The organism is Pseudomonas sp. B22129, from assembly GCF_044218875.1.
GTDB lineage: Bacteria > Pseudomonadota > Gammaproteobacteria > Pseudomonadales > Pseudomonadaceae > Aquipseudomonas.
Genome location: NZ_CP162592.1, coordinates 574,237 through 631,415 on the forward strand (window position 1 = coordinate 574,237; position 57,179 = coordinate 631,415).

The 57,179-nt window shown below is 61.2% G+C and carries 50 protein-coding genes and 1 rRNA gene (1 of these 51 running past the window's edge); 28 read left to right on the forward strand and 23 right to left on the reverse strand.

All coding sequences use genetic code 11. The features are described 5' to 3' along the window. The 3 genes from AB4P94_RS02690 to AB4P94_RS02700 all read right to left on the reverse strand — a co-directional run. Positions 1-453, reverse strand: a 16S ribosomal RNA gene (locus AB4P94_RS02690) (it extends 1,084 nt beyond the left edge of the window). 623 nt (positions 454-1,076) lie between these two features. Then, positions 1,077-2,573 (reverse strand): CoA-acylating methylmalonate-semialdehyde dehydrogenase, encoded by a 1,497-nt coding sequence (locus tag AB4P94_RS02695; protein ID WP_395609287.1) that lies wholly within the window; start codon positions 2,571-2,573, stop codon positions 1,077-1,079. 39 nt (positions 2,574-2,612) lie between these two features. Beyond that, positions 2,613-3,962, reverse strand: coding sequence for an aspartate aminotransferase family protein (locus AB4P94_RS02700; RefSeq protein ID WP_395609288.1), 1,350 nt, complete (start codon positions 3,960-3,962; stop codon positions 2,613-2,615). Between the two features lie 125 nt (positions 3,963-4,087). Here AB4P94_RS02700 and AB4P94_RS02705 point away from each other — a divergent pair, with 125 nt between their 5' ends. The 6 genes from AB4P94_RS02705 (at position 4,088) to AB4P94_RS02730 (ending at position 10,096) form a co-directional block, all read left to right on the forward strand. Continuing rightward, entirely contained in the window at positions 4,088-5,008 is a 921-nt protein-coding gene (locus tag AB4P94_RS02705; RefSeq protein ID WP_017134726.1) for a LysR family transcriptional regulator, read from the forward strand. 88 nt (positions 5,009-5,096) lie between these two features. Further along, on the forward strand, positions 5,097-6,491 hold the full coding sequence (locus tag AB4P94_RS02710; protein ID WP_395609289.1) for a uracil-xanthine permease family protein: 1,395 nt from the start codon (positions 5,097-5,099) through the stop codon (positions 6,489-6,491). An 87-nt stretch (positions 6,492-6,578) separates the two neighbouring features. After that, the gene (locus AB4P94_RS02715; RefSeq protein WP_395609290.1) at positions 6,579-7,238 is read left to right on the forward strand and encodes a TetR family transcriptional regulator C-terminal domain-containing protein; all 660 of its coding nucleotides are present in this window, start codon (positions 6,579-6,581) and stop codon (positions 7,236-7,238) included. 12 nt (positions 7,239-7,250) lie between these two features. Continuing rightward, on the forward strand, positions 7,251-7,832 hold the full coding sequence (locus AB4P94_RS02720; RefSeq protein ID WP_395609291.1) for an IMPACT family protein: 582 nt from the start codon (positions 7,251-7,253) through the stop codon (positions 7,830-7,832). A 34-nt stretch (positions 7,833-7,866) separates the two neighbouring features. Continuing rightward, a complete protein-coding gene (locus tag AB4P94_RS02725; protein WP_395609292.1) occupies positions 7,867-8,553 on the forward strand; it encodes an SDR family oxidoreductase in 687 nt (228 codons plus the stop codon). Positions 8,554-8,737: 184 nt separating this feature from the next. After that, positions 8,738-10,096, forward strand: coding sequence for an 8-oxoguanine deaminase (locus AB4P94_RS02730; protein WP_395609293.1), 1,359 nt, complete (start codon positions 8,738-8,740; stop codon positions 10,094-10,096). Between the two features lie 139 nt (positions 10,097-10,235). Here the strand turns inward: AB4P94_RS02730 and AB4P94_RS02735 are convergent, their stop codons facing one another. Then, entirely contained in the window at positions 10,236-11,327 is a 1,092-nt protein-coding gene (locus AB4P94_RS02735; protein ID WP_395609294.1) for a calcium:proton antiporter, read from the reverse strand. A gap of 193 nt (positions 11,328-11,520) precedes the next feature. Between AB4P94_RS02735 and AB4P94_RS02740 the strand changes: the two genes are divergently transcribed. Beyond that, positions 11,521-12,474: an adenosine deaminase gene (locus tag AB4P94_RS02740; protein ID WP_395609295.1), complete on the forward strand. Its 954-nt coding sequence runs from the start codon at positions 11,521-11,523 to the stop codon at positions 12,472-12,474. Between the two features lie 128 nt (positions 12,475-12,602). Here the strand turns inward: AB4P94_RS02740 and AB4P94_RS02745 are convergent, their stop codons facing one another. The 3 genes from AB4P94_RS02745 to AB4P94_RS02755 form a co-directional block, all read right to left on the reverse strand. After that, a complete protein-coding gene (locus AB4P94_RS02745) occupies positions 12,603-13,973 on the reverse strand; it encodes an MFS transporter (protein ID WP_395609296.1) in 1,371 nt (456 codons plus the stop codon). A gap of 104 nt (positions 13,974-14,077) precedes the next feature. Beyond that, positions 14,078-14,773 carry an ArsR/SmtB family transcription factor gene (locus tag AB4P94_RS02750; protein WP_395609297.1) on the reverse strand — a complete coding sequence of 232 codons (696 nt, stop codon included), beginning with the start codon at positions 14,771-14,773 and terminating at the stop codon, positions 14,078-14,080. A gap of 133 nt (positions 14,774-14,906) precedes the next feature. Next, on the reverse strand, positions 14,907-15,836 hold the full coding sequence (locus AB4P94_RS02755; RefSeq protein WP_395609298.1) for a LysR family transcriptional regulator: 930 nt from the start codon (positions 15,834-15,836) through the stop codon (positions 14,907-14,909). A gap of 117 nt (positions 15,837-15,953) precedes the next feature. Between AB4P94_RS02755 and AB4P94_RS02760 the strand changes: the two genes are divergently transcribed. From AB4P94_RS02760 to AB4P94_RS02770, 3 genes are all read left to right on the forward strand, one after another. Further along, positions 15,954-16,247 carry a putative quinol monooxygenase gene (locus AB4P94_RS02760; protein ID WP_395609299.1) on the forward strand — a complete coding sequence of 98 codons (294 nt, stop codon included), beginning with the start codon at positions 15,954-15,956 and terminating at the stop codon, positions 16,245-16,247. A 25-nt stretch (positions 16,248-16,272) separates the two neighbouring features. Then, positions 16,273-17,286 carry a zinc-binding alcohol dehydrogenase family protein gene (locus tag AB4P94_RS02765; protein WP_395609300.1) on the forward strand — a complete coding sequence of 338 codons (1,014 nt, stop codon included), beginning with the start codon at positions 16,273-16,275 and terminating at the stop codon, positions 17,284-17,286. Positions 17,287-17,588: 302 nt separating this feature from the next. Next, entirely contained in the window at positions 17,589-17,771 is a 183-nt protein-coding gene (locus AB4P94_RS02770; RefSeq protein WP_395609301.1) for a hypothetical protein, read from the forward strand. Between the two features lie 9 nt (positions 17,772-17,780). Here AB4P94_RS02770 and AB4P94_RS02775 read toward each other — a convergent pair whose 3' ends face one another. Then, entirely contained in the window at positions 17,781-18,974 is a 1,194-nt protein-coding gene (locus AB4P94_RS02775; RefSeq protein ID WP_395609302.1) for a Bcr/CflA family multidrug efflux MFS transporter, read from the reverse strand. An 87-nt stretch (positions 18,975-19,061) separates the two neighbouring features. After that, entirely contained in the window at positions 19,062-19,259 is a 198-nt protein-coding gene (locus tag AB4P94_RS02780) for a heavy-metal-associated domain-containing protein (protein ID WP_395609303.1), read from the reverse strand. 164 nt (positions 19,260-19,423) lie between these two features. On the opposite strand from AB4P94_RS02780, the gene AB4P94_RS02785 reads away from it, so the two are divergent. From AB4P94_RS02785 to cueR, 3 genes are all read left to right on the forward strand, one after another. Then, a complete protein-coding gene (locus AB4P94_RS02785; RefSeq protein ID WP_395609304.1) occupies positions 19,424-19,807 on the forward strand; it encodes a hypothetical protein in 384 nt (127 codons plus the stop codon). A gap of 66 nt (positions 19,808-19,873) precedes the next feature. Further along, complete coding sequence (locus AB4P94_RS02790) at positions 19,874-22,075, forward strand: heavy metal translocating P-type ATPase (protein ID WP_395609305.1); 2,202 nt, start codon at positions 19,874-19,876, stop codon at positions 22,073-22,075. Then, the gene (cueR, locus tag AB4P94_RS02795; RefSeq protein WP_395609306.1) at positions 22,072-22,473 is read left to right on the forward strand and encodes a Cu(I)-responsive transcriptional regulator; all 402 of its coding nucleotides are present in this window, start codon (positions 22,072-22,074) and stop codon (positions 22,471-22,473) included. The genes AB4P94_RS02790 and cueR overlap by 4 nt, the downstream gene beginning before the upstream one ends. Positions 22,474-22,633: 160 nt before the next feature. Here cueR and AB4P94_RS02800 read toward each other — a convergent pair whose 3' ends face one another. Further along, entirely contained in the window at positions 22,634-23,533 is a 900-nt protein-coding gene (locus AB4P94_RS02800) for a PA4780 family RIO1-like protein kinase (RefSeq protein ID WP_017735277.1), read from the reverse strand. A 124-nt stretch (positions 23,534-23,657) separates the two neighbouring features. Next, positions 23,658-24,935 carry an acetyl-CoA C-acetyltransferase gene (locus AB4P94_RS02805; protein ID WP_395609307.1) on the reverse strand — a complete coding sequence of 426 codons (1,278 nt, stop codon included), beginning with the start codon at positions 24,933-24,935 and terminating at the stop codon, positions 23,658-23,660. 113 nt (positions 24,936-25,048) lie between these two features. Here AB4P94_RS02805 and AB4P94_RS02810 point away from each other — a divergent pair, with 113 nt between their 5' ends. From AB4P94_RS02810 to AB4P94_RS02825, 4 genes are all read left to right on the forward strand, one after another. Then, positions 25,049-26,392, forward strand: coding sequence for a 3-oxoacyl-ACP reductase (locus AB4P94_RS02810; protein ID WP_395609308.1), 1,344 nt, complete (start codon positions 25,049-25,051; stop codon positions 26,390-26,392). A gap of 2 nt (positions 26,393-26,394) precedes the next feature. Then, positions 26,395-27,243, forward strand: coding sequence for a MaoC family dehydratase (locus AB4P94_RS02815; RefSeq protein WP_395609309.1), 849 nt, complete (start codon positions 26,395-26,397; stop codon positions 27,241-27,243). Positions 27,244-27,543: 300 nt separating this feature from the next. Continuing rightward, positions 27,544-29,265: a collagen-like triple helix repeat-containing protein gene (locus AB4P94_RS02820; RefSeq protein WP_395609310.1), complete on the forward strand. Its 1,722-nt coding sequence runs from the start codon at positions 27,544-27,546 to the stop codon at positions 29,263-29,265. Positions 29,266-29,450: 185 nt separating this feature from the next. Beyond that, positions 29,451-31,133, forward strand: a complete 1,683-nt coding sequence (locus tag AB4P94_RS02825) for a ShlB/FhaC/HecB family hemolysin secretion/activation protein (RefSeq protein ID WP_395609311.1) — start codon at positions 29,451-29,453, stop codon at positions 31,131-31,133. A gap of 140 nt (positions 31,134-31,273) precedes the next feature. On the opposite strand, the gene AB4P94_RS02830 is transcribed toward AB4P94_RS02825, so the two are convergent. The 3 genes from AB4P94_RS02830 to AB4P94_RS02840 form a co-directional block, all read right to left on the reverse strand. Then, positions 31,274-31,681, reverse strand: coding sequence for a response regulator (locus tag AB4P94_RS02830; RefSeq protein WP_395609312.1), 408 nt, complete (start codon positions 31,679-31,681; stop codon positions 31,274-31,276). Positions 31,682-31,740: 59 nt separating this feature from the next. Then, complete coding sequence (locus AB4P94_RS02835; protein WP_016972484.1) at positions 31,741-31,935, reverse strand: Flp family type IVb pilin; 195 nt, start codon at positions 31,933-31,935, stop codon at positions 31,741-31,743. Between the two features lie 74 nt (positions 31,936-32,009). Continuing rightward, positions 32,010-32,207 carry a Flp family type IVb pilin gene (locus tag AB4P94_RS02840; protein ID WP_395609313.1) on the reverse strand — a complete coding sequence of 66 codons (198 nt, stop codon included), beginning with the start codon at positions 32,205-32,207 and terminating at the stop codon, positions 32,010-32,012. 332 nt (positions 32,208-32,539) lie between these two features. Here AB4P94_RS02840 and cpaB point away from each other — a divergent pair, with 332 nt between their 5' ends. The 8 genes from cpaB to AB4P94_RS02880 are packed head-to-tail and all read left to right on the forward strand — an operon-like array spanning position 32,540 to position 39,952. Further along, on the forward strand, positions 32,540-33,466 hold the full coding sequence (gene cpaB, locus AB4P94_RS02845) for a Flp pilus assembly protein CpaB (RefSeq protein ID WP_395609314.1): 927 nt from the start codon (positions 32,540-32,542) through the stop codon (positions 33,464-33,466). A 15-nt stretch (positions 33,467-33,481) separates the two neighbouring features. Further along, positions 33,482-34,702, forward strand: a complete 1,221-nt coding sequence (locus AB4P94_RS02850; RefSeq protein ID WP_395609315.1) for a type II and III secretion system protein family protein — start codon at positions 33,482-33,484, stop codon at positions 34,700-34,702. Next, entirely contained in the window at positions 34,699-35,892 is a 1,194-nt protein-coding gene (locus AB4P94_RS02855) for a pilus assembly protein (RefSeq protein WP_395609316.1), read from the forward strand. The genes AB4P94_RS02850 and AB4P94_RS02855 overlap by 4 nt, the downstream gene beginning before the upstream one ends. After that, positions 35,889-37,151, forward strand: coding sequence for a CpaF family protein (locus AB4P94_RS02860; protein WP_395609317.1), 1,263 nt, complete (start codon positions 35,889-35,891; stop codon positions 37,149-37,151). The genes AB4P94_RS02855 and AB4P94_RS02860 overlap by 4 nt, the downstream gene beginning before the upstream one ends. A gap of 19 nt (positions 37,152-37,170) precedes the next feature. Then, positions 37,171-38,052: a type II secretion system F family protein gene (locus AB4P94_RS02865; protein WP_395609318.1), complete on the forward strand. Its 882-nt coding sequence runs from the start codon at positions 37,171-37,173 to the stop codon at positions 38,050-38,052. Position 38,053: 1 nt separating this feature from the next. Beyond that, positions 38,054-38,947: a type II secretion system F family protein gene (locus AB4P94_RS02870; RefSeq protein WP_395609319.1), complete on the forward strand. Its 894-nt coding sequence runs from the start codon at positions 38,054-38,056 to the stop codon at positions 38,945-38,947. A 10-nt stretch (positions 38,948-38,957) separates the two neighbouring features. After that, the gene (locus tag AB4P94_RS02875; protein ID WP_395609320.1) at positions 38,958-39,680 is read left to right on the forward strand and encodes a hypothetical protein; all 723 of its coding nucleotides are present in this window, start codon (positions 38,958-38,960) and stop codon (positions 39,678-39,680) included. A gap of 2 nt (positions 39,681-39,682) precedes the next feature. After that, positions 39,683-39,952 carry a DUF3613 domain-containing protein gene (locus AB4P94_RS02880; RefSeq protein ID WP_395609321.1) on the forward strand — a complete coding sequence of 90 codons (270 nt, stop codon included), beginning with the start codon at positions 39,683-39,685 and terminating at the stop codon, positions 39,950-39,952. A 124-nt stretch (positions 39,953-40,076) separates the two neighbouring features. On the opposite strand, the gene AB4P94_RS02885 is transcribed toward AB4P94_RS02880, so the two are convergent. Then, positions 40,077-40,859 carry a response regulator transcription factor gene (locus AB4P94_RS02885; RefSeq protein WP_395609322.1) on the reverse strand — a complete coding sequence of 261 codons (783 nt, stop codon included), beginning with the start codon at positions 40,857-40,859 and terminating at the stop codon, positions 40,077-40,079. Between the two features lie 127 nt (positions 40,860-40,986). Continuing rightward, positions 40,987-41,460, reverse strand: a complete 474-nt coding sequence (locus tag AB4P94_RS02890; protein ID WP_395609323.1) for a prepilin peptidase — start codon at positions 41,458-41,460, stop codon at positions 40,987-40,989. A gap of 71 nt (positions 41,461-41,531) precedes the next feature. On the opposite strand from AB4P94_RS02890, the gene AB4P94_RS02895 reads away from it, so the two are divergent. Together AB4P94_RS02895 and AB4P94_RS02900 are read left to right on the forward strand one after the other, a co-directional pair. Further along, positions 41,532-41,975, forward strand: coding sequence for a TadE family protein (locus AB4P94_RS02895; protein ID WP_395609324.1), 444 nt, complete (start codon positions 41,532-41,534; stop codon positions 41,973-41,975). Beyond that, a complete protein-coding gene (locus AB4P94_RS02900; protein ID WP_395609325.1) occupies positions 41,972-44,704 on the forward strand; it encodes an ATP-binding protein in 2,733 nt (910 codons plus the stop codon). The genes AB4P94_RS02895 and AB4P94_RS02900 overlap by 4 nt, the downstream gene beginning before the upstream one ends. Here the strand turns inward: AB4P94_RS02900 and AB4P94_RS02905 are convergent. The 6 genes from AB4P94_RS02905 to pbpC form a co-directional block, all read right to left on the reverse strand. Beyond that, complete coding sequence (locus AB4P94_RS02905; protein WP_395609326.1) at positions 44,701-46,677, reverse strand: pilus assembly protein TadG-related protein; 1,977 nt, start codon at positions 46,675-46,677, stop codon at positions 44,701-44,703. The genes AB4P94_RS02900 and AB4P94_RS02905 overlap by 4 nt on opposite strands. Positions 46,678-46,891: 214 nt before the next feature. Then, complete coding sequence (locus AB4P94_RS02910; protein ID WP_395609327.1) at positions 46,892-47,449, reverse strand: DUF4136 domain-containing protein; 558 nt, start codon at positions 47,447-47,449, stop codon at positions 46,892-46,894. 47 nt (positions 47,450-47,496) lie between these two features. After that, positions 47,497-48,102, reverse strand: coding sequence for a DUF4136 domain-containing protein (locus tag AB4P94_RS02915; RefSeq protein ID WP_395609328.1), 606 nt, complete (start codon positions 48,100-48,102; stop codon positions 47,497-47,499). 24 nt (positions 48,103-48,126) lie between these two features. Beyond that, entirely contained in the window at positions 48,127-48,876 is a 750-nt protein-coding gene (locus tag AB4P94_RS02920; RefSeq protein ID WP_395609329.1) for a methyltransferase, read from the reverse strand. Continuing rightward, on the reverse strand, positions 48,869-49,177 hold the full coding sequence (locus AB4P94_RS02925) for a MazG-like family protein (RefSeq protein WP_058423592.1): 309 nt from the start codon (positions 49,175-49,177) through the stop codon (positions 48,869-48,871). Before AB4P94_RS02925 ends, AB4P94_RS02920 begins: the two co-directional genes overlap by 8 nt. A gap of 147 nt (positions 49,178-49,324) precedes the next feature. Further along, positions 49,325-51,616, reverse strand: coding sequence for a peptidoglycan glycosyltransferase PbpC (gene pbpC / locus AB4P94_RS02930; protein ID WP_395611286.1), 2,292 nt, complete (start codon positions 51,614-51,616; stop codon positions 49,325-49,327). Between the two features lie 235 nt (positions 51,617-51,851). Between pbpC and AB4P94_RS02935 the strand changes: the two genes are divergently transcribed. Next, entirely contained in the window at positions 51,852-52,145 is a 294-nt protein-coding gene (locus AB4P94_RS02935) for a hypothetical protein (RefSeq protein WP_016972504.1), read from the forward strand. 131 nt (positions 52,146-52,276) lie between these two features. On the opposite strand, the gene AB4P94_RS02940 is transcribed toward AB4P94_RS02935, so the two are convergent. Beyond that, on the reverse strand, positions 52,277-57,175 hold the full coding sequence (locus AB4P94_RS02940) for an alpha-2-macroglobulin family protein (RefSeq protein WP_395609330.1): 4,899 nt from the start codon (positions 57,173-57,175) through the stop codon (positions 52,277-52,279). Between the last annotated feature and the right edge of the window lie 4 nt (positions 57,176-57,179).

A 57,179-nucleotide genomic window follows, 5' to 3' on the forward strand; every position in this document is an offset into this window, starting at 1 on the left:
ACTGCCCTTCCTCCCAACTTAAAGTGCTTTACAATCCGAAGACCTTCTTCACACACGCGGCATGGCTGGATCAGGCTTTCGCCCATTGTCCAATATTCCCCACTGCTGCCTCCCGTAGGAGTCTGGACCGTGTCTCAGTTCCAGTGTGACTGATCATCCTCTCAGACCAGTTACGGATCGTCGCCTTGGTGAGCCATTACCTCACCAACTAGCTAATCCGACCTAGGCTCATCTGATAGCGCAAGGCCCGAAGGTCCCCTGCTTTCTCCCGTAGGACGTATGCGGTATTAGCGTCCGTTTCCGAACGTTATCCCCCACTACCAGGCAGATTCCTAGGCATTACTCACCCGTCCGCCGCTCTCAAGAGAAGCAAGCTTCTCTCTACCGCTCGACTTGCATGTGTTAGGCCTGCCGCCAGCGTTCAATCTGAGCCATGATCAAACTCTTCAGTTCAAACATCTTTGGGTTTTTAAGAAACCCTAAACTTGGCTCAGCAATCGTTGGTTACATCTTTGATTTCTCGCGGAGTAACTTGTGATGCTGATAATCTTGCTGACTATCAGTCTGACCCCACAAGCACCCACACGAATTGCTTGATTCAGTTGTTAAAGAGCGGTTGGTTAAGATCTTTCGTCTCAACCGAGGCGCGCATTCTACAGCAGCCTCATTTGCTGTCAAGTGATTATTTTCAGAAGTTTTCGAAGATTTCTTCAACAACTTCAACCACTTGCGCTTCCGATCTCTCGTTAGCGGGAGGCGAATTCTACAGCGTTACACGCTGCTGTCAACACCTCTTTTTCTCCGCTTTCGACCGAGAAGATCGAAACGTTAATAGAGCCAAACAACACCGCTCTATCAACTCCTTCTAGGCCTCGATGAACTGAAGCAACTCGCTGTCGAATCTCGCATAACTCTTTGTTTACCAAGGAGTTTTCCGTTTCGACTGCGCCGGAAGTGGGGCGAATTATAGACTTCCAGAATCTGCCGTCAACCCCTTTTTCACATTTCTGTCATATCGGTCAAAAAGACCCCAGAAACGCAAAAGCCGGCCCCAAGGGGCCGGCTTTCAACCCTCACTAGGTCAAGCTAGGGAACGCAAATTGCGACGCTTCATGGCTGGCCCGCTGCGGCCAGCGCTGGGTGATCGCCTTGCGACGAGTGTAGAAACGCACCCCATCCGGCCCATAGGCATGCAAGTCACCGAACAGCGAGCGCTTCCAGCCACCAAAACTGTGATACGCCACCGGCACTGGCAGCGGGACGTTAACACCAACCATGCCCACTTCGATCTCATCACAGAACAAACGCGCGGCTTCACCGTCACGGGTAAAGATGCAGGTACCGTTGCCATACTCGTGATCGTTGATCAGTTGCATCGCCGCTTCCAGGCTGTTCACCCGAACCACGCACAGCACCGGCCCAAAGATCTCTTCCTTATAGATACGCATCTCAGGCGTTACGCGATCAAACAGGCTGCCGCCCAGGAAGAAACCCTCCTCATGGCCTGCAACACTCAGCCCGCGACCATCCACCACCAACTTGGCGCCCGAAGAAACACCGTCTTCTATATAGCCGCTGACTTTGTCCCGCGCCTGGCCGGTGACCAACGGCCCCATATCCAGGCCACACGATGTGCCCGCACCAATCTTCAATGCCTTGACCTGCGGCACCAACTTGGCGATCAGCGCATCCGCCACCTGATCACCCACGCACACCGCTACCGAGATCGCCATGCAACGCTCACCGCAGGAACCGTAAGCTGCACCCATCAAGGCACTGACCGCGTTATCCAGGTCTGCATCCGGCATCAGCACCGCGTGGTTCTTCGCCCCGCCCAGCGCCTGCACACGCTTGCCGCGCTTGGTCGCCTCGGAATAGATGTACTCGGCAATCGGCGTCGAGCCTACAAAACTCAAAGCCTTCACTTCCGGCGCTTCGATCAGCGCATCGACTGCGCCCTTATCGCCGTGGACCACACTCAGCACACCTTTGGGCAGACCCGCTTCTTGCAGCAATTGCGCAATCAGCAGCGTCGAGCTTGGATCACGCTCTGATGGTTTCAGGATAAAACAGTTACCGCAGACGATCGCCAGCGGGTACATCCACAACGGCACCATCGCCGGGAAGTTGAACGGCGTAATACCGGCCACCACGCCCAAAGGCTGAAAATCGGACCACGCATCAATGTTCGGCCCAACGTTGCGGCTGTACTCGCCTTTGAGAATCTCCGGTGCCGAGCACGCATATTCCACGTTCTCGATCCCGCGCTTCAGCTCGCCGGCCGCATCTTCCAGCGTCTTGCCGTGCTCTTCGCTGATCAATTGTGAAATGCGCGCTTCGTTCTGTTCCAGCAATTGCTTGAAACGAAACATCACCTGGGCACGTTTTGCCGGCGGGGTATTACGCCACGCCGGAAACGCAGCCTTGGCCGAGTCGATCGCCTGTTGAATGGTTTCACGGCTGGCCAACGGCACCTGGTGAATCACTTGGCCGGTGGACGGGTTGTACACGTCGGCACTACGGCCGCTGTCATTGACCAACTCACCGTTGATCAAATGCTGGATAAGGCTCATGCAGGGCTCCTGAAAAGTTGTTCTATATAGAAGGAGAAATCAGTCGATCTTGTTCAGCACTTCGCCGACCGCGTCAAACAGACGGTCCAGGTCCTGCGGCTTGCTGTTGAAGGTTGGTCCGAACTGCAAGGTGTCACCGCCAAAGCGCACGTAGAAACCCGCCTTCCACAAGGCCATGCCGGCCTCGAACGGACGCACAATGGCATCACCGTCACGCGGGGCAATCTGGATCGCACCCGCCAGGCCGTAGTTACGAATGTCGATCACGTTCTTGCTGCCCTTCAAACCGTGCAGCGCATTCTCAAAGTGTGGCGCCACTTCAGCCACGCTTTGCACCAGGTTTTCCTTCTGCAACAGGTCCAGTGCCGCCAGGCCAGCCGCGCACGCGACCGGGTGCGCCGAGTAGGTGTAGCCGTGAGGGAACTCCACCGCGTACTCAGGCGTCGCCTGGTTCATGAACGTTTGATAAATCTCGCTGCTGGCAATCACCGCGCCCATCGGGATCGCGCCGTTGGTGACTTGTTTGGCGATGCACATCAGGTCCGGGGTCACGCCGAAGCTGTCAGCGCCGAACATGGAGCCGGTGCGACCAAAACCGGTAATGACTTCGTCGAACACCAGCAGGATGTTGTGCTGGTCGCAGATTTCGCGAAGACGCTTGAGATAACCCTGTGGCGGGACCAGCACGCCAGCGGAACCGGCCATCGGCTCCACGAACACCGCCGCGATGTTCGACGCGTCATGCAACTCGATCAGCTTGAGCAGTTCATCAGCCAGCGCGATACCACCCAGCTCCGGCATACCGCGAGAGAAGGCATTGCTCGCCAGCAAGGTGTGCGGCAGATGGTCAACATCCATCAGTCCCTGACCAAAAATCTTACGGTTGCCGTTCACACCGCCGAGGCTGGTGCCGGCAATGTTCACGCCGTGATAACCACGGGCACGGCCAATCATTTTGGTTTTGGTGGCCTGGCCTTTCAGGCGCCAGTACGCGCGCACCATCTTCACTGCAGTATCGGCACACTCGGAGCCGGAGTCGGTGAAGAATACGTGGTTCAGGTTGCCCGGGGTCAGGTCGGTGATCTTTTCCGCCAGTTGGAAGGACAGCGGATGGCCGTATTGGAAGCCCGGCGAATAATCCAAAGTGCCCAGTTGCTTGGCGACTGCCTCCTGGATTTCCTTACGCGTATGCCCGGCGCCGCAAGTCCACAGACCCGACAACGAATCGTAAACCTTGCGCCCCTTGTCATCGATCAACCAGCTACCCTCGGCCCCCACGATCAAACGCGGGTCACGCTGGAAGTTACGGTTGGCGGTGTAAGGCATCCAGTGAGCGTCCAACTTGAGTTGGCTGGCCAGGGACGAAGGGGCGTTTTCGGGCATGTTCATCAGCAAAACCTCGCAAGGCAAAAGGCAGCGTTGGGATTGAAAAGCGTTATTGCAGCTAAATTGCCACGGCGATAAAGTCGGTGAAATTCAACTCTTCTAACCTTCAGTCAGGCCTTTACTAAACTATGAGCAGCCGCCGACCCGACCCGCTTGCCCAAGTCAGCGACTTCGATATCCGCCTGTTGCGCATCTTCCGCAGTGTGGTGGAATGCGGCGGCTTTTCGGCGGCAGAAACCGTGCTCGGCATAGGCCGCTCGGCCATCAGCCAGCAGATGAGTGACCTCGAGCAGCGCCTTGGGTTAAGACTCTGCCAACGCGGCCGCGCCGGTTTTTCCCTGACCGAAGAAGGCCGTGAGGTCTACCAGTCAGCGCTGCAACTATTAAGTGCACTGGAAAGCTTTCGCACCGAGGTCAACGGCCTGCACCAGCATTTGCGCGGTGAACTGATCATTGGCCTCACTGATAACCTCGTGACCCTGCCCCACATGCGTATCACCCACGCACTGGCGCAATTAAAGGAGCGCGGCCCGGACGTGCAGATCCAGATCCGCATGATCGCGCCCAACGAAGTGGAACAAGGCGTACTCGACGGCCGCCTGCATGTCGGCGTTGTGCCACAAGCCAGCGCCTTGTCGGGGCTGGAATACCAACCGCTCTACAGCGAACGCTCGCTGCTGTATTGCGCCGTCGGCCACCCGCTGTTTTATGCCGATGACAAACAACTGGACGACCCGCGCATCGACAGCCAGGACGCCATCGCCCCCACCTTCCGCCTGCCCGCCGAGATCCAGGCGCATTACCAGGCCCTCAACTGCACCGCGAGCGCTTCGGACCGTGAAGGCATGGCGTTCCTGATTCTCACCGGCCGCTATATCGGCTACCTGCCCGATCACTACGCCAGCCTTTGGGTGCAACAAGGCCGGCTGCGCGCGCTGAAACCAGCTACACGCTTTTACGATTTAAGCCTCGCATCGGTCACGCGCAAAGGCCGTCGCCCTCATTTGGTGCTGGAGAGTTTTCTGGAAAGTCTGGCCGCGACGCGCTAGCTCGGGCCTTTCGTTAAAACTTGAGCAAGTGGACAGCTTTTTGCAAGGAGACCAGCACCTTGAACTGTCCGCCCCGGGTTTGCACACCATGCCACCAGAATCATCCAGCTCCAGCGACCTGATCTACGGTCTCAACGACCGTCCAAAACCCGTTCCTGCCGTATTGGCTGCTCTGCAGCATGTACTGGCGGCCTTCGTCGGCATCATCACGCCGCCGTTGATCATCGGCTCCACGCTCGGCCTGACCGCTCACCTGCCCTACCTGATCAGCATGGCGTTGATGGTTTCCGGCGCAGGCACTTTCATCCAGGCACGCAGGCCGTTTGGTATCGGTGCCGGAATGATTTGCTTGCAAGGCACCAGTTTTGCATTTTTGGGCGCCGTGCTGTCGGCGGGTTTTCTGGTGAAACAACGCGGCGGCAGCCCGGAAGACATCATGGCAATGATCTTCGGCGTATGCTTTTTCGGGGCGGCGGTGCAGATCGTATTGAGCCGGTTTATCGGGCAATTGCGCAGAGTCATCACGCCACTGGTCACCGGCATTGTGATCACCTTGATCGGCATCAGCCTGATCAAGGTCGGCATCACTGACCTCGGCGGCGGCTTCAACGCCCCTGATTTCGGCGCGCCGATCAACCTGGCGCTGGGTGTGTTCGTGGTGCTGACCATCATCCTGCTCAACCGCTCGAACACCCCGTGGGTGCGCTTGTCAGCGATCATCATCGGCCTCGCCGTCGGCAGCCTCGCCGCATGGTTCAGCGGCAAACTGGTGCCCCAGGCCTTGCCCGACTTGCCGCTGATCAGCGTCCCCCTCCCGTTCCGCTTCGGTTTCAACTTCGATTGGAGCGCTTTCCTGCCGATCGCGCTGATTTATCTGATCAGCAGCATCGAAACCGTCGGCGACCTCACCGCCAACTGCATGATTGCGCGCCAACCCATCAGCGGCCCTTCTTATATAAGCCGACTCAAGGGCGGCGTACTCGGCGATGGCGTGAGCTGCATGATCGCCGCCACCTTCAGCGCGTTCCCCAACACCACGTTTGCGCAGAACAACGGCGTAATCCAACTCACCGGCGTGGCCAGCCGTTACGTCGGCTTATACATTGGCGTGCTGCTATTTTGCCTCGGTTTGTTTCCGCTGATTGGCGCGGTGTTGCAGCAAATCCCCAAGCCGGTATTGGGCGGCGCCACATTGGTGATGTTCGGTAGCGTCGCCGCCGCCGGTGTGCGCATCCTCGCCCAGGCACCGCTGGACCGGCGCAGCATGCTGATCATCGCCACCTCCTTTGGCGTAGGCCTCGGTATTGCGGCCCAACCCGACCTGTTGCACCTGATGCCAAGCCTGGTGCAAAACCTGTTCGACTCGGCCATCACCAGCGGCGGGCTGACGGCCATCGTGTTGTGCCTGTTATTGCCCGAAGCCAAAGCGACACAGGATGCCGCAAACCACGCGCTGGAAAGCGACACACTGGAACCGCTTTGACGGTTTTATTGCATCGGGACTTGTCTGAGGCTTGAGGGTGGGTTATCTGTGCACACGTCGTCTCTATCGATCAGCACGGAAACCTCCATGAGCCTCGAAGTTCCTGCCCACAGCAACCACGCCGGTAAGCCCGCCAGCCGCATTCGGCAAAAGAACGAACAAGCGATTCTGCAGGCTGCTGAAGACGAGTTCGCGCGCCATGGCTACAAAGGCACCAGCATGAACACCATTGCGTCGAGTGCCGGGCTGCCCAAGGCCAATTTGCATTACTACTTCACCAACAAACTGGGCCTGTACATTGCGGTGCTCAGCAACATCCTCGACCTGTGGGACAGCACCTTCAACGCGCTGACTGCCGAGGATGACCCCGCTGTGGCCCTCACCCGCTACATCCGCACCAAGATGGAGTTCTCGCGGCGCCACCCGCAAGCCTCGCGGATCTTCGCCATGGAGATCATCAGCGGCGGCGAATGCCTCACCGAATATTTCAGCCAGGATTACCGCGCCTGGTTCAGCGGCCGGGCGGCAGTGTTCCAGGCCTGGATCGAAGCCGGCAAAATGGACCCCGTCGACCCCGTGCACCTGATCTTCCTGCTGTGGGGCAGCACCCAGCACTACGCCGACTTCGCCACCCAAATCTGCCGCGTCACCGGGCGCACCAAGCTGACCAAGCAAGACATGGAAGACGCCGGCAATAACCTGATCCACATCATCCTCAAGGGCTGTGGCATCAAGCCGGCCCTCTAAACGAAGCGACTTATGCCTTTCACGCTCACCGGCCTTTGCGAATTTCGTGAAGAAATACGCAAAAGCCGCTTCATCACCCTCGCCGCGCCGATCACCAGCCCGCAAGACGCCCAGGCGTTTTTCGAGCAACACAGTGACCTGAATGCCACGCACAACTGCTGGGCCTGGAAGCTGGCGGACCAATACCGCAGCAATGACGACGGCGAACCCGGCGGTACCGCTGGGCGGCCGATTCTGGCGGCGATTGAAGCCCAAGGGTTTGATCAGGTCGCGGTATTGGTGATTCGCTGGTACGGCGGCATCCAACTCGGCACTGGCGGCCTGGCCCGTGCCTACGGCGGTGGCGCCAACAAATGCCTGCAAACCGCCGAACGCATCGAGCTGATCAGCCGCGTGCCGCTGAGTTGCGCTTGCAGTTTCTCCGAGTTGAACCTGGTCAAACTGCGCGTTGCCGAACTGGGCGGGCTGGTGGTGGAGGAAACGTTCACTGCCAATGGCGTCGAGTTGCAGCTCGCCTTGGGCGAAGCGCATATCGACACCTTGCAAATTCAACTCGCCGACCTCAGCCGTGGGCGTATCCTGCTACAACGTTGAACTCTCTGAACCGCGACTCTTAAAGGAAGCCTTCATGTCTACGCCAAAAACTGCACTGATCATCGGCGCCTCGCGCGGGCTGGGCCTTGGCCTGGTCAAGCAACTGCTCAAGGACGGCTGGGACGTGACTGCCACCGTGCGTGACCCGAACAAGGCCGATGCCCTGAAAGCCGTGGGCCCGGTGAAGATCGAGAAGCTGGACATGGACGACCAGCAAGCGGTAATCGCGCTGAGCCAGCGCCTCAAGGAGCGCACCTTCGACCTGCTGTTCGTCAACGCCGGCGTCAAAGGCCCCGCCAATCAAGAGCCGGGCCATGCCACGCTGGCAGAAGTCGGCCAACTGTTCTTCACCAACGCCGTAGCGCCAATCAACCTGGCCCAGCGCTTTGTCGGGCAAATCCGCAAAGACAGTGGCGTGCTGGCCTTCATGAGTTCCGTACTGGGCAGCGTGACCATTCCCGACGGCTCCGACCTGGCGCTCTATAAAGCCAGCAAGGCCGCGCTCAACTCCATGACCAACAGCTTCATCACCCAACTGGGCGACCACAAGCTCACCGTACTGTCTTTGCACCCGGGCTGGGTAAAGACCGACATGGGCGGCGAAAACGCGCACATCGATGTCGACACCAGCGTGCGCGGCCTGGTTGACCAAGTGAATGCCTACACCGGCAAAGGCGGTCACCACTTCATCGACTACAAAGGCGACACCATCGCCTGGTAAATCCTCGGTCCACTGTGGGAGCGGGCTTGCCCGCGATGATCTTGAGAGCACCTCGCTCCTACAGCTAGACCCGATCCCGAACTACACGTAATCTACCCCCTCGCCTTCACCGGCGACCCTGGATCAGCAGACAGGGCAACACTGAGCTGGCAAACCTGAACCCATCATTCAGAGGAGCCGGCCAATGCCTGCGACCCGTATCTGGTTAAAAAACCCCCTCGCGATTTTCACTGCCAATGGCCTCGATGCCCGTGGCGGCCTGGTGCTGCAAGACGGTGTGATCACCGAAGTGTTAGGCCAGGGATGTGAACCCGGCGCGCCTTGCGGGCAAGTCTTCGACGCACGCGAACATGTGATCCTGCCGGGCCTGATCAACACCCATCACCACTTCTACCAAACCCTGACCCGCGCCTGGGCGCCGGTAGTCAACCAGCCTTTATTCCCGTGGTTGAAAACCCTGTACCCGGTGTGGGCACGGTTGACCCCGGAAAAGCTCGCGCTGGCGTCCAAAGTCGCCCTGGCCGAATTGCTGCTCTCGGGCTGTACCACGGCGGCGGATCATCATTATCTGTTCCCGGAAGGCCTGGAAAACGCCATCGACGTACAAGTCGAAAGCGTACGCGAACTGGGCATGCGCGCCATGCTCACCCGTGGATCCATGAGCCTGGGCGAAGCCGATGGCGGCCTGCCACCGCAGCAAACCGTGCAGCAAGGCCAAGTGATTCTCGAAGACAGCCAGCGCCTGATCCGCGCGTACCACGAACGCGGCGACGGGGCGCAAATCCAGATCGCCCTGGCGCCTTGCTCGCCGTTTTCCGTGACCCCGGAAATCATGGAAGCCAGCGCCGAACTGGCCAACAGCCTCGACGTGCGCTTGCACACCCACTTGGCGGAAACCCTCGACGAAGAAGACTTCTGCCTGCAACGCTTCGGCCTGCGCACGGTGGACTATCTCGACAGCGTCGGCTGGCTCGGCCCGCGCACATGGCTGGCCCACGGCATTCACTTCAACCCGGATGAAATCGCACGCCTGGGTGCCGCTGGCACGGGTATTTGCCATTGCCCGAGTTCGAATATGCGCCTGGCTTCGGGCATCTGCCCGACGCTGGATTTGCTCGCTGCCGGTGCACCAATCGGCCTGGGCGTGGACGGCTCGGCCTCCAACGACGCGTCAAACATGATCCTCGAAGCCCGCCAGGCGCTGTACATCCAGCGCCTGCGTTACGGCGCAGAAAAGATCACGCCCGAAGGTGTGCTGGGCTGGGCGACCAAAGGGTCGGCGCAGTTGCTGGGGCGTACGGATATCGGTGAGTTGGCCGTGGGCAAACAGGCCGACCTGGCGCTGTTCAAGCTCGACGAGCTGCGCTTCTCCGGCAGCCATGACCCGATTTCGGCGCTGTTGTTGTGCGGGGCCGACCGGGCCGACCGGGTGATGATTGGCGGTAAATGGCGAGTGATTGATAGCCAAGTTGAAGGGCTGGATTTGAAAGGCTTGATTGCCGATCACAGCCAAGCGGCGCGGGAATTGATCAACCGGATTTAACTGTAGAAACACGATCAAAAAATGTGGGAGCGGGCTTGCTCGCGAAAGCGGTCTGTCAGTCGATGCATAAGTTGACTGAACCACCGTCTTCGCGAGCAAGCCCGCTCCCACATTAGTTGTGTGGCGCACAAAAGACAGGTTACAGGCCCAACAGCGACAACATAATAAACGTCGCAAACAACACAAAATGCGTCATACCTTCGATGGCATTGGTTTCACCATCGTTGAGGTTGATCGCACTGACAATCAGCGTGATAAACACCATCACGGTCTGCACCGGCGTCATCGCCATCTGGAACGGCTGGCCAGTGTAAAGCGCCATGGCTTCCATCACCGGCACAGTCAAAATCACCGTCGACAACGAAGCGCCCAGCGCGATGTTGACCACCGACTGCATACGGTTGGCCAGGGCAGCACGCAAGGCCGTCAGAATTTCCGGTGCCGCAGAAATGGCCGCCACCACAATCGCCGTGATCACCGGCGGCGCACCTGTGCCTTCCAGGCCAAGGTCAAGGGTCTTCGACATCACCTCGGCCAGCGCACCAATCACAATCACCCCAAACACCAAGGTACCGATGGAAAACGCCAGGTTGATCGGCGGCGCCTCGTCTTCTTCCGGCTGTTTCTTGCGGCGTTTATCCGGGTAGCTGTAGCTGAAAAAATAACTGTGCGGCCCCACCTGCATGCGCAGGAACAAGGTATAGAGCAGCACCATCGCGCCAATGGTGAAGGCTGAGTAAATTTTCCAGTCAGCCTCGGGGATAAATTCCGGCACCACCATGGACACGCCCATGGCGGTGAGGATCATCACGCTGTAACTGCGCGCTGAGTCGTCGTTATAGGACTGCTCGCCATGTTTGATGCCGCCCATCAGCGCCGCCAAACCGAGGATGCCGTTGATATCGAGCATCACCGCCGAGTAAATCGTGTCACGCACCAGGGTCGGCGAGGGCTCGTTACTCATCATGATCGCCAGAATCACCACTTCCACCAGCACCGCGGCAAGCGTCAGGATCATGGTGCCGTAGGGGTCGCCGACCTTTTCCGCGAGTTGCTCGGCATGGTGCGCCACGCGCATCGAGGCCACCACGATAAAACCGATCAGCACCACGCCGCCGAGCAGCGCAATCATTTGCCCGCTGTTGAGCATCCAGTGCTCCAGCGGGTAGGCGGCGATGGCGGCAATCAGCGCCAGCAGCATGAATTTTTCTTGCTTGAGGGATGTGAGCATTCCGGGCCTTTTGGTGCAGCAAATCAGTCATTGATGGGGTACAGACTGCACCACGTCGCTAACGTTTCGTTACACCTTAGTTCATGCGGCCCTTGCGCGAACAAAACGGATACTTTCCTGCTGGTCAGGTTTTGCCGATTATTTCAGCCATGGTCTGTAGAATGCCGCCATTGCACCTGATGAGAATTTAGAAATGTACGATTGGCTCAACGCCCTGCCCAAGGCTGAATTGCACCTGCACCTGGAAGGCTCGCTGGAGCCTGAGTTGCTGTTCGCCCTGGCCGAGCGCAACAAGATTGCGCTGCCGTGGAACGACGTCGAAACCCTGCGCAAGGCCTACGCCTTCAACAACCTGCAAGAGTTTCTCGACCTGTATTACAAGGGCGCCGACGTGCTGCGCACCTCCCAGGATTTCTACGACCTGACCTGGGCGTATCTGCTGCGCTGCAAAGAACAGAATGTGATCCACACCGAACCCTTCTTCGACCCGCAAACCCACACCGACCGTGGCATTCCGTTCGAAGTGGTGCTCAACGGCATCGCCGCTGCACTCAAAGATGGCGAGCAGCAACTGGGCATCACCAGCGGTTTGATCTTGAGCTTCCTGCGCCATTTGAGCGAAGACGAAGCACAGAAAACCCTCGACCAGGCGCTGCCGTTCCGCGACGCGTTTGTGGCCGTGGGCCTGGACAGTTCGGAAATGGGCCACCCGCCGAGCAAGTTCCAGCGCGTGTTCGACCGTGCCCGTCACGAAGGCTTCCTCACCGTGGCCCACGCCGGCGAAGAAGGCCCGCCGGAATACATCTGGGAAGCCATCGACCTGCTGAAAATCCAGCGCATCGACCACGGCGTGCGCGCCATCGAGGATGAGCGTTTGATGCAGCGCATCATCGACGAACAAATCCCGCTGACCGTGTGCCCGCTGTCCAACACCAAGCTGTGCGTGTTCGACGACATGGCCCAGCACAACATCCTCGACATGCTGGAGCGCGGCGTGAAGGTGACGGTAAACTCGGATGACCCGGCGTACTTCGGCGGTTACGTGACCGAGAACTTCCACGCGCTGCACACTGCATTGGGCATGACCCAGGACCAAGCCAAACGCCTGGCGCAGAACAGCCTGGATGCGCGGCTCGTAAAGCCATAACTGGCTGAATGAATACGGTCTAAATGTGGGAGCTGGCTTGCCTGCGATAGCATCACCTCGGTGCAACTGAAAACCGAGGTGATGCTATCGCAGGCAAGCCAGCTCCCACACTGGTTTTGTATGGGTCGTTAAATTTCGGTCAGTTCTTCCAGAGTCTTGCCCTTCGTCTCCATCCCGAACACCCACACCACCAGCGCCGCCACCGCAAAACACAGCGCGCCCAAGGCAAACACCCCGCCCTGCCCGGTCACCGGAAACACCAACCCGGTCACCAAAGGCCCCAGCAACGACCCGACCCGGCCAATCGCCGATGCAAACCCGGAACCGGTCGCCCGCGCCGAGGTGGGATACAACTCCGGCGTGTAGGTATACAGCACGGCCCACATGCCAAACAGAAAGAACTGCATCAACAAGCCCGAGGTGATCAACAGCCCCACGTTGCCGCCAAACACCGCACTCTGCCCATACAGAAACGCCATCACCCCGCCGCCGAGCAAGGTCACGACGCACACGGGTTTGCGGCCCCAGCGCTCCACCAGCCACGCGGCCATCAAGAAACCGGGAATCCCGCCCAGGGAGATGATCACCGTGTAATACACCGACTGCGTCACGGCAAAACCCGACTGTTGCAACAGCGCACTCAACCACGAGGTCAGCCCGTAAAAGCCGAGCAACGCAAAGAACCACACGCTCCAGATCATCATCGTGCGTTGGCGGTATTGCGCTGACCACAGTTGATGAAATGCCGAGAAAAAATTCCCCGGCGCACTCTCCACCCTTGGCAAACGGATCGGCTCCGGCAAGTCGGCACGCCCCAATGAGTCGCGGACTTTTTGTTCAATGCCCAACAACACCTTGTCTGCCACCTCATGCCGTCCGGCCTGCTCCAGCCAGCGCGGCGACTCCGGGATAAAAAAGCGGATGGCCAGGACAAACACTGCCGGCACCGCCAACACCAGAAAGATGTCGCGCCAGCCAATCACCGGCAACAGGAAGTACGACAGCACCCCCGCCGCCACAAAACCCAGCGGCCAGAAACCGTCCATCAAGGCGATATAGCGCCCGCGCCCCTTGGCCGGAATCAGCTCCGAAAGCATCGACTGCGCAATGGGAAACTCCATGCCCATGCCAATGCCCAGCAGGATGCGAAACAGCGTCAACGTCTCCACGGTCTGCGCCGTGGAGCACAGGTAGCTGGCGACGCCCCATAACACAATGCTCCACTGAAACACCGGCTTGCGCCCAAAGCGGTCCGCCAGCATTCCCGACAATGACGCGCCGACCACCATGCCGAAAAAACTCGAACTGGCAAGCAACCCGGCCTGAGCCGTGCTCAGGCCAAACTCGGTTTTGATCGAGCCCAACAGGAAGGTCATCATCGCCAGGTCCATGGAGTCGAAGAAAAACGCCAGGGCGATGATGATGAAGATGATCCGGTGGTAACCGCTGATGGGTAACCGTTCCAGCCGTTCCGCCGCGCTATAGCCTGCCATACCCATGCCGCACCCCCTGTGTGAAAAACCCCAAGGCGAGTGTGCGGCATCGTTTTTCCCTGCTGTTGCTGGATACGACCTGACTGAAACTGTGAACGACGCAACGCTGGCTAAGGCTCAACGTGTGCGGCCAGCCGGCTGATTTCCGAGAGGCCGAGTTCCGTGACCAACAGTGCCCGAGACTCGTTGATCACGTTGATCCAGCCCGACTGTAAAAACAGTTGCATCAGCCCCGCCCCCAATGCTCCGCCGAGGTGCGGTTGCTGCTGGCTCCAGTCAAAACAGTCACACACCAGCGGTGACGCCAGCGCCTGGGTGAAAATGCCCAACCTCGCAAGCTGCCGCGCACCACTGAGCGTGATGTCTGTACGTTGCTCACCGCGTTCAAGCCAGCCGCCCCCCACCATTCTTTGATACAACGCAGCGGCCAGCTCACCGCCCAGGTGGCCATGGCACAACCGGGCGTGACGCAGCGGCGGCGGGGCCACCAGCGCGGGCGGCAAGACATCCGGCGAACAACGCACGGCGCTGGCCACAGTGGTCACCGCCAACGCGTCAATCGCGGCACTCACGTCCGTCGCCGCCACACGAAACAAGCGCTGGCCACGCCGCGCCTCGGTGCGCAGCAAACCGCTGCCGATCAGCCGCGCCAAGTGCGCATTGGCCGATGCTGAAGACAGGCCGGCCACCCTCGCCAGCTCCTCCGATGACTTTGCCGAACCGTCCATCAAGGCCCAGAGCATGGCGGTGCGCTTGGGCTCGGCAAGCAAGCTGGCGATCTGACTGATGCAAGGTGCTTCTTCCATAGGTTCACTCCCTGTTGATCATTTGTCTGCAGCGGTTTGCGCCAAAGTATAGGGGCGCAAACCGCCGGTTCCGCGCGGTCTGACAGCGCGAATAGGGACAGGATCTGAGTGAAATTTCCGGCTTTTGTGGAGGCTATTGCGGCGTGTTCAATCGCTCCGGCCAGAGCGCGGTCAACGTCGCACAGCGAGACACGAGCATTTCGCGCAGCAGGTTAATCGGTTTGCTCAATTGCGCACGGTGGGCGCACAGCAGATTGAGCGGCGTACGCTCGCCACGCAGCTCCGGCAGGACCACGCGCAATCGCCCCGCCAGCACATCGGAACTCACATCCAGCCAGGACTTGTAGGCAATACCCACACCTGCCACCGCCCAACGGCGCACCACATCGGCGTCATCACTGAAACGGTCGCCGGTCACCGTCAGGCTGACCTCACGCTTGCCGTCGTGAAAACTCCAATGGTCGTGCACCCGGCTGCCGAGCATGTACAGCAAGCAATTGTACTGGGCCAGTTGTTCGAGGTGGCGGGGCTCGCCATGCCGTGCGAGGTAGCCAGGGGCGGCACATAACACGCGCAGGTTGTCCGGGGCGATGGGCAGCGCGATCAGGCTGGAATCCTCGGGCTCGCCATAACGCAGGGCAATGTCCACCGGCTGGCGGAACAGGTCGGCAATCCGGTCGCCCAGCAGCAGGCGTACGCTCAGTTGCGGGTGCTCACGCTGGAACTCATCCAGCCACGGCAACAGTTGGTTGCGGCCAAAATCCGAGGGCGCCGAGAGCTGCAATACGCCACTGACATGGTCCTGGCCGCTGGCCAATAGCCGCCGCCCTTCATCCAGCGAACCCAACGCGGCACGGGCGTATTCCAGAAAGCCTTCGCCTTCGGCGGTCAAACGCAGGCTGCGAGTGGATCGCGCCAGCAAGCGCGTGCCCAATTGCTGTTCGATGCGCTTGAGCGCCGCGCTGGCCACGGCGGGCGATAAGTCCATCACCCGTGCAGCCGCCGACAAACTGCCCAGGTCCGCCGCGCGCACAAACAGCTGTAAATCGTCAAAACGCAGCACTTTGAACACCCATTATCAAAATTTCGTTGAAACAGACCTCTGTTTTAGCCGCTTTTATCTTCACGGGAAATAGCCAATCATCTGGTCATCCCGTTCATCACGTGTCAGGAGTTGAATATGTCCACCGCCTTTAACGTCATCGCCACGCTGATCGCCAAACCTGGCCAACACGCCACCCTGGAAACCCTGCTGCGCGGCCTGCTGGAACCCACCCGCCTCGAAGCCGGTTGCGAGCAATACGACCTGCACCAGGACCTGCAACACCCCGAAACCTTCTACATGCTCGAGCGCTGGAGCGACGACGCGGCCTTGGCCGACCACGACGAGAGCGCGCATATCCAGAGCTTTCGCGCCAAAGCCGCTGATGTACTTGAACACTTCGAACTCAAGCGCCTGAAATTTCTCGCTTGATCACTGCCCTTTTTCCGGAGTTACCATGAAAGCCATTGCCTACTACGCTTCCTTGCCGATCAACGATCCAAAAGCCCTGCAAGACATCGAACTGCCAGCGCCGGTCGCCGGCCCGCGCGACCTGCTGGTGGAAGTCAAAGCCATCTCGGTCAACCCGGTGGACACCAAGGTGCGCCAGAACGTCGCCCCGGAAAACGGCGCCGCCAAGGTGCTGGGCTGGGACGTGGCCGGTGTGGTCAAGGCGGTCGGCAGCGACGTGACGTTGTTCAAGGCCGGTGACAAGGTGTTCTACGCCGGTTCCCTGGTTCGCCCGGGCGGCAACAGCGAACTGCACACCGTGGACGAACGCATCGTCGGCCACATGCCGAAAAGCCTGGGGTTCGCCGAAGCCGCCGCGCTGCCACTGACCGCAATCACCGCCTGGGAGCTGCTGTTCGAGCGCCTGCAAGTGCGTGAAGGCAAAAAAGATGAAGGCCAGAGCCTGCTGATCGTCGGCGCCGCCGGTGGCGTGGGTTCGATCCTGACCCAACTGGCCAGCCAGCTCACCGCGCTGAAAGTCATCGGCACCGCCTCGCGCCCTGAGACCCAGGAATGGGCCAAGGCCTTGGGCGCCGACCTGGTGATCGACCACAGCCAGCCATTGAGCGAAGCACTGAAAGCTGCCGGCCACGCCCAAGTGACCCACGTCGCCAGCCTGACCCAGACCGACCATCACCTGGACCAACTGGTCGAAGCCCTGCAGCCTCAAGGCAAATTGGCGCTGATCGACGACCCGAAGACGCTGGACGTCAGCAAACTCAAGCGCAAGAGCCTGTCGCTGCACTGGGAGTTCATGTACACCCGCTCGATGTTCGAGACCCCGGACATGATCGAGCAGCACAACCTGCTCAACCGCGTGGCAGAACTGATCGACGCGGGCACGCTGAAAACCACGGTGGGCGAGCACTTTGGTGTGATCAACGCCGAGAACCTGCGTCGCGCTCACGCCCTGCTGGAAAGCGGCAAGGCCAAGGGCAAGATCGTGCTGGAAGGGTTCTAACAGACCTGGATCCGGCAAACTCCCTCCTGTGGCGAGGGAGCTTGCTCCCGCTGGGCTGCGTAGCGGCCCCAATAAAAAACACCGCGTTCTGCCAGGCAGACCGCGGTGTTTGGTTTTAGGGCTGCTGCGCAGCCCAACGCGGGGCAAGCCCGCTCACCACAACAGCCCCGCTCGCCACAGAGAGTGCTTTTCTGGCTATCGGGTGCCATTAGTCCGAGAGTTGATCTTTGTCATATTTGTGAGCGTATTCGGGTTTATATTGGCCGCCTTTGCCACGATTCTTTTACGTGAGGAAGTCAGCAATGAAGATCCTGATAAAAGCGTTAGCAAAATCCCCAGGCCACAAATGGCAGGTCAGCCTCGACGGTGATGCCTTCACCTTTCGCAATGAAGCCGAAGCCCGCGCCTTCGCCGACACCCTGCAAGCGCGCATCCAGGCGCCGCACCGCTTTCCTCTCAGCCAGCAACGTTCCGCCGCCGGCTGATCCGCTTTTTCAGACCTGCGCTTGCGCGGCCCTTGCCCGTTGCAGGCGCTGGGTCGACACCGCCACCGTCACCGCCAATACACCGCACAAGCTGATGACCATGGCCATCGGCATCGCCGTGCCGTCGTGCAACACACCGACCAACGAAGCAGCCCCCGCCGCCACACCGAACTGAATGCAGCCGAGCAACGCCGACGCGCTACCGGCGCGCGCGCCCTGCCCGGCCATGGCGCAGGCCGAAGTGTTGGGCAAAATGCAGCCCAGGCTGGCGATGCAGATAAACAGCGGCACCAGCAATGGCCACAGCGCGTCAGTGCGCAGCGCCGTAATGCCCAGTAACGCCAAAGCCGCCGCCACATAAACCCATACCGTGCGCGCCAACAAGAACGCCGGCCCACGCTTGGACAGTAACCGCGCATTGAGCTGCGCCACCAGGATGAAACCCGCGGCATTGGAGCCGAACAGCCAGCCGTAATGCTCCGGCGCCACGCCATAGAGTTTGATGAAAACGAACGGTGAACCGGCGATGTAGGCAAACATCCCGGCAATCGAGATACCGCCGGTCAGGGCGTAACCGAGATAGACCCGGTCCGACAACAGGCTGCCATACCGGCGCAGTGACCCGGACAGCGGTTGGCGGGGCTTGTCGGCAGGAAAGGTTTCCGGCAGCCCGACAGCCACGGCAATGGCGGCCATCACGCTGAATATCGACAACGCCAGGAAAATCGACTGCCAGCCCCACACCCCGACCATCACCCCACCCGCCAACGGCGCAAGAATCGGCGCCAGCCCGGTCACCAGCATCAGTTGTGAATACACCTTGGCCGAGCCCACGGCATCACATTTGTCGCTGACCACCGCGCGGGAAATCACCATGCCCGCGCAACCGCCGAGGGCCTGCACGAAACGCGCGCCGATCAGCCATTCCAGCGACGGCGCATATGCGCAGGCGAAGGACGCCAGGGTAAATAGGGTGACGCCACTGAGCAGCGGGCCGCGCCGACCGAAACGGTCCGCCAGCGGGCCATAGATCAACTGGCCGATGGCCAGGCCTGCGAAGTAGACGGCCAGGGTCAGTTGGACATGTTTTTCGTCGGTGGCAAACGCCGCAGCAATGGCCGGAAAGCCCGGCAGGTAAAAGTCGATCGCCAACGGCGCGAAGGCGCTCAAGGCGCCCAGGATCAGGATTATGCGGAGGTTCATCAGACACCCAAGTGAGTCGGCAGCCCGACAGTCTAGCCGCGCTTGGGTGCCATGAACATTACGATAGCTCGCTAACTATCGGAAATTTCACGCGAGCTTGACGCTGTAGCCTTCTTCGCTGATCAAACTGATGACCTGATCGGCAGACAAGCGGCTTTCCACGCCCACCTCCTTCGCCGCCAAGTCGACCTTCACACTGGCCGCCGGGTCCTGGCTCTGCACCGCCTGGGTCACCGCGCGAACACAATGGCCGCAGGTCATTCCTTCAACGCTGAATACTTGCATGGGATGGCTCCTTCAATAAAAGTTGTGTAGTAGCGGGGTTAAAGCGAGTGTCGACCTTGCCATCATGGCAAGGTCAAGTTCTGAAAATATCGGCCGGGCTGGTATTCGGCGGCCGCCTCGGCCAAGCTTCGTCCATCTTGTATGTGAACCACGGAGCATTCGCCATGCGCTGGTCGTTTTTTGGCCTTGTCGGCCTGATGAGCTTGTCTGCCGCTGTACCTCTGGCCAACGCAGCTGAAGACTATGCAGTGCTGATCATCTCGCGCGAGCGCCTGGAAGTGCCGACCACCTGCGAGATCGGCGTGTACCTGAATGACCAGTTGGCAGACCGGGTCTTCCAGGAACAGTCGGTCTCATTCAACCTGCCACCCGGAGACGTGTCGGTGCGCCTCAAACTGCTGCCGGGTCAAGCCCCTGGCTGCCAACCGGGAATGCTCGCGCCACCCGCCCAGAACATCAAGTTGAGGGCAAGCAGTGTGAACAAGTTTCGAATCGCCCTCGGGCAAGACGGTATCTACCTGAAGCCGGCCGCGTTGGGGTACCCGTAAAGCCGCTTGACCTTCCCCACAGGTCAAGGTTGATCCTAGGGGCAACTTCTTCTGGAGGACTGCCCCATGAATGGATCCACCACTTTTGACCTGCCCATCAGCGGCATGACTTGCGCCAGCTGTGCCGGCCGCGTCGAGCGTGCGCTGGGCAAAGTGCCGGGGGTGCAAACCGTCAGCGTCAACCTGGCCAACGAGCGCGCCCATGTCGAAGTGCTGGGCCAGATGGACCCCGGCGTGCTGATCGCCGCCGTCGACAAAGCCGGTTACACCGCCACCTTGCCGCAAAGCGAAACCGCCACCGCCGCCAACCAGACCGAGCGCCTTCACCGCGAGCGCTGGGCGTTGCTGCTGGCAATCGCCTTGGCTTTGCCGTTGGTGCTACCGATGCTGGTGGAACCCTTCGGTCTGCACTGGATGCTCCCGGCCTGGGTGCAGTTCGCCCTGGCCACGCCCGTGCAGTTTATCTTTGGCGCGCGTTTCTATATCGCCGCGTGGAAAGCCGTGCGCGCCGGCGCCGGCAACATGGACTTGCTGGTCGCCATCGGCACCAGCGCCGGCTACGGCCTGAGTATCTATGAATGGCTCACCGCGCCAGCGGGCAGCATGCCTCACCTGTATTTCGAAGCGTCTGCGGTGGTGATCGCGCTGGTGCTGCTCGGCAAATACCTGGAAAGCCGCGCCAAACGCCAGACCGCCAGCGCCATCCGCGCGCTTGAAGCGCTGCGCCCGGAGCGTGCCATTCGGGTGGTTGAAGGCCGCGAAGAAGATGTCGCCATCACCGCGTTGAAGCTCAACGATCTTGTGCTGGTCAAACCCGGCGAGCGCTTCCCGGTGGACGGCGAAGTGGTGGACGGCCAGAGCCATGCCGACGAAGCCCTGATCAGCGGCGAAAGCCTGCCAGTGCCCAAACAACCCGGCGACAAGGTCACCGGCGGCGCGATCAATGGCGAAGGCCGTTTGCTGGTGCGCACCCAGGCCCTCGGCGCCGAAAGCGTACTGGCGCGGATCATCCGCCTGGTAGAAGACGCCCAGGCCGCCAAGGCGCCGATCCAGAAACTGGTGGATAAGGTCAGCCAAGTGTTCGTGCCGGCGGTGCTCGTGCTGGCATTGATCACACTGGTGGGCTGGTGGTTGTATGGCGCACCGTTGGAAACTGCGATTATCAACGCCGTCGCCGTGCTGGTGATAGCCTGCCCCTGTGCATTGGGGCTGGCCACACCGACCGCAATCATGGCCGGCACCGGCGTCGCCGCGCGCTACGGCATTCTGATCAAGGACGCCGAAGCCCTGGAACGCGCCCATCAAGTGAGTGCGGTAGTGTTCGACAAGACCGGCACCCTCACCTCTGGCGCGCCAAAAATTGCGCACTTGGCGGCGGTGGACGGCAACGAAGCCCTGCTGCTGCAACAAGCCGGCGCGTTGCAACGTGGCAGCGAACACCCGCTGGCCAAAGCCGTGCTCGATGCGTGCAGCGAACGCGGGTTGCTCGTCGCGGATGTGAGCGCCAGCCAATCCCTGACCGGGCGCGGCATTGCGGGCACACTCGACGGTCGGCAACTGGCCCTGGGCAATCGGCGGATGCTGGAAGAAAGCGGTTTGAACGCAGGCGACCTCGCAAGCCCGGCCAAAAACTGGGAAGCCGAAGGCCGCACATTGTCCTGGCTGATCGAACAGGGCGCGCAGCCCCGCGTGCTGGGGTTGTTCGCCTTTGGCGACACGCTCAAGCCCGGCGCATTAAAAGCCGTGGAGAAACTCAAGGCACAGTACATCAGCAGCCATCTGCTGACCGGCGACAATCGCGGCAGCGCCCGAGTGGTCGCCGAGGCTTTGGGCATCGAGGATGTGCACGCAGAAGTACTTCCCGCCGATAAGGCCGCCACGGTGGCCGCGCTTAAAAAAACCGGCGTGGTGGCCATGGTCGGCGACGGCATCAACGACGCCCCGGCGCTGGCCGCAGCGGATATCGGCATCGCCATGGGTGGCGGTACCGATGTGGCGATGCACGCAGCCGGCATCACCCTGATGCGCGGCGACCCACGCCTGGTGCCGGCAGCGCTGGAAATCAGCCGCAAGACTTATGCAAAAATCCGCCAGAATCTGTTCTGGGCCTTTGTGTATAACCTGATCGGCATTCCGTTGGCGGCCTTCGGCTTGCTCAACCCGGTGCTGGCGGGCGCGGCGATGGCGCTGTCCAGCGTCAGCGTGGTGAGCAATGCCTTATTGCTGAAAACCTGGAAACCCGAGGATTTGGAGGATCAACGCCCATGAACATCGGCCAAGCCGCCCGCCAGAGCGGGCTGAGCGCCAAGATGATTCGCTATTACGAATCCATCGGCTTGCTGAAAGCCGCGCACCGCACCGACAGCGGCTACCGCGTGTATGGCAGCGATGACTTGCACACGCTGGCGTTTATCAAACGTTCGCGGGACCTGGGGTTTTCACTGGAGGAAGTCGGCAAGCTGCTGACTTTGTGGCAGGACCGGCAACGGGCCAGTGCCGACGTGAAAGCCCTGGCGCGCCAACATATCGATGAGCTGAACCAGAAGATTCTGGAACTGGGGCAATTGCGCGATACGTTGCAAGACCTGGTGGAGCATTGCCAGGGCGATCACCGGCCGGACTGCCCGATTCTCAAGGAATTGGCTGCCGGCAGCTGCTGCGCCTGAACAGACCCATTGTGTGAACTTGACATCTGTGGCGAGGGAGCTTGCTCCCGCTGGGCTGCGCAGCGGCCCCAAAAATCTTGGGAGCGCTTCGCACTCCAGCGGGAGCAAGCTCCCTCGCCACAACAAGCCCCACATTGTCAGAGCTCCGCTTGCCAGGAGGTTACTGCATCCACGGCGGTGGCGGTGGCTCGTCCGGTACTTTGCTCTGTGGCGCATCATCCGCCGCCCGAATCGCCTGACGACGCTCTTCGTCCAGCCGCGCCGCTTCGATCTCGCGAATCACGCCGCCCACGTCCGCCAGTTCTTCCGGCTCGTCAAACTCCCCGGTCAATACGCTGGCCGGGTGCAAGGTGCCGGCTTCGTACAGCGCCCACATTTCCTTGGCGTACTTGGTCTTCTTCAACTCCGGGGCGAAGCGCCCGAAGTAGGAAGCCATGTTGCCCACGTCGCGCTCCAGCATGCTGAACGCGTGGTTGTTGCCCGCCGCATCCACCGCCTGTGGCAGGTCGATGATCACCGGGCCCGTCGGGGTCAGCAGTACGTTGAACTCGGACAGGTCACCGTGTACCAGGCCGGTGCACAGCATCAGCACGATCTGGGAAATCAGGAAGGCGTGGTATTCGCGCGCCTGATCCGGCTCCAGCACCACGTCGTTCAGACGCGGCGCCGCATCGCCGTACTCGTCGGCCACCAGTTCCATCAACAGCACGCCTTCCAGGAAGTCGAACGGCTGAGGCACGCGAACACCTGCACCGGCCAGGCGGAACAAAGCCGCCACTTCGGCGTTCTGCCAGGCATCTTCGGTTTCTTTCTTGCCGAACTTGGAGCCCTTGGCCATGGCACGGGCCTGGCGGCTGTTACGGACCTTACGGCCTTCCTGGTACTCGGACGCCTGACGAAAACTTCGTTTATTTGCCTCCTTGTAAACCTTGGCGCAACGCAATTCATTGCCGCAGCGCACCACATAAACAGCTGCTTCTTTACCACTCATGAGTGGGCGCAGCACTTCGTCGACCAGACCGTCTTCGATCAGGGGTTCAATGCGTTTAGGAGTCTTCATCAGCTTTTATTGTGGGTCCTGTATTACCAAACACGCGTGTGGCACTCGTTATACGGCAATCAGCCCGCCGGTGGGAGAGGCTGCCGACCGTTGATCACTTCAGAATGCATCCAATATGCCAGTTTCACCGTTCAATGATCGCTGTAACACCCTGCCCACCCGCTGCGCAGATCGAAATCAGCCCTCGGCCCTTGCCCGCCGCATCCAGCAATTTAGCCAGGTTGGCGACGATGCGCCCGCCCGTGGCAGCAAACGGGTGCCCCGCCGCCAGCGAGCTGCCTTTGACATTCAACCGGCTGCGGTCGATTGAGCCCAGCGGCGCATCCAGCCCCAGGCGCGTCTTGCAGTACTCGGCGTCTTCCCAGGCCTTGAGCGTACACAACACTTGGGCGGCGAAGGCTTCGTGAATTTCGTAATAATCAAAATCCTGCAGGGTCAGGCCATTTCTGGCCAACAAACGTGGCACGGCATACACCGGGGCCATTAACAGGCCTTCGGCACCGTTGACGAAATCTACAGCCGCCGCTTCGCCGTCACGCAAATAAGCCAGAATCGGCAAGCCGCGCTCTTCTGCCCACGCTTCACTGCCCAGCAACACCAGGGATGCACCATCGGTGAGCGGGGTGGAGTTGCCGGCGGTCAGCGTGCCCTTTTCGCTGCGCTCGAACACCGGCTTGAGGCTGGCGAGCTTTTCCAGGGTCAGGTCGGGGCGCAGGTTGTTGTCGCGGGTCAGGCCGAGGAACGGCGTGAGCAAATCGTTGTGCCAGCCTTCGGCGTAGGACGCGGCCATTTTCTGATGGCTTTCCAGGGCGAGCTGGTCTTGCTCGGCACGGGGAATCTGCCAGGTTTGCGCCATCAGCTCGCAATGCTCGCCCATGGACAAACCGGTGCGCGGCTCGCCATTGCGCGGCAGCTCGGGTTTGAGGTGACGGGGACGAAGTTGTAACAAGGCTTTTAATTTATCAGCCATGGATTTGCTGCGGTTGGCCTGCAGCAGGATTGTGCGCAGCCCTTCATTAACACCGATCGGCGCGTCGGACGTGGTGTCCACGCCGCCGGCAATCGCGCATTCAATCTGGCCCAACGCAATCTTGTTGGCCACCAGCAATGCCGTCTCAAGCCCGGTGCCACAGGCTTGCTGGATATCGTAGGCCGGGGTTTGCGGCGACAGGCGCGAGCCCAGCACGCATTCGCGGGTGAGGTTGAAGTCGCGCGAGTGCTTGAGCACCGCGCCGGCGGCCACTTCGCCCAGGCGCAGGCCGTGCAGGTTGTAGCGTTCGATCAGGCCCTCCAGGGCTGCGGTCAGCATGGCCTGGTTGCTCGCCGTGGCATAAGGGCCATTGGAGCGGGCGAAAGGAATGCGGTTACCGCCAATGATCGCTACACGGCGCAATTGAGTCATGGAAAGCTCCCTGTCAGATGTGGGCTGGATCTCTTAGCCTAGCCTAGGCTGATCGAACGACTACCGCCCCGGGGTGGTCAACCCTTTGAACCCCAGCCTTCGGAGAGCGTTCCATGTCTGACCGTTATATCGACTTCGCCAACTCAAGCCTCGGCCATCGCCTGGTCGCCGCCATTGGCCTGCCGTCACCGGTACGCCTGGAACGCTGGCAAGCCGGGCGCCTGCGCCCGGTCGAAGGTGCACTGTTGCTCGGCGGTGGCACGCTGACTGCCAAGGTGCAGGCTTTTGCCCACAAACTCACCGACGCGACCTACAGCTACGGCGCCGAAAATTCGACATGGATTCCCGGCCACGGCCCCAAGCTCAAGGCGGTGGTGTTCGACGCCAGTGAGTTGCAGCACACCGACCAGCTCAAGCAACTGCGCGAGTTCTTTCAGCCACTGCTGAAAAACCTGGACAACAGCGCGCACCTTGTGATTCTCGGCCGCGCACCGGAAAGCCTCAGCGACCCGTTTGCCGCCAGTGCGCAACGTGCCCTGGAAGGTTTCAGCCGCTCCCTCGCCAAAGAATTGCGCAATGGCGGCGTGCTGCAACTGCTGTACGTCGGCGACGGCGCTGAAGATCAGCTGGAAGGGGCGCTGCGGTTTTTCCTGTCACCCAAAAGCGCCTATATCTCGGGCCAGGTTATTCGCCTTGAAGCCTGCGCGACGCCCGTCGAGGATTGGACGCGGCCCCTTGCCGGGCGCAAGGCACTGGTCACCGGGGCGGCCCGCGGCATCGGTGCGTCCATCGCCGAAACCCTCGCCCGTGATGGCGCCGAGGTCATCCTGCTCGATGTGCCTCAGGCCAAGGCCGACCTCGAAGCGCTTGCCGCGCGCCTGGGTGCCCGCACCGTGGTGCTGGATATCTGCGCCGAAGACGCCGCCACGCAGTTGGTCGAACAACTGCCGGGCGGGCTCGACATTCTGGTGCACAACGCCGGTATCACCCGCGACAAAACGTTAGCCAACATGACCCCGGAATATTGGGATGCGGTGCTGGCGGTCAACCTCAATGCGCCGCAAGTGCTGACCAAAGCCCTGCTCGACAGCGGCACCCTGCACGACAACGCCCGCGTGGTGTTGCTGGCCTCCATCAGCGGCATCGCGGGCAACCGTGGGCAAACCAACTATGCCGCGAGCAAAGCGGGCTTGATCGGACTGGCTCAGGCCTGGGCGCCGCTGTTGAAAGCGCGTGGCATCAGCATTAACGCCGTGGCCCCAGGCTTTATCGAAACCCAGATGACCGCGCATATTCCGTTCGCCTTGCGTGAAGCCGGGCGACGCATGAGCTCACTCGGCCAAGGCGGCCTGCCGCAAGACGTCGCTGAAGCAGTGGCGTGGCTTGGGCAACCCGGCACCGGTGCCGTCAGCGGCCAGGCGCTGCGTGTGTGTGGGCAAAGCCTGCTGGGAGCGTAAGCATGGATTGGCAAACGTTGGGCAGTACGCCGTTTTTACCGCCGCTGTATTGGCGTGCGGCGCTCAAACGCAAGATCACCGGTAACACCCTTCCCGACCAGGGATTACGTTGCCGAGTGAGCGTTAACCCCAAGGCCGTGGCGGCCTATCGGAAGGTCTGCGGGTTTGCCGACAGCCCTATCCTGCCGGCGACCTATCCGCACATCCTGGCGTTCGGCCTGCAAATGCAGTTGCTGACCGCAAAAAACTTCCCGTTCCCGCTGCTCGGGTTGATTCACCTGAGCAACCGTATTCGCCTCCATCGGCCCATGGGCGCGGTCAGTGACCTGACGGTGGCGGTGCACGCACAAAACCTCAAGCCCCACGCCAAGGGTGCGACCTTTGATGTGGTGACCACCGTCGAGGATTCTCTCGGCCTGCTGTGGGAAGCCGAGAGCCGCATGCTCTGCCGGGGCGTGAAGCTCGAAGGCGAACCGGTGGATGCGGCCATGCCCAGCCCTACCCAAGTCAGCGAGCTGACCCGCTGGAAGGCTCCCGCCGATATCGGCCGTCGCTACGCCCGGGTGTCCGGCGACTACAACCCGATCCACCTGAGCGCGGTGACCGCCAGGTTATTCGGCTTTCCCCAGGCCATCGCCCATGGTTTGTGGAACAAGGCGCATACCTTGGCGGCGTTGAGCGAACATCTGCCTGCCGCCAATCTCGAGATCAGCGTCGAATTCAAAAAGCCGGTGCGCCTGCCCAGTGAGGTCAATTTATTAACCAGCGCCCCCGGTTCCAGTGGCGAGTTACTGTTGACGGGGTCAGGAAACATTGAGCACATGGTAGGCAAGTGGCAACCCATTGCCTGAAAAACACTGATTAATTGTATATATACACCCTAAGTTATAGCGGGCTTTAGTTAGCCCGCTATCTAGTTCAACCCATTGATTTTTATGCCAAGTTTATTTTTGCACATCCACTCCCCCTACCCTTGGTATTAGTCCTTAAGAACTGATAAACCTTCAGTATATAAATCGTTAATACAAAGTTGAGCATTGTGAGAAAGAGTGCGCGGGTCTGTTATAGCCAAACGGACAAACGTATCGCTATCCCAAGAAATAGCGAGTGTTTGAAACAACGTAGGTTGTACAGGTGCAAGGAACTCACTCATGAAAACTCAAATCGTATTGTTTAAAGCAAGTACCGCACTGGCCCTCGTCATGGCAATGAGCCTAGCTGGCTGCAGTAGCGGTGGTGGCGGTCATCACAGTAGCGTCGCCGCATCGTCTCCCGATGCGGCAGCAGGCAGCGGGTCTGGGTCTGGTGGTACGGGCGGCGGAACAGATGGCAGTGGTGGTGGTACGGCAGGCACAGGCGGGACCGGTGGTACGGACGGCGGTACTGGCGGCACGGCAGGCACAGGCGGAACCGGCGGCACGGGCGGCACGGGCGGTGGTACGGGCGGCACGGCAGGCACTGGAGGAACCGGCGGCACAGGCGGTGGCACTGGCGGAACCGGTGGCACTGGCGGTGGCACTGGCGGCACTGGCGGAACAGGCGGCACCACAACACCGTTGGTGACCGCTCAAGTTGCAGGCGACCTGGGCTCCACTCTGAGTGGCGTTGGAACTGCCATAGGTGGCATCGGCACAACGGTCGGCGGCGTGCCTGTGGTAGGCACTACGGCTGGCGGCCTGGTAAGCAGCGCAGGCACGGCCGTTACCAGTATCGGCAATGGCGTGAGCAGTGGAGTCGGCGCCCTGGGCACCAACCCCAATGCTCTGGGTACCACTGTCGCCGGGGTGGGTACCGGGGTGGCCAATCTGGGTACAGGTGTTTCCACAACCGGCCAGAACGTGACGACGCTGCTGGGCGCTGTCCCAGTGGTAGGCACCACAGTAGCGCCTCTGGCGGGCAACCTCGTAGGCACTGTCGGCAATACCGTCACCATGATTGGCAACACACTGAGCACCGAAAGTACCAGTGGGCCGTTGGGTAGCCTTACAAGCACTGTCGGGAGCAAAGTCCTGGTACCCGTGATCTCGCTGGTTGAAGGGACAACCGGAAAAGTCGGTACAACTACCGGCCTGGGCACCCCATTGAATGGCGTACTCGATAAAGTCGGTAGCACTGTGACCAGCCTCGGCGGCCAGGTAGCCGGTGCCGGTGGCGGCAACCCTGTCACAGCAGCAGTCGGTGGTGTACTCGCCGGCGTGGGCAATGTGGCGGGTACCGCAGGCGGCTACGTTGCGCCAACCGGGGCAGCCAGTGGCAGTGGCGGGCTCGGTGGTGCTCTTTCGGGAAGCCCCGTTGCAGGCCTGCCTGAAACCGTCGGTGGTGCGATCGCCAACGTGGGTATTGGCCTGACCGCTGGCAATACCACTAACGTAGTGGGCACTGTCGGCATGACGGTCGCTTCGGTCGGCGCCACTGTCGCCTCCGTAGGTGCATTGACTGGCGGTACAGGCCTGGCCAACACCGCTAACACTTCGCCTATCGCGGGATTGACCACCAATGTCGGCGCAGCCCTGAATCCGGTGACGTCACCCGTGGCGGGCCTGACTCAGTCCATTGGCGCCACCACCGGCCTGGGTGCCCCAGTGACCGGTGTGTTGAAGAGCGTAGGTGAAACCGTCGCGTCCGTAGGCGGCACTGTCAACGGAGCCAGCCCTAACCCTGTGGTCGGCGCTGTCGCCAACGTTCTTGCAACAGTAGGTGGTACCGTCCATTCCGGCGGGACCTTGGTCACTGGCGGTACTGGCGCTACCGGCGGCACCGGCCTGGGCGGTTTGCTCGGAGGTGTAACGGGTGGTGCAACAACTGGCGGTACAAGTGCAACGCCAACAACTGGTCTGGGCGGGCTGCTCGGTGGCTTGGGCGCAAAAAAATAGAATTGCACCTGGCCGATTAGACGGCCTCCCCTACAGCGCCTACGCTTGGTTGAGACGAGAGACCCTTATAAGTCTCTCGTCTTTTTTATGGGCTGGCTTTTATCAAAAAGGCTTGGTCCTCCCGAACCGAGTCCCAGAACCCGGCGGGCCCGAAACGCTGCTGCAGTTTGACCATGGAGTGTCCTATGCGCGTGTTGACGCCGTTGTTATTGCTAACCCTCAGTGCTTGCGTTCAGGCCGAGACCCTTCCCAGTTTCCTCAACAGCAACGACACCATTCGCACCCTGCCGGTGCCCAACCTTCCGGCCGACGCCTACCGCCCCGTCACGCCACAAACCCAGGTACCGGAAGCCTCGCCCACCCAGAACCAACCCTTGTTGATGGACACCAAAGTCACCATCCGCAAGCTGCAGATCGAGGGCGGAACGGTCTACCCGCTGGACGAGACGGCCAAAGCCTTTGCGCCCTTGATTGGCCATGAGACCAACCTCGCGCAATTGATTGAAGCCACCCGCAACGTCACCCGACGCTACCAGGATGACGGCTATCTGTTGTCCTACGCGTTCCTGCCGCAACAGACCTTCGAAAACGGTCTGGTGCGCGTGGTACTGGTGGAGGGTTACATCAAGGACTATCAACAGAGCGGCGACATCGGCTCGGTCTCCGCCTACGTCGACAAACTGGCGAACAAAATGCTCGGCGAACGCCCGCTCACGCGCAAGACGTTCGAGCGCTATACCACGCTGATGAGTCGCATCCCGGGCTTGACCCTGCAGGCGCAAGTACCACCTCCGGGCACCACCGACGGCGCCACGCACATGGTCATCCAGGCGAGCCGCAAACCGTTCACCACAAGCATGAGCCTGGTCGACGAAAACCGTGGCGGCCTGCAAGCCTTGCTCACCGCTACCAGCAACTCGCAGACGTCGATGGGTGAGCAAATCAACGTCAGCGGCCTGTTCCCGCCCGGCGACGACAAAGAGCATTACTACCGTGTGGGCTACAGCCAGTTCATCAACGCCGAGGGCACCCAGTTGGCCGTCGGCGCCGAACGTTATCGTGCCGACCCCAGAAGCAACATCCAGCTGGACGGCGGCTTCGAGCTCAAGCCGCATCAGTCGATCGATCGCTACACCATTGGCTTTACCCATCCTTTGATTGCGTCACCCAATGAGTCGCTGACCCTGGGCACGCGCCTGTATGCGGTGGACCAGACCACGCGCTATCAAGTGGTTGGCTACCAGCCACGGTTCGACATCGAAACCGATCTGCGCGCCTTCGCGTTCGAGGGCGACTGGCGCAAATCTGATGCCCGCCAATTACGCATCCTCAGTGCCGGTCTCTACCAAGGCATCAATGGCTTGGGCGCCAGAACCCACAGCGACCTGGGCACCGCAGAACCTGACTTGGACTTCTTCCGCCTGCGCCTCTCCGGTGTGCAAAGCGACAAGTTCTTTGATAACTGGCAAGGCGTGCTGTCGGGCGCGTTCTACTGGAGCGACAACACCCTGCCTGACAGTGAGCGCGCCACATTTGGCGGGCAGAACTTCGGGCGGGGCTACCCGGATGACCAGGGCTCGGGGGACAAGGGCTGGGGCGTGGCATATGAGGTCAACTACAGCTTCAACCGTGCCGGCAACTGGGTGAAAGTCGTGCAGCCTTACGTGGTGCTCGATCGTGCCAAAACCTGGTTCAACGAACTGCCGGTCAAGGGTAATGACATGTCATCTGCGGCCGTGGGCCTGCGCTTTGGCGACAACAAGTACTACAACATCGCACTGGAGGCCGCCAAGCCGATGTCGGACATTGCCCTGGACAGTTTTAACCGGCGGCCGCGGTATACGCTGAGTTTCAGTTACCAGCTGTAAACACGTCAGAAATCGAATGTGGGAGCGGGCTTGCCCGCGATAGCTGGCTGACAGTCAACACAGATGTTGTCTGCCCTACCGCTATCGCAGGCAAGCCAGCTCCCACATTTGGACCCTGTGCTTGATCTGGCTTATGTGTATTACAAAGGGGTTTTGCGCAGGGGAAACAGGCTGTTGAGGGTGTCGATCAGCCGCACCAGATAGATGGGTTTTCGAAACAGATCCAGCACCTGCAAGCGCAGCATGTCACTCACATCGTCCATCTCGGCATGCCCCGACATCACGATCACCGGCAAGTGTTGGCGGTCGGTATGTTCGCGCAGGCGTTTGATCAATGAGATACCACTCTCCTCGGGCATGCGCAGGTCAGTGATGACCAGGGCGATGTCGGGGTTGAGGGTGAGTTCCTGCAACGCAAAGGTTACGGAGGAAGCGGTAAAACAAACGAAGCCCTCGTTCTCCAGCGATTCCGCCAGTTCAACGAGGGCATCTTCTTCGTCGTCCACCAACAGGATTTGTTGGCGAAAAGGTGCAGCTGCAGCATTCATGGGTACTACCTGGTGGTGCCGATCAATAACAAGAGTACTCACAGAGTGCCGGTTGAGGGTCAAGTCGGGGTAATGGCAGTGGTTATTTTGGTAAACAACGCACTGATCTGTGGTGACAGTGTAGTCCCGGCCGCCAGTATCACCAGCGCTACAATGGCAACAAGAATGAGATATTCAATCGCCGTTGCGCCGTCTTTTCGCCGGAATAGCAACTGGAGTTGAACGTGAAGTTTCATCAACAGATCAAGGATCATGATAACGCTCCTCTGGCGACTTGGCGCCCGGTCAACAAGCTACTGCACAGTCAACATACCCTCGCGCCAATCTATCAGGGGGCAGGCGTAATGGCAGTCGTGATCTTGGTAAAAAAGGCGGTGATCTGGGGCTTCAAGGTCGTCCCGGCGGCCAGTATCACCAGCGCTACAATCGCTACGAGAATCAGATACTCAATCGCCGTCGCGCCTTCTTTTCGATGAAAAAGCAGCTGAAGTTGAACGTGAAGTTTTATCAAGAAATCAAGGATCATCGTACTTCTCCTCAGACGCCACAGCGTCCTGGTCCCGGTGTCGCACAATAATTGCGATGTGCCATCTGAGCATTGTCAACAAACCCGGCCCCCACAACTGTAAGAACGGATTAATCACAAAGTAGTGGCCTCTTTCCTGACGCCGTAAATCCGTGTTTTCAAAGGCGGCTGCTTATGTAGGAAAGAAATCTTTCTGTCAGTAATGGCATTTTGTCCTAGCTGAACTACCTTCAAATAGCGAAATAGTTAGTGAAATGTTCATAGCAGCCAGGTTGCGGAATTAGCCTGTTCGGATCGACAGGTTTAGGTGCAACAGGAAAGGGAGAGCCGTCATGAACACGCGTCTGAGCATGGTATTGGCCGGGGTGTTACTGGTGGGCGCGCTGTTTGCCGGGTATTGGGGCCTGGTACTCAGCCGCGAACCCGCGCCGGCGCCACCACCGCCGCCACAGGCGGCTCCTGTCGAAAAAGCCGTTGCCGTGGTGGAAGACCAGACCCGCCAACCGGTGGTCGTGCTGGCCCATGATGTACCGCCTTTTGTTGCGCTGAATGCCGCCGACCTTACCGTGGAAAAACTGCGCACCGCTCCGGCAGGCAGCATGACCAGCGTTGACCAGGCCATCGGCCGCACACCGTGGCGGGCCCTGAACGCCGGCACTTGGTTAAATGAAGAAAGTTTCACCCCGGGTGGCCCGCTGGCCCGGATGATCCGCCCGGATGAGCGCGCCCTCGCCGTCGCTGTCGATGAAGTCATTGGCGCAGCCGGGCAATTGAGCCCGGGCGACTATGTAGATGTGCTGCTGTACCTGCGCCAGGACACCGCCAACCTCGAACAATCGGCACAAGTGGTGATTCCCGCCATGCGCCTGCTCAGCGTCGGCGATCAAATGGGCCTGACCAACGACGGCACACCAGCGTCCCCGCCTGCCATGACCGCCGAAGAAAAAGCCCAGCGTCGCGCGCCCTCCCGCACCGTGGTGCTGGCCGTGCCCGAGCCGCTGCTCAGCCGCTTGATGCTGGCCACCCAGGCCGGCACCTTGCGCCTGGCCGTGCGCAGCAGCGATGAACGTTTACTCAGCCATTACTGGGCCGGTGAGAGCGATGCGCCGGCCAAGGTGCAAAGCGCCAACCGCGACCTCTACCAGTTCACCCAACTCGCCTTCGCCCAAGCCCCGAAAAAAATTGTCCAGGGCAGCCCACGCCGCACTGGCGTCGAGGTGATACGCGGCAATCAAGCAACCCAACAAACGCCCGACTGAACAAGGATGCTGTGCATGAGCCGACGTTTCGTACCGGTGTTCACGCTGAAAATCGCCTGTGCCCTGCTGCTCTCGAACGTGTCTGTGAGCTTGGCGTTGGCCGCCCCCGGCAATTGCGCCGGCCTGGGCCAATTGCCCGCCGCGTTGTCAGTGGGCGAAGGCTTGCAACAGGAACTGCAATCGCCGGTCGCAATCACCCGCCTGGCGATTGGCGATCCGAAAGTGGCGGATGTACACCTCAATGGCGACCGAGGTTTTCTGCTGACCGGCGTCGCCTCCGGCACCACCAGCTTGATGGTCTGGACCGCCTGCTCGCCTACGCCACGCCAGAGCATGGTGTTCGTCAAGGGCAAGGCCACCTCGGCGCTGACCAGCCTGTCACTGGCCCCGGCGGACGACCCCACGCTGCCCAGCCAGGTGCAGACCGACATCCGTTTTGTGGAAGTCAGCCGCACCAAGCTCAAGGAAGCCAGTACCAAGATTCTGGGAATGGGCAAAAACTTTTTCGTCGGCAGCCCCAATCTGCTGTTCCCCACTCCCAGCACCTTCAAGCTGCCGGTGAGCGCCGACAACTTCAACATTGGTTTTGGCGGCGGCCGTGTTTCGGCCATGATCAACGCCCTGGAAAGCAGCGGCTTTGCTTACACTCTGGCGCGCCCGAGCCTGGTGGCCATGAGTGGGCAAAGCGCGACGTTCCTGGCCGGTGGCGAAATCCCCATCCCGGTGCCCAGCAGCGGCAGCAACACCATCTCCATCGAATACAAAGAGTTCGGCATTCGCCTGACACTCACACCCACCGTGATCGACCGCAACCGGATCTCCCTCAAAGTGGCGCCGGAAGTCAGCGAGCTGGATTACACCAACGCGCTGGTGATTGAGAGCATCAAGGTGCCTGCGCTGACCATCCGCCGTACCGACACCAGCGTGTCCCTGGCCGATGGCGAAAGCTTCGTGATCAGCGGCCTGATCAGCAGCAACAACACCACCAACATCAGCAAGTTTCCGGGCTTGGGTGACATTCCGATTCTGGGCGCGTTCTTTCGCGACTCCACGATCAACCGCCAGGACAAAGAGCTGCTGATGATCGTCACGCCGCACCTGGTGCAACCGTTGGCGGCCAACGCTCAACTGCCGTCCTTGCCGGGCGAGAACTTCCGCAACTACGACCCCAACTGGTACCGCCTATACTTTTTGGAGAACGGTAACTTCGATCGACTCAACGGGTTGTCACAATGAGCGATAGCCTGAGCCAGACCTTCCTGGCAATCACTCGAAACACCACCGACCTGGAATGGCTGCAAGGCGCGCTGGCGCCGCTTGGCCAGGTGGTCAGCGCCGGCAGCGGTACCCTTGATGAACTGCTCGCACTGGTCGACGTGACCTTCGCCAACCTGGTGTTTGTGGGTCTCGACCGCGAGCACGTGGTCGCCCAAAGCGCGCTGATCGAAGGCGCGCTGGAGGCCAAGCCGATGCTGGCCATCGTTGCTCTGGGCGACGGCATGGACAACCAGTTGGTACTCAATGCGATGCGCGCCGGCGCGCGGGATTTTGTCGCCTATGGCTCGCGCTCCAGCGAAGTGGCCGGGCTGGTACGCCGCCTGAGCAAACGCTTGCCACAGGTCACCACCAACACCCAATTGGGCGGCCTCACGGTGCTGTATGGCACGCAAAGCAATGCCGATGGCGCGTTGCTGGCAAGCCACTTGGCGCTGGTGGTGCAGAAGAGTGGTCAGCAAACCCTGCTGCTCGACCTGGGCCTGCCCCGGGGCGACAGCCTGTCGTTGCTGGGGCTGGAAAGCTCGTTCAATTTCGGCGATGCCCTGCGCCACCTGCGGCGGCTGGACACCACCTTGATCAACAGCGCATTTACTTCGGCCGAAGACGGCTTGCGCATCCTCGCCTACGCCCCCAATGACGAGCCGCTGGAACGCACCAGCGCCGCTGAGCTGTACATGCTGCTCAGCGCCTTGCGCCAGCACTTCCAGCACATCGTGGTGAACCTTGCCGGCCAGCCGGACAGCGAAGCCCTGCGCACCTTTGTCAGCCACTGCGACAAGTTGTTGTGGTGCACCGACCAGAGTGTGCTGGACTGCCGTCGCAACCTCGCCGTGCTGAACCAGTGGCGCGAAAAAGGCATGAAGCTGGAGCACGCCAAGCTGTTGGTGGACCGCTACATCAAAGGCTGTGCGCCCGATTCCGATGCGTTGAGCAAAAGCTTTGGCCTGGAAGTGATCGCGGTATTGCCGCTGAGCCCGGAGGTACGCCTGAACGCGAAAAACCAGGGCCAGACCCTGTTCACCCTGGCACCACGCGAAAGCCTGACCCAGGGTCTGAAAACCCTCGGCGAGCGCCTGGCCAAACGTTCGGAAGGCATGAAAAAACCCTCCCACACCTGGTTTGAACGTCTGCTGGGAACCGGCAAATGAACGGCGAAAAACTCTTCGGCGCGCCCGCCCGCGGCGTCGGTGGCAACACCGACCACGACGGGCTGAAACTGGTGCTGCATCGCTACATCATCGATGCCATCGAAGAGTCGGGGAAGAACCTGCTGGAGGGTTCGCGCCAACTGCTGGCGCAATTTGTCATCGACAAAGTCGCCGAATACATCAACCGCATGCACCTGGCGATTTCCCGCTATGAAATGGAGCGCCTGGCCGAAGAAATCGTCGACGAGCTGACCGGTTTCGGCCCGCTGGAAGTGCTGCTGCGCGACCCGTCCGTGACGGAAATTCTGGTCAACGGCCCGCACCGGGTCTTTATCGAACGTGACGGTCTGCTGCACCAGAGTGACCTGCGCTTTATCGATTCGCACCACGTGGAGCGCGTGATGCAACGCATCCTCGCGCCCCTGGGGCGGCGCCTGGATGAGTCGTCGCCGATGGTCGATGCACGGCTGCCCGATGGCAGCCGGGTCAACGCGATCATCCCGCCGATTGCGCTGGACGGGCCGTGCCTGTCGATTCGAAAGTTTCGCAAGGACATGCTCAAGAGCAGCGACCTGGTGGCCATGCAGACCATCGACCAGAACATCTTCGATTTCTTCCAGGAAGCGGTGGGCAAGCGCTGCAACATCCTGATCAGTGGCGGTACCGGTACCGGTAAAACCACACTGCTCAATATCCTCAGCCAACTGATCAACCCGCACGAACGCCTGGTGACCATTGAAGACGTGGCCGAACTGCAACTGGGCCACCCGCACGTGGTGCGCCTGGAAACCCGCCCGCCGAATGCTGAGGGCCACGGCGAGGTCAAGGCCAGCGACTTGATCCGCAACGCCCTGCGGATGCGCCCCGACCGCATCATCCTCGGCGAGATCCGTGGCGTGGAAGTGCTCGATGTACTGACGGCCATGAACACCGGCCACGACGGTTCCATGAGTACCGTGCACGCCAACAACGCCGCCGACGCCCTGCTGCGCCTGGAAACCCTGGTGGGCTTGACCGGCCGCGTGGTGGCGGAAAAAACCCTGCGCCAGATGATCTGCGCCGCCCTCGACGTGGTGATCCAGCTGACCCGCCTGCCGGACGGCCGCCGTTGCGTCAGCGAAGTGGTCGAGGTGGTGGGCATCCGCGAAGACGTGTACGTGACCAACACCCTGTTCCGCCATGACCGGCGCACCGGGTTCGGTTTTCTGCGCGAGGCGGTCAACCCCGCCGGCGAGAAACTGCGCCGCGAACCGGCCTAGCCTTGAAAGGAGCGCAACCATGACCGGGGCCATCCTGCTGCTCATCTGCCTGATCCTGATCGGGCTGTCGATCCGTTCCTTTCAGAATGGCCTGCGCCGCGCCCAGACCGAGCGCGTGCTGGGCCGCCTTGCCGAAGGCCAGCCGCAACTCACCGAAGAGGCCAGCCAGTGGAGCGGCGTGGAGCGCATGTTCCTGCGCGCAGGCCTGGGCAAACCCAGCGATAACCTGGGGTTGTGGCTGGCGGTGTGGGCATTGGGCGTGGTGCTCGGCCTGCTGGTGGCCAGCTGGGTGGGCCTGCTGGTGATGCTGGTGCTGCCACCGTTGCTGCTGCGCCTGTATATCGCTTGGCGCTATCAGCGGCGCATCAAACGCATGATTGAACAACTGCCGCAGTTGCTCGACCACACCGTGCGCAGCCTCAAGGCCGGCCGCACCCTGGCCGATGCCGTGCTGGGCGGCATCGAGGTGATCGAGGACCCGCTGAAAAAAGCCATGGGCCGTGTGCAGCGCAACGTGCAACTGGGCGTCAGCCTGCCGGAGTCTGCTCACGACTTTGCCGAGTTCTACGAGCGCGACGAGTTTCGCCTGTTCGCGCTGGGTTTGAAGGTCAACCATCGCTACGGCGGCAACGCCAGTGAGCTGTTGGAAAACCTCATCAAGATGATCCGCGAGCGCGAGCAGGCCGCACGCCAGTTGCGCGCGTTGACCGGGGAAACCCGGGTCACCGCCTATGTACTGACCGCCCTGCCAATCTCGATGGTGGGCTACTTTCTGGCGGTGAACCCCGAATATTTGATGACCATGTGGAACGACGGCACGGGCCGCATTCTGCTGTTCGTGGCCATGGGCATGCAGGTGATGGGCTGTTTCACCCTGTGGCGCATGTTTCGGAGCGTATGAGATGGGAATCGCCCTGCTGATCAGCGCTGTGTTGTTCCTCGCCGCCCTGGGGCTGGTGGTGGCCAACCTGATGAAACACCGGCGCGGCCAGCGCCTGGTTGCCCAGCGCCTGCAAGGCCAGATGGGCCGCGAGAACACGTTCGGCACGGTGATGCGGCAATTGGGCAACAGCCCGATCGCGCAACGGTCGGTCAGCCTGGATAACGAAACCCAGTTGCTGCTCAACCGGGTTGGTTGGCGCAAATCCAGCCAGCGCTCCATGTTTGCCGCCTTCCAGATTGGCACCCCCTTGTTGCTGATGGTGGTGGTGCTGGTGACCCAGCAAATACTGTTTCCCAACTCCGGCTCGCCGTGGCTGGCGCCCCTGATCGCGCTGGGCGTCGGCTACCTGCTGCCCAAACGCATCCTGGCCAGTGCTGCCAAGGCACGCCAGCAACAGATCTCCCGCGAAGTATCGACCTTCATTCCACTGCTGCGCATCCTGTTCGAATCCGGCATGGCCGTTGAACAGGCACTGCGCGTGCTGAGCATTGAGGCGCAACGTTTGCTGCCGGCCTTGACCCATGAATTGCGGCTGATCCTCACGCGGGTGGATTCCGGCCTGGAGTTAAGCGAAGAACTCGGCAAAACCGCCACGCTGCTCGCCGTGGATGAGTTCACCGACACCTGCATCATCTTGCAGCAACTGGTTCAACAAGGCGGCGGCGCCATGAAGTCGTTGCTGTCGCTCAAGCAATTGCTCGATGACCGGCGCCTGACGCGGATCCAGGAGTTCGTCTCCAAGATGTCGGCGAAGATGTCGGTGGTGATGATGGTGTTTTTGTTTCCCGCCCTGTTGATCGTGCTCGGGGGGCCAGCGTTTATCGGCATCACCCGGGCCCTGAGTAACCTATGAGGAATGCCCGATGAAAGCCTTGATAGCCGGTTTGAGCCTGTTGCTGCTCGGGGGTTGCGCCACCAATGGCCAAACGCCGTGGGGCGCCCTGACGGCGGGCGGCAGTTGCCCAAAACCCGGTTCCGAGCAGGAGCTGGCACTGAACCTGGCCGACGAAATGGCCAACGACGGCAAGCTGCACGCCAGCCTGGCCAACCTGCAAAACCTGCCATCGAATCTGCCGCAGGTACGCCTGCGCCAGGCCAAGGCCTATCGACTGCTCGGACGCAGCGAGGCTGAGCCGTTGTACCGCAGCCTGATCGGCACCTGCATGGCCGCCGAAGGCGAGCACGGCCTGGGGCAGTTGGCGTCGGCCAAGGGCGACAACGGGCTGGCCATGGCCCACCTGCAACGCGCCGCGCGCCTGGCGCCGACCGATGAAAAGATCCGCAATGATTTGGGCGTGGTCTACCTCAATCAACTGCGCATGGAAGATGCCCGCTTCGAATTCATGACCGCCATGGAACTCAAGCAGAGCGACCCCTTGGCGGCAATCAACCTGGTGACACTGCTGATCTATCAGGACAACTGGAAACAGGCCGCACAAGTCGTGAATCAAATAGGCTTGAGCCCTGAGCAAGTCACTGAAGCCCAGGCCCGGGCGGAAAAACTCAAAGGTTCAAGCACGCCCGTCGCCAAGGCCAAAGACCAGATCGCCACGGTCAGCGACGCACCCGGTACCCCGAGGAATTGATGATGAAAGCACTTTACCTTGCAAGCCTGGCGGTGCTGGCCTTGCCACTGAACGTCATGGCCATCGAACCTGGCCCCTCGTCGCCGCAGCAATCGCTGACCGAAAGCTGGTTGACCCTGCAGCCCAGCGGCAAAGCGTCGTCAACCACCCAACAGAAAGCCGCGGCCGCCGAGCGCGATCAAGCCAACCAGCGCTGGCTGGAAAGCTTCAAGCACCCGATTCCAGAGTATTTTGACCAGAAGGTCGGCGGGAAAACCCAGGGCAGTAACTGAGAAATTATTGTGGGAGCTGGCTTGTGTGGGAGCTGGCTTGCCTGCGATACAGACACCTCGGTCCTTCAAATACACCGGGGTGATGCCATCGCAGGCAAGCCAGCTCCCACATTTTTGGCCGCAATCAGTGCGCGGTCACGCGCTGGCGCAGCGCCGAATTGTTGGGGGACAGTGCCAGCGCCAATTGCGTGCGGTTATGCATGTGGGTCAGGCGCAGCACCTGGGACACATACAGCTTCACGGTGTTCTCGGTAATGCCCAATTCGCAGGCAATCTGATAGTTGGTCTGCCCTTTGCCCACCAACCGCGCGACGTCCAGTTGCCGGGGTGACAGCTGGTTGAAGATCGCCGGGATCTCCAGCGGCCCCACGTCCTCGGCAGACACCTCTTCGCCGTCCTGCCCGGGCGGGCTGCGGCGCACTTTGTCGAGGTCCTGGTACAGGTCGTTGATCGACTCGGAAAGGAACTGCAACTTTTGGTTCAGGTTCCCCAGTTGCAGGTCTTTCTTGCGCTCTTCCAGGGCGGCCTCCTGCCGCTGCAGGCCTTCGAGCAACTCGTCAAGATTGATCGGTTTCTGGTAGTAGTCCGCAATCCCGGCGCGCAAGGCTTTGATCACATCCTGCTTGTCAGCGCGGCCAGTCAGCATGATCGCTTCGAAGGCGCGCTTTTTACCCGCCACCTTTTGCAGGGCCTGGACCAACTCAATGCCGTCCATGTCCGGCATGTGCAGGTCACACAGCACCAGGCCGATCTCGGCGTCTTCGCTGAAGCGCTTCAACGCCTGCTGGCTGGACTCACACGGGACGCAACGGAAACCGCTGCTTTCAAGAAACTCACAGAGCTCTTCCACGATCAGGGGCTGATCATCGACAACGAGCACTTTTACTGCAGAGGTAAGCTTGTTCACACGCGACTCCATGCCCTGGAAAGCCAAAAGATTGACCCATTCCCTACGACGAATATTCCTGTACAACTTCTTATTAAACGTAGACCTACTTTCCGACTATGTACATAGCGTTAATCACCTCAGACGATTAATGGATCCAAAACCAGACAACTGCAAATCCCACCAGTAAAAACGGGGCGAAGGGCAGTTTTTTTGACGGGGCCGGTGCCAAAAAACCCATGGCACTTTTAAGTCCTTGACTCATAAGCGGCCACAGTTTTGGCGCGAGCAAAATCCACAGTAAATTAGCAGCCGCAGCCCCAATAAATGCGCCCAGTAGATACTGTGAATTCGAAACCAGTGCAAAAGCGGCAAGCAGCTTCACATCCCCCGCGCCCAGGCGGCCGAGTGCGTAACCGGGTAACGTCAGCAGCAACGACAGACAAAATGCCAAAAGCCCCTCACCGGCCGTCGCGCCGAGCCAAGTCGTGCCGGTGCACAGCAGGTAAATCAACGCCAACAGGAGCACGCCGAGTGTCAGGCGATTGGCGAGCAACCGCTGCCGCACGTCCTGCACTGCACACACCACCAACCACACCAAAACAACTGCGCCGTGGATCACTAAAAAACATCCCTTTTCGCTGAATGATTCTATGCTGATATCAAGTAGTAGCCGTCAGGGTAGACGCGGTGATGAAAACAGGCCTCCCCGGAAAGCAAAAAGGCACGGCAGCGATTGAGTTCATTGGCGTGTTTGTGATTTTTTTCGCCGTGTTCTACGGCATGGTCAGCTATAGCCTGCCGCTGCTGCTGATGCAGTCGTTTACCCAAGCGACCGCCGAAGCTGTGCGCCAGAGCGTGGGGCTGGACCCCACCATGCCCGGCTACAATGCCGCCGTACAAAACACCGCCAAAGCCGCGATCGTTCAGCGTTTGTTTTGGATTCCCGCCGCCTATAAATTCGATGCCGCGACGCAGGTCACTACGTCATTCACACCCGCCGGCTTGTTGTCCGTTCAGATCAACTACCCCTCAGCCAATCTCCAGGCGGTGATGCCATTTATTGTCTTGCCTGGCATCGGCGCCGTGCCGCGCTTGCCGGTAACGCTGCAAGCCCAGTCGAGCCTGCAATTTTGACCTCCGGCGACAAACTCTTCGGGCGCCTGCTCGGCCGCAGTGGCGCGCTGGCCATCGAGCCTGTCGTACCGCCTGTCGCGGGCTTGCACGTGCAACTGGATGCCCAGGGCCGCGTGCTCGACGTCAGCGGCACGCTGCTCTCGCAACTGGCCAAACACGCCCCCTCACCTCAACTGCACGAATTGCTCTGCGCCCATAGCGTGGTCGCCGTTGAAGGGGTGCCTGCCGATTGGCAACGTCACAGCCTCGACCTGGACTTCCAGGGCATGGCCGGGCAAACCCTGCATACACGCGGCACCCTTGAAGCACACGACAACGGTTGGCTGCTGCACGCCGTGGACATCGGCGACCTGCTCGGCGGCCGGCAACTGGCCGAGCAACGCGAACAGAACCAGCAACTGGCAAGCCTGGTGAGTGAACAACTGCGCGTATGCAGCCTCAGCCGCCTGCCCGAGGTGTTCAACGAACAGTTGAGCAGCGTGGCACAACGTTGGCGCATTCCCTGTGTGGCGCTCGCGTTGCTGGATCAGGAAGACCAGGGCTGGTCAATCTACAGCCAGTACGCCAACCACGACGCCCCGCTGTTCTGGCACACCGGTCAGCGCCTCGGGACTTGCCTGGACAGCCTCGACGGCACCACCCCGCTGAGCCTGAAAGCGCCTTACGGGCGCGGTGACCACCCGCGTTTGCACAGCGTATTCGGCAATGCCGATGGCTTTCTCGTGCCCTATCGCGACGGCCAGGGCGTGGCTGCGTGGTTGTTGTGCGGCGCCTACAGCGGCCAACCCCACACTCGCGACCGCGACTGGCTGAACCTCGCCGCCGCGCTCGCCGCGCCCTTGCTCAGCCGTTTGCGCGAACACCGCCACCACCAGCAACTCGAACGCCTGGAAGCCCTGCAAGGCCTGCTCGGCACCGGCTGGTGGGAGTTGCTACCCGGCAGCGGCGAAATCCAGCTCGCCCCCCAATTGATGCACAACCTCGACCCGGAAGACGGCCCGACCCGCCAGCCGCTCGACACTTGGCTGCACTTGATCCACCCCGCCGACCGCCAGGAGCTGCACAGCCGCCTGCGCGATTTGCAGACACTCGGCAAACCCCTGCTCGCCAGCGTGCGCCTGAGCCGTAGTGACACGACCCAGGCGCCGATCTGGTACCGCGTGCAAGGCCAAGTGCTGGGCGCGGGCGAGCAGCGCCGCAGCATCGGCTTCATGCTCGATATCAGCGACATCAAAAACCAGCAGCTGGAAGCCGCCGCCGCCCACGCACGCCTGGACAACCTGATCGCCAGTTCACCGGCGGTGATCTATGTGCAGCGCTACCTCAATGGCGCCCTGCAACCGGTGTTTTTCAGCGACAGCTTGCTGCCGCTGCTCGGCCGCACCCTCGCCGAATGCACCCACGACAGCCTGGTGCAATGGGTGCACCCCGACGACCGCGATTTGTACTTCCAGCGCACCCGCCAGTTGCTGCGTGAAGGCAGCACCCGCAGCCGTTACCGCGTGCAGGACAAACACGGCGATTACCACTGGCTGCTCGACGAAGCCAAGCTGCTGCGCGACGACCTCGGCATGCCGGTGGAGGCCGTCGGCCTGTGGCTGGATGTCACCGACGCAACCCAGGCGGCGCAGCAGATCAAGGACAGCGAAGAGCGCTATCGCATCCTGGTGGAAGACTCCCCGGCGATGATCTGCCGCTACCGGCCGGACCTGACCCTGACCTTCGGCAACACGCCTTTGGCCAATTATCTGGAATGCCTGCCGGGACAATTGCGCGGGGTGAACCTGGGGGACTGGCTGTCAGCCGAACAGCGCGAGGCGTTTGTGCAACGCATCGGGCAACTGACCCCGGAATTTCCGGTCAGCACTGCTGAAATCAGCCTGCAGTTGCCGGGGCGTGAACATGCCTGGTGGGTGTGGTCGGACCGTGGCGTCTTCGATGAAAAAGGCGCCTTGCTGGAAGTGCAGGCCGTGGGCCGCGACAACACCGAAGTGCGTCGCTCCCAGCAGCAACTGACCCAAAGCGCGAAGATGGCCACCCTCGGCGAAATGGCCACGGGCCTGGCCCATGAAATCAATCAACCGCTGAACGTTATGCGCATGGCCATCGTCAATGTGCTCAAGCGCATAGGCAATGGCGACGTGCAGGTCGAGTACCTCACCGAAAAACTCCAGCGCATCGACGCACAGGTCCAGCGTGCGGCGCGGGTAGTGGACCATATGCGCGTGTTCGGCCGCCGCTCGGAAGTCGAACAGCACCCCTTCGACCCGGCGCAGGCCGTCGAGGGCACCTTGTCGCTGCTCAGCGAGGGCCTGCGCGGCAAAGGCGTGGAAGTGCGCCTGACTCAAGAAGAGATCCCCGTGCAGGTCAAAGGCTATGTCGATCAGCTTGAGCAAGTGCTGATCAACCTGATGGTCAACGCCCGCGACGCACTGCTGAGCCAGCGCGAGAAAAACCCCGAGCTGCGCCCATGGATTGCCGTGCACACCGAGCATGACAGCCGTCACGTACGGATCTGGGTCGAGGACAACGGTGGCGGTATTGACCCGCGCTTGCTGGAGCGGATCTTCGAGCCATTCTTCACCACCAAGCCGATTGGCGTGGGCACCGGGCTGGGCCTGTCGGTGAGCTACGGCATTGTGGAAAACATGGGCGGGCGGCTGAGCGTCAGCAACGGCGAACATGGCGCGCGCTTTTGCGTGGAACTGCCCAGGGCCACCGACGTTTAAATCACCAGATAGGCTTCGCCATTCTGGCCGCAGGTCAGGTTGGCGCCGACGTTCACATTCGCCAGGCTGATGCCCAGGCTGTTCAGCAAGTTGTTGAGGATCGGGTTGAGCAGCGGGCTGAGGAGGTTGTCCACAACCGGCGTCACAATGGCGCTGACGCTACTGAGCAGCGACACTGTATTGGTGATCAGGCTGCCCAGCGGATTGCTCCCCGCCGGTTGATAAGCCGTGATGCCGACGCCATTGAGGGTGCCGGACAAACTGCTGATCACGTTGGTCGCCGGGGTGGCCGCCTGATAGGTCGGCGCCAGACCGACATTGGGCGGCGTGGCAAACGGCGACGTGCTGGAAAACACTTGGGTTTGCACACTGCCGGCGATCGGGCTTTGCACCTTGATCCCGATGCCACCGGCGGCAAAGGGCACCCGGGGGTCGCATGAGCCGATCACGACGACCATATGGCAGAGTTTGGTGCCGATATCGACCAGCCGCAGCGGGTCTACAGTCATCGGCTGTGTGCTGGAAAATGCGTTGGTAATGGTGCCGACATTCAGCGAAGCCAGCGAGGTGGTGGTGGTCGTTGTCAGGCTTTTGGTCCCGCTGTTGCCAGTCGGGCAGCTGTAGCCCGTGACATAACTACTGGCCCCACCGGCATCCAGCACGATATTGAGCGGCAAGTTGCCCGGCAACACCAGCAGATCCAGCTGCTGGCAGCCCGCGCCGAGCAAGCACAGCGCCGAGTTGATCGTGGTCACCAGGTTCAGGCTCAGCAGACCGTTAAGGACCGGCGTCAACGGGCCGACCAGATTGTTCACTGCCGTATTCAACCCCGACAAACTGTTTAACACCGGCAAACTGACCGTCACCTCGGTGCGCACCTGGGCGGTCCGCACGTAGATCTTGTTCGGCCCCAACGGGTTGGCCGCCGCCAGCACCGGATTGCCGATGGCCGACAGCTGTGGAGGCTGGATGACTTTGACCTGGGTGGTGATATTCGCCAACCCCAGCAAGTTCACCGGCAACGTCGCCGATGCCGCACTCTGGCTGTTGGACAGCTGCACCACACCTTGAATCAGCTGGAATAGCTGCACATTGGCATTCAGCGCGGCAGCGGTGGTGCCCGTCTGCAATTGCAGGATCTGGCCCACCGTCAACGGCGCCTGGTTGATCGCGGCGATTTGCAGGTTGCCCAGTGCAGTCAGTACGTCGGCCGTTGCGCCGTTGGCGGTCAGCACCGTGACAGCTGCCTGAATCAGTTGCGAGGCGGTGACGTTGGTGTTGAGCAATTGGGTGTAGTTGCCGGCGGCCACGTTCAGGTTGATCGCCAATTGGTTGAGGTAGCTGAGCAGGTTGATATTGGTGTTGATCAAACCGTTCCAGCCGGCCAGCGTGAGGTTGACACTGCCGCCGAGCAGCCCGGAAAACAGCGGGTTCAGCAGGCTGGCACTGGCGCTGTCGACGCTGGCCAGCGTGCTGTTGATCGTCAGCTGGGCCAGGGTGGGCGCAGGCATTGCCGCCACCGCCGTCGCACTCAACACCGTGTTCAAACTGACCTTGCCGCCGGACACCAGCGCCCACACCCCGCCAGCGAAACTGGTGGTCACGGTTTTGTTCACCACCACCTGAATCGCCGACGACACCGCCGGGTTCGCCGCAAATACCCTCCGCCCCGAAGCTGCAGTAGTGACCGCACCGCAGGTGGTCACCAATGTATTGCCATTGCCCACCACAAAACTGTTGCGCGCCACACTCTGCCCGGCATAAGCCGCCGCCGTTAACCCGGCGAGGCACGTGCCATTGCGGCTGACCGCCTCCAGCGCGGCCGTGTCTGCCACGCCTTGCAGCTTGCGTTTTTCCAGGTACAACCGGCCGCTGTCGACCACCAGCAAGGTGCACATCAAAACAAACGCCAGCACGCCAACGGCTATCAAGCCGATGGCACCGCGTTGCGTGTGGTGAAAGTGGGGAGACATCGAGCACTCCTGTGCCGGCGAGTTGCCGAGCGCTTACTCTCCTTGGGTATTGAAGAGTGTAGACAAGGGCCGGGAAGGTCGCAGATTCAAAAGTGAAGACAGACCAATGTGGGAGCGGGCTTGCCCGCGATGGCGGTGAATCAGTCAATCAATCAGCGACTGTCAGACCGCTATCGCGGGCAAGCCCGCTCCCACAGGGGTTTTGGGGTGCTTGTTAGTGTGGCGGGTAGTTGCTGAGGATTTTGGTCACGGTGGTGCGAATGGCGGCGTCACGGTCCTGAGGGTTGGGCGAGCTGGCCATCAGTTGCTCGTCACTGCCGCGCCACACCAGTTTGCCGTCCTTGCCGTCAAGCAGGTCGATCTGGATGGTCGCCACCTTGTAGGTGATATTGCGCGTTTCGTTGTACATCGGCGCGCCCCAGTAGCCATTCCACGGGCCGCCCCAGGCGCCGCCGTAGTTGGTAGTGACTTGTTGCTGGCGGTCTTCGACGATCAGGTAGGCCTGCACATTCAGGTCAGCCTTGGCGCCTGGCGCTGCAGGGCGCAGGCCGCGCTGGTCGAGCTGTTCACCCACAGCCTGGCGGATGCGCTGCTCGGTGAGGTCACTCTTGATTCGCGGGTCATCCGGGCGGTATTGCAGCGCCGGGTCTTTCCAGGCCCAGTTGCGGTAGGCGCCAAAATCGCGGCTGGCGTCAAAGTCGTGGTTGACCTGGCTGGTCTGGCAGCCGCCCAGCAATACAACAACAGCAAGTGCAGCGATGCGACGAAGCATGGTGTTTCTCCAAAAAGGACGAACCGTTCTTTAGATGAGAATAGCTGTTAACTGGGCGGATAGGCCGTCATTGCCTTCTGCATCGCCTCACGCAAGGCGTCGGCCTTTTCACTCAGGCTGCCCTGGCTGGCGGTTTCGGCGCTGGTGCTCCATACCGGCTGGCGGGTGCGGCCGTCGAACAGGCTGATGCGCGCCACGGCGACCGTCACTTCATAGGTGCGCACCACCGGCACCGTGTTGTACATGCCGTAGCCGTTGCCATAGCGGTTATAGCCGCCGCCATAACCGTAGCCATAGTCGTCCTGGACCTGACGCAGGCGCTTTTCCAGGCGCACGTCGGCGCTGACCAGCAGGTCGGGCGCACGGTTGTCATGCAACGGGCGCAAGCCGCGCTGGTCCAGCGCGCCACTGACAGCTTCGGCAATTTGCGCCGAATCCGCCCAGGCCGAACCTGCCGGCAGTTGGCCGTTGAGCCAGCCCCAACTGCGATAAGCGCCATAGTCACGCACCGGCGCCGGGTACGCGCTGGCATCAAAGGTATTCGCCGCCTGGGCCGGAGCCGGCGGTATCGGGGCCGAGGCGGCCACGTAAGGATTTGGGGTGGAACAAGCCCCCAAACCCAGGGACAACAGGATCAAACAGAGACGACGCATTTCGACCTCCGCAGACTGGGCCGCTTAAACCGGACGGCAAATCCAGTGCAAATAACGCCCAAGTCCGGCAAAGCTTGGGTGACGACGGTGAGCGAGTTCCATCTCCAACAGGTCCTGTAAATCGGCGCGGGCCTGGAATTCCACCGGCATATAGTCGTGGAACACCCGCACGCCACTTTGGCTTTCGACCTGCCAAAGCCCCTCTAGTTGCGCCGCCAGCTCACGCGGGTCGAGCGGTTGTTGCGGCGTGAGGCTCTGCTTTTCGCCGGCCATGTCGTTCTTGCGCATTTTGCGGAAGTGGCCTTTGAGCAAGTTGCGGTAAATCAGCGCATCGCGGTTGTAGAACGCCAGCGACAACAGGCCGCCAGGCACCGTGAGCTGGTGCAGCACCGGCAGGATCGCATGGGGTTCGGCCAGCCATTCCAGCACGGCGTGACACAGCACCAGGTCGTAAGGCTCGGTGAGCTGGCCGAGCAGGTCTTGCCACGGCGCATGGATAAAGGTGGCCGTCTGGCCGGCGTCGGCAAAGCGTTGGCGCGCGCCTTCGAGCATCGGTTCGGCGGGCTCGGCCAGGGTCACCTGATGGCCCTGCTCGGCCAGCCACAGCGACATGTGCCCAAGGCCCGCGCCGATATCCAGCACGCGCAACGGGCGTTTCGGCAATGCCTCGGTCAAGTCGGCCTGCAGCACGGCCAGGCGAATCGCGCCCTTGGCACCGCCGTAGATTTTCTCGGCAAAACGCGTGGCCAACTGGTCGAAATGACGATCACTCATGGGCGAAACGCCGCTCGCTGTCGGCCAGCTTGGCGCGCACCACTTCGTTCATGTCCAGCCCCAGCTCGCTGCACAGCAACAGCAGGTACAACACGATGTCGCCCACCTCCTGCCCGGCGTGGGCCAGTTTGTCGGCAGGCAACTGCCGCGACTGGTCTTCGGTCAGCCATTGGAAGATTTCCACCAGCTCGGCCATTTCCACACTGGCGGCCATGGCCAGGTTTTTCGGGCTGTGGAACGGCTTCCAGTCGTTGGTATCGCGGATGCGGTGCAGGCGTTCGGTGAGGTGTTCGAGGTTCATGCGGGGGCTCCTGAAGGTGTATAGCTTCGGGGGGATCAGGCTTGAAGGCAAGTGAACCTTTAGGCCGCCATCGCGGGCAAGCCCGCTCCCACACTTTGATGGGTGAACACCTGCAAATGTGCGAACTGGCTTGCCTGCGATAGCGGCCTAATCAACAACGCTGAACTCCAGCCGTGCCGTTTGACCAGCCTCATCCAATACACTCAGCTGGTAACGGCCCAGCCGCTCAAAGCTGGCATTGATGAAATCCTGATTGGCGCTGTCACCCAACGGCGCACCGTTGAGGAACCACCAGCGCCGGCCACTGCCGCCCAACGCGGAGAGTTTCAGGCGCAGCATCTGTTGGCTGCCAGCGGGCAGGCGAAGTTGGTCGCCTTCGCGTACACCGACAATGGATAACGGCGAGGCCGCCGCCAACGCGGGCGGCGGGCAGTCCGGGTCGGCGGGCGGGATCCGTGCTTCACGGCGCTCGATCTTTGGCAACCAGGGTTCCAGCGGCGCGGGCCACAGGGCGATATTTCTGGAGATCGCGCCCGGGCAATGAGCGTCAACCCGCAAGCCTTTGGCATTGACCCACACGTTTTCCATCAACCCCACACTCAAAGGTTGATCCAATGCCTGCAAGGTCGGTGGCGTGGTGTTATCCAGCGTCCAGGCAAAGCGCTGGCGGCGGCAATTGGGATCACTGCGGTTCATGGGCTGGCCCAGCGGCCAACAGATCGCCGCCACGCCCACATTGGTCGGCACCGGCTTGACGGGCGCGCTGATACCACGCTGGCTGTCGCGGTTGGTCAACACGTCGTGCACCTGCAGCATCAGCGGCGCCGCCGAGGCCAGGCCGAACTGCCCCGGCACCGGCGTGCCATCCGGGCGGCCAATCCACACGCCGATCAAATATCGCGGCCCCACGCCAATCGCCCAGGCATCGCGAAAGCCATAACTGGTGCCGGTTTTCCAGGCCAGCACCGGGCGCTGCACCAGTTCGGCACGCGGGTCACGGTCGGGCCGGGCCTGGCCGCTGAGGATACGCCGCACAATCCAGGCGGATCCCGGCGACAGCAATGGCCGTTCCCTGAGCGTATCGTCCGGCTGCAAGCGGATCGTGGCACTCCTGCCGCCTCGATCGAAGGCGCTGTAGCCGCTGACCAAGTCTTCGAGACGGCTGCCGGCGCCGCCCAGAATCAATGCCAGGTTGGGCTCGGCCAGCGCCGGCAATGCCAAGGGCACGCCGCCGATGCGCATCTGCGCGGCAAACCGTTTCGGCCCGTAAGCCTCCAGCAACTGCACCGCAGGCAAGTTGAGCGAACTGGACAGCGCCGTACTCGCCGGCACCGCGCCGGTAAAACCCATCGAGAAGTTGCCCGGCCGGTAATCGCCATAGCGCCGGGGTACGTCCTGCAACAGGGATTCGGAGTGAATCAGCCCGTCGTCCAGCGCCATCCCATAGAGGAAAGGTTTCAACGTAGAGCCCGGTGACCGCAGCGCGCTGATCATGTCCACATGGCCAAAGCGCTTGGCGTCATTGATATCCACCGAACCGAGGTAGGCGCGTACAGCCATGGTCTCCTCCTCAACCACCAGAATGGCGGCGGAGGTGTGCTCTGGCAGGCGTGCGCGCCAGCCCAGCAACAAGTCTTCGAGACGGCGTTGCAGGGTGGCGTCCACGGTCGTACGGATCAAGGGCGGGCTGTCTGGCCGGTTCAAGCGGCGGGCGAGCAAGGGCGCGAGGCTCGGCTCCAGGCGCGGCGCGAGCAACAGCGGTTCTTCCAGCGCTTCATCGACGGCCGATTGCGGCCACACCTGAAACTCGGCGAGGCGGCGCAGCACCTTGTCGCGCGCGTCCTGGGCACGTTGCGGATGGCGGTCCGGGCGCAAGCGGCTCGGCCCTTGGGGCAATACTGCGAGCAAGGCAGCTTCGGCGTGAGTCAGCTGTGCCGGGGATTTGCCCAGGTAGGCCCAACTGGCCGCCGCCACACCCTGCAGCGTGCCGCCGAATGGCGCGCGGTTGAGGTACAAATTGAGTATTTCTTCCTTGGACAGGTGCCACTCCAACTGCGCGGTACGCCACAGCTGACGCAGCTTGCCGTGGAGGGTGCGCGAGTGTGGATCCAGCAAGCGCGCCACCTGCATCGACAACGTGCTGCCACCCGACACCACCCGCGCGCCCGTGAGGTTCTGCCACGTCGCCCGCACCAGCGCCAGCGGGTTCACGCCGGGGTGTTGGTAGAACCAGCGGTCTTCGTAGGTGAGCAGCGCGTCGAGGTAATATGGCGACACATCGCCCGTTTGCACGGGGTAACGCCACACCCCGTTGGCATCGGCAAACCGCCACAACGGCGTGCCATCCTCAGCCAGGACTACCCGCGCCAGATCGTCCTTAGGCAAGGGCAAGGGCCAGATGCGGTCGGCGAGCCACAGCAGGACAATGATCAACACCACAATGCCCAAGGCCCACCGCAATATGTGTGGGAGCGGGCTTGCTCGCGAATGCGGCGGGTCAGTCAATGGATGGGGCACTGGCACACCGCATTCGCGAGCAAGCCCGCTCCCACATTTAACCGAGTACATCCGTAAATAATGAAACCCATGTTTAACTCTATGCTTACAGGGAACTAGCCTGCGTTATCGACAACCAAAGGCACAGACACGCCCACCTTCTCATCAGGACACACACATGCAGGTAGAAAGCTTTTTCGAATGGTTGGGCCAGGCGCTCGGTTCGGTCATCCGCTTTATCGTCGACGGGCTCAGCGGGCTGTTCGGTGCCTTGACCCACGCTGGCGGCAATTTTGTCGAAGGTTTGTCGCGTACGCTGGGCATGGACACTTCGATTATCAGCATCCTCACGCTGATCGTTGGCTTGCTGTTCCTGTATTCGGCAGTGCGGGCGTTTATGCGAGCGTCGATCATCTTCGGGATTATCTGGCTGATGCTGGGGTTGTGGTTGCTGAGCTGGGTTGTTCACTAATTCCAAAAGCTCAACAGCCCCCTGTGGGAGCGGGCTTGCCCGCGATAGCGATGTATCTATCAAAGATGCATCAACTGACAGATAGCTATCGCAGCGACCCGACGAGCCAGCTCCCATTCCAAGCCAAACTATCAGCGGCCCTTGATCACCAGATCCGCCGGGGTTTCCCCCACCGCCTGCCAGTTCGGCCGGTACATCGACTCCACCTGCGGCGGCGGCACGCGGTAAGTCCCCGGCGTCACAGCCCGCGCCAGGTACAACAGGTGCGTAGTGCCCGAGCCATCCAGGTTCATCGCGACCACATAACGGTCGTCACGAAACTCCTGATGCTTGAGCGACGCGTTCTGCATCGACTCACGCCATTCCTTCACCTGGCTGCTGGCGTTTTCCAGGCTGGCCGCGCTTTGTGCCAGGTTCTGGTTTTCCAGTTCCAGGCCTGCGGGCAGCAGGTCCACCACCAGGGCATCCGGCACGCGCTGCTTGGCGCTTACCGCCAAATGCACCAGCACCAGATCACCACTGTTGAGGTTACGCAGGTTCAGCGGTTGGCCGTTCATGCCCAGGTATTCGCGGCGGATGCTCAGGTTGTCGCCACCCGGCGCCGGTGGCACCTGTGGATAACCTGAAATCGTCAGTTGCTGATACACCGGCGCCTCGCCCTGATTGCTCAAGGTCAGGTCGCTGGACAGCAACTTGCCTTCGAGTTCCAGCGTTGAGTGCTGATTGTCCAACGCTTGCGCCCCGCCACTGCCGGTCAGCGACACCTGCCAGTTCGTCTCGGGCTGCGAGAAGCCAAGGCGCCCGGCGAGGAACAGCGAATTGCGTTCCTGAGTCGACAAGTACGGGCTGGCCGCCAACTGATCCGACAGCGTAAACAAACGCTCCTCGCGCTTGCCTTTGGCCAGGTCATTTTCTTCGAGCAACGCCAGGATCATTGCCTGATCGCGTAGCGGGCTGCCGTAGTCGGCCAGCCATTCATTGGCGTTGCGCTGCGCCGCCAAACCGGCGAGCAAGGCTTGATCCGCGCGCGGCTGGTCACCCATTTTCTGCAGCGCGATGGACAGTTGCACCAGCGGCAACCCGGAACGCGCATCGCTGCGGCGTTCAAAGAGGCTGCGCAACGCACCCAACGGTGCCTGCTGACTGCGCGCCAGCACCATGCCGGCGTAAGCCTGTACGGCAAAGCGGGTGTGGTCAGCGTTATCGCTGTAATCCACTTCGATCAGGTTGCGTTCCTGCACATACCGCAGCAGGCGCTCGCTGGCTTTCTTCAATGCTTCGGGTGGCACCGCAAAACCTTGATCACGGGCGCGCAGCAGGAAGTCGGTGACGTAAGCGGTCAGCCAGTATTCCTCTTCACCGTCGGCGCCCCACAAACCAAAACTGCCGTTGTAGCGCTGCATGCCCAGCAGGCGCTCTATGCCCAGTTCGATCTTGCGTTTGCGCTCTTTGTCCGACTCGCCCTTGACGCCCAGGCGCTTGAGCAATGCATCATCGGCATACAGCGACGGGTACAAACCGCTCGCCGTCTGTTCCAGGCAACCGTAGGGATAAGCCTTGAGCGCACTGATCTGCGCGCCGAGGTTCAGCGGCGGTCGGCTCGACAGGCTCAGCAGCGCCTCACGCCCAGAGGCGTCGAATTGATCCAGCGTGCCCGCCGGCAGGTTCCATGGCTGATCCTTGAGCACCGCGCGGTAATGCTTGAGCAGCGCCGGGTAAGCCGGGCGCACGCCCAGTGTCCATTCACGGCTGAACGGCGGCAGGTTTTCACCCGGCAGATCGAGGCCGTTCACCGTCACCTTGAGCTTGCCCTGCCCCAAACCGCCCCAGGCTCTCACCGGAATACGCAACGTGGTGCGCTGGCCTTGCTTGAGCTCAACGGTTTGCGCACCCGCGTTGGCCAGCTCCAACTGCCCTTCGGCAGTCAGTTGCACATCGAGCTTCTGCGCCTTGCCCGACAGGTTCGACAGGTCCAGCGCCAACGTCGTCTGGTCGCCACCGGCGAGGAAGCGCGGCGCCGACAGTTCGGCAATCAACGGCGCAGCAATCACCGTCTTCGCTTCGGCCATGCCATAGCGGTCATCGCTCCAGGCCTGGGCCATCAGGCGCAGCTCGCCATTGAAGTCGGGAATATTGACGCTGACTTCGCCCTCGCCCTGTTCATTCAGGGTGACCGGCGCACTTTGCAGGGCGACGATGGTTACGCTGGTGTCGGGGCGCTTGCCGCCCTTGGCCAGCGCCGCATCACCGCCGAAGGCCAGGCTGGCCAAACGGCCTTGTCCGGCTTCGATCAACTGGCCATAAATGTCGAACTGGTCGACCCCATAGGCCTTGCGGCCAAACAGGCTGGAGTACGGATCGGGCGTCGGGTAATCGGTGATATTGAGGATGCCCACGTCCACCGCCGCCACCAGCACATGCACTTGTTTCGGCACGCTGCCGTCGGCATTTTTCGCCGAGACCTTCACCGTCAGCGGCTGTTTGGGGCGCATTTTTTCTGGCGCGGTGAGGGTCACGCCGAGTTTGCGCTGGGTGCGATCCAGAGGCAGGTGCAACAGGCCGACCGCGCGTTTGGGGGTGATGTTGGCTTTACGTTCGCCAGGGCGAATCACCAGGGCGCTGACGTACAGGTCATGGCGCGACCATTTCGGGTCGAGCTTCACGGCAAAGCTTTTGCCCTCGGCCGGTACGTCGATTTCCTGCCACCACAGCGGCCCTTCGGCGGACTCCACCAGCAGGTAACCTTTGCCTGCGGCAGGCGGAGTCACGGTGACGTTGGCGATATCGCCGTCGCCATACGCGGGTTTATCCAGCGCCAGCTTCACCTGATCCGGGCGCACGGCGCCGCCTTCGGTGTTGTCCTGGGTCTGGTAGCCCGCCCAGAAACGCAGGCTGCTGACCAGACCGGTCTGCGGGTCTTCGACTTCAACACGGTATGGGCCCCACTCCACCTGGAAGCTGACCTTCGCGGTGTCGCCGGCCTTGATGTTCAGGGTCTGCTCGTCGAGGTTGAGGAATTTTTCGTTGAAGTGGTAACTCCAGCCATCGCTCTCGGAGTAGTTCCAATAGTAGTCACGGCGCTCACGCACCAGGCGCACCTTGAGGTTTGGCGCGGCAAGTTTTTGCCCGTCCTGGTTGGCCACCAGCACTTCGAATTCCGCCGGGCCGTCACCGTTGGTTTCCTTGCCATCAAACAGGCCACGCAGGCCCGGCAGTTGCTCGGCTGGCCAGATCGGCTGCACCAGGCGCCGGGTGATCGGCCGCCCGCCCGACTCTTGCAAACTGGCCTGTACGATCAGTTGCAGCGGCGATTTGGCATCGGCCCATTTGCTTTCCAGGGTCAGCGCTTCCTGCCCCTTGGCGTCGAGTACGCTCTCGTCCAGCTCGAAATCCTGGCTCAACTCTTCCTCGGTGACCGAGCCGAACTGGTAGCCGGGCAACGATTTGACGGCTTCGCGCAGGGGGCGCACATAGACTTGCCCGCTGACCCGATTGCCCGAGGCCGGCGCGCCATACAGATAGCGACCGTTGACCTGAATCACCGGGTTATCCGCCGGGCTCAGCGCCGTGTCACTGCCTTTGAGTTCCAGCGCCAGGCGCTCGGGCAGGAAGTCCTCAACCAGGAACTCATACAGCTGCGGCTTGCCGTCGCCGAGGTCGAACACCAACTGCCAGCGGCCGGTCGGCGCTTCGCCGGCCAGTTGTAACTGGTATTGATAGAGGCCGGACGCGTCAGCGTCCCACACAAATTTGCGGCTGACCTGTTCATCCGGGCGGCGCACTTCGACGCTCACCGGCTGTGGCTTGACCGCCTGGCCGTCCTTGTCCCGCAGCAAGGCGTTGAGCAGCACGGTTTCGCCTGGGCGATACAGGTCGCGCGGACCGAAAACAAAGAACTGCAACGGGTGAGAGGGCTGGCCGCCGATGTCGAACTCGGCCAGGTCCAGTGCAGCACTGTCGAGACGCAGCAGGCTGGTTTGCTCGCCTTGCTTGGCCAACAACACCTGGGCTTTTTTCGGCAGCGGCAACTCGGCATGTCCGCCCTTCTCGGTTTTGCCCTGACCGAGCACGCGACCTTCGGCGTCAAGCACCTCAAGGTCGACGCCGTCCAGCGCCTTGCCGCCTTCCAGTGCCTGGGTAAAGACGTCCAGGCGATTGGCGTAGCGGTGCACCGACAGCCCGATATCACTCAAGGTAAACAGCGTGGCCGGTTGCGAATAGTTGTAGGTGCCCGAGGCGCGCATCACCGCCAGGTACACACCCGGCTGTTGCAATTGCTTGAGGCCCGCAATTGGCAGCAACAGGGTTTCACGGGTGTTGCGGGCAGGGTTCAGGTCGAAGCGGCCGCCGTAGACCAGATCGGCCATGGGCAGCAGTTCGCGGGACTCATAGCTTTGCAGGCTGGTGTTGCGGCCCCATTGGGCCAGGAACGACGGCAAGGATTCAGGCTTGATACGGAAGAACTCGACGTCAATCTTGTCGACGTTCAGCGCGATCACCGGCAGGCCTTCGGCCAATCGTGTCGGCAACAGGGTGCCACGGCTGGCGAAACCGACGGTGGCTTGCAGGTCGCGTGTTTCCAGGCGGGCGCTGTACTCGGCGGCGAGCTTGTTGTCGTTGACCGCCTTCACGCCGGCATCGACCGTCAGCACCAGTTTGCGCTGCGGCTCCAGATGGCGCAGGCGCAGCTCCATCAGGTTATCGGAAATTTCCCAGGCGCCATCGACCTTGCCGGATTTGCTGTCGACCAGGTGCAGTTTGTCGGCGAACTTCTGCTCAGGATCCAGCGGGATGGAAAAGCTCACGGAGAGTGTGCTGGCCCCGTCGAGTTGCACTTCGGACACATCCACCACGTTCAACTCACGCCTGGCGTAACGCTGCTTCAGCGCCGCCACGTCCACTGCCGCTTTCGCAGGCTTGGGGGAAACCGTCGTCGCGGCTGGCGCGGTTGGCGCAGCGGGTTTGTCGGAGGAGTCGCAGGCGCTCAGCAGGGCCAGCGCACAAGCCAGGAACAGTCCTTTGTTAAGCATGAGG

Excerpts from the sequence above, each read along its gene's own strand:
- AB4P94_RS02840 (WP_395609313.1), bottom strand. The coding sequence starts at position 32,207 with ATGATCCTTGATTTCTTGATAAAACTTCACGTTCAACTTCAGCTGCTT.
- AB4P94_RS02815 (WP_395609309.1), top strand. The coding sequence starts at position 26,395 with ATGGATTGGCAAACGTTGGGCAGTACGCCGTTTTTACCGCCGCTGTAT.
- AB4P94_RS02915 (WP_395609328.1), bottom strand. The coding sequence starts at position 48,102 with ATGCGTCGTCTCTGTTTGATCCTGTTGTCCCTGGGTTTGGGGGCTTGT.
- AB4P94_RS02750 (WP_395609297.1), bottom strand. The coding sequence starts at position 14,773 with ATGGAAGAAGCACCTTGCATCAGTCAGATCGCCAGCTTGCTTGCCGAG.
- cpaB (WP_395609314.1), top strand. The coding sequence starts at position 32,540 with ATGAACACGCGTCTGAGCATGGTATTGGCCGGGGTGTTACTGGTGGGC.
- AB4P94_RS02715 (WP_395609290.1), top strand. The coding sequence starts at position 6,579 with ATGAGCCTCGAAGTTCCTGCCCACAGCAACCACGCCGGTAAGCCCGCC.
- AB4P94_RS02700 (WP_395609288.1), bottom strand. The coding sequence starts at position 3,962 with ATGAACATGCCCGAAAACGCCCCTTCGTCCCTGGCCAGCCAACTCAAG.
- AB4P94_RS02725 (WP_395609292.1), top strand. The coding sequence starts at position 7,867 with ATGTCTACGCCAAAAACTGCACTGATCATCGGCGCCTCGCGCGGGCTG.
- AB4P94_RS02865 (WP_395609318.1), top strand. The coding sequence starts at position 37,171 with ATGACCGGGGCCATCCTGCTGCTCATCTGCCTGATCCTGATCGGGCTG.
- AB4P94_RS02830 (WP_395609312.1), bottom strand. The coding sequence starts at position 31,681 with ATGAATGCTGCAGCTGCACCTTTTCGCCAACAAATCCTGTTGGTGGAC.
- AB4P94_RS02800 (WP_017735277.1), bottom strand. The coding sequence starts at position 23,533 with ATGAAGACTCCTAAACGCATTGAACCCCTGATCGAAGACGGTCTGGTC.
- AB4P94_RS02785 (WP_395609304.1), top strand. The coding sequence starts at position 19,424 with ATGCGCTGGTCGTTTTTTGGCCTTGTCGGCCTGATGAGCTTGTCTGCC.
- AB4P94_RS02705 (WP_017134726.1), top strand. The coding sequence starts at position 4,088 with ATGAGCAGCCGCCGACCCGACCCGCTTGCCCAAGTCAGCGACTTCGAT.
- AB4P94_RS02825 (WP_395609311.1), top strand. The coding sequence starts at position 29,451 with ATGCGCGTGTTGACGCCGTTGTTATTGCTAACCCTCAGTGCTTGCGTT.
- AB4P94_RS02790 (WP_395609305.1), top strand. The coding sequence starts at position 19,874 with ATGAATGGATCCACCACTTTTGACCTGCCCATCAGCGGCATGACTTGC.
- AB4P94_RS02850 (WP_395609315.1), top strand. The coding sequence starts at position 33,482 with ATGAGCCGACGTTTCGTACCGGTGTTCACGCTGAAAATCGCCTGTGCC.
- AB4P94_RS02805 (WP_395609307.1), bottom strand. The coding sequence starts at position 24,935 with ATGACTCAATTGCGCCGTGTAGCGATCATTGGCGGTAACCGCATTCCT.
- AB4P94_RS02695 (WP_395609287.1), bottom strand. The coding sequence starts at position 2,573 with ATGAGCCTTATCCAGCATTTGATCAACGGTGAGTTGGTCAATGACAGC.
- AB4P94_RS02765 (WP_395609300.1), top strand. The coding sequence starts at position 16,273 with ATGAAAGCCATTGCCTACTACGCTTCCTTGCCGATCAACGATCCAAAA.
- AB4P94_RS02910 (WP_395609327.1), bottom strand. The coding sequence starts at position 47,449 with ATGCTTCGTCGCATCGCTGCACTTGCTGTTGTTGTATTGCTGGGCGGC.
- AB4P94_RS02735 (WP_395609294.1), bottom strand. The coding sequence starts at position 11,327 with ATGCTCACATCCCTCAAGCAAGAAAAATTCATGCTGCTGGCGCTGATT.
- AB4P94_RS02925 (WP_058423592.1), bottom strand. The coding sequence starts at position 49,177 with ATGAACCTCGAACACCTCACCGAACGCCTGCACCGCATCCGCGATACC.
- AB4P94_RS02905 (WP_395609326.1), bottom strand. The coding sequence starts at position 46,677 with ATGTCTCCCCACTTTCACCACACGCAACGCGGTGCCATCGGCTTGATA.
- AB4P94_RS02870 (WP_395609319.1), top strand. The coding sequence starts at position 38,054 with ATGGGAATCGCCCTGCTGATCAGCGCTGTGTTGTTCCTCGCCGCCCTG.
- AB4P94_RS02730 (WP_395609293.1), top strand. The coding sequence starts at position 8,738 with ATGCCTGCGACCCGTATCTGGTTAAAAAACCCCCTCGCGATTTTCACT.
- AB4P94_RS02780 (WP_395609303.1), bottom strand. The coding sequence starts at position 19,259 with ATGCAAGTATTCAGCGTTGAAGGAATGACCTGCGGCCATTGTGTTCGC.
- AB4P94_RS02740 (WP_395609295.1), top strand. The coding sequence starts at position 11,521 with ATGTACGATTGGCTCAACGCCCTGCCCAAGGCTGAATTGCACCTGCAC.
- AB4P94_RS02880 (WP_395609321.1), top strand. The coding sequence starts at position 39,683 with ATGAAAGCACTTTACCTTGCAAGCCTGGCGGTGCTGGCCTTGCCACTG.
- AB4P94_RS02860 (WP_395609317.1), top strand. The coding sequence starts at position 35,889 with ATGAACGGCGAAAAACTCTTCGGCGCGCCCGCCCGCGGCGTCGGTGGC.
- AB4P94_RS02810 (WP_395609308.1), top strand. The coding sequence starts at position 25,049 with ATGTCTGACCGTTATATCGACTTCGCCAACTCAAGCCTCGGCCATCGC.
- AB4P94_RS02770 (WP_395609301.1), top strand. The coding sequence starts at position 17,589 with ATGAAGATCCTGATAAAAGCGTTAGCAAAATCCCCAGGCCACAAATGG.
- cueR (WP_395609306.1), top strand. The coding sequence starts at position 22,072 with ATGAACATCGGCCAAGCCGCCCGCCAGAGCGGGCTGAGCGCCAAGATG.
- AB4P94_RS02745 (WP_395609296.1), bottom strand. The coding sequence starts at position 13,973 with ATGGGTATGGCAGGCTATAGCGCGGCGGAACGGCTGGAACGGTTACCC.
- AB4P94_RS02775 (WP_395609302.1), bottom strand. The coding sequence starts at position 18,974 with ATGAACCTCCGCATAATCCTGATCCTGGGCGCCTTGAGCGCCTTCGCG.
- AB4P94_RS02760 (WP_395609299.1), top strand. The coding sequence starts at position 15,954 with ATGTCCACCGCCTTTAACGTCATCGCCACGCTGATCGCCAAACCTGGC.
- AB4P94_RS02855 (WP_395609316.1), top strand. The coding sequence starts at position 34,699 with ATGAGCGATAGCCTGAGCCAGACCTTCCTGGCAATCACTCGAAACACC.
- AB4P94_RS02820 (WP_395609310.1), top strand. The coding sequence starts at position 27,544 with ATGAAAACTCAAATCGTATTGTTTAAAGCAAGTACCGCACTGGCCCTC.
- AB4P94_RS02710 (WP_395609289.1), top strand. The coding sequence starts at position 5,097 with ATGCCACCAGAATCATCCAGCTCCAGCGACCTGATCTACGGTCTCAAC.
- AB4P94_RS02895 (WP_395609324.1), top strand. The coding sequence starts at position 41,532 with ATGAAAACAGGCCTCCCCGGAAAGCAAAAAGGCACGGCAGCGATTGAG.
- AB4P94_RS02835 (WP_016972484.1), bottom strand. The coding sequence starts at position 31,935 with ATGATCCTTGATCTGTTGATGAAACTTCACGTTCAACTCCAGTTGCTA.
- AB4P94_RS02720 (WP_395609291.1), top strand. The coding sequence starts at position 7,251 with ATGCCTTTCACGCTCACCGGCCTTTGCGAATTTCGTGAAGAAATACGC.
- AB4P94_RS02920 (WP_395609329.1), bottom strand. The coding sequence starts at position 48,876 with ATGAGTGATCGTCATTTCGACCAGTTGGCCACGCGTTTTGCCGAGAAA.
- AB4P94_RS02935 (WP_016972504.1), top strand. The coding sequence starts at position 51,852 with ATGCAGGTAGAAAGCTTTTTCGAATGGTTGGGCCAGGCGCTCGGTTCG.
- AB4P94_RS02875 (WP_395609320.1), top strand. The coding sequence starts at position 38,958 with ATGAAAGCCTTGATAGCCGGTTTGAGCCTGTTGCTGCTCGGGGGTTGC.
- AB4P94_RS02940 (WP_395609330.1), bottom strand. The coding sequence starts at position 57,175 with ATGCTTAACAAAGGACTGTTCCTGGCTTGTGCGCTGGCCCTGCTGAGC.